Source organism: Pseudoalteromonas sp. ABV4_021, from assembly GCF_056159365.1.
The window spans coordinates 1,208,140-1,265,810 of the sequence record NZ_JBSWVB010000002.1; the positions used below are offsets into that span (position 1 = coordinate 1,208,140).

General features: G+C 40.8%; 47 protein-coding genes and 1 pseudogene (2 of these 48 only partly in view). 29 read left to right on the plus strand and 19 right to left on the minus strand.

What is annotated here, in order from left to right:
* The 5 genes from ACXAFE_RS19650 to ACXAFE_RS19670 all read right to left on the minus strand — a co-directional run.
* A protein-coding gene (locus ACXAFE_RS19650) for a sensor histidine kinase (protein WP_475156836.1) crosses the window boundary here: on the minus strand, positions 1–710 show its 5' portion. Its footprint begins 556 nt before the window's first position; the window shows 710 of its 1,266 coding nt (coding positions 1–710); it begins with the start codon at positions 708–710; the stop codon falls past the left edge of the window.
* A complete protein-coding gene (locus tag ACXAFE_RS19655; protein WP_475156838.1) occupies positions 710–2,035 on the minus strand; it encodes a sigma-54-dependent transcriptional regulator in 1,326 nt (441 codons plus the stop codon). The genes ACXAFE_RS19650 and ACXAFE_RS19655 overlap by 1 nt, the downstream gene beginning before the upstream one ends.
* Positions 2,036–2,121: 86 nt before the next feature.
* Positions 2,122–4,554, minus strand: coding sequence for an ABC transporter permease (locus ACXAFE_RS19660; RefSeq protein WP_475156842.1), 2,433 nt, complete (start codon positions 4,552–4,554; stop codon positions 2,122–2,124).
* Positions 4,551–5,291 carry an ABC transporter ATP-binding protein gene (locus ACXAFE_RS19665; RefSeq protein ID WP_475156845.1) on the minus strand — a complete coding sequence of 247 codons (741 nt, stop codon included), beginning with the start codon at positions 5,289–5,291 and terminating at the stop codon, positions 4,551–4,553. The genes ACXAFE_RS19660 and ACXAFE_RS19665 overlap by 4 nt, the downstream gene beginning before the upstream one ends.
* Positions 5,292–5,301: 10 nt before the next feature.
* Positions 5,302–6,558 (minus strand): efflux RND transporter periplasmic adaptor subunit, encoded by a 1,257-nt coding sequence (locus ACXAFE_RS19670; RefSeq protein WP_475156847.1) that lies wholly within the window; start codon positions 6,556–6,558, stop codon positions 5,302–5,304.
* A 425-nt stretch (positions 6,559–6,983) separates the two neighbouring features.
* On the opposite strand from ACXAFE_RS19670, the gene ACXAFE_RS19675 reads away from it, so the two are divergent.
* The 3 genes and pseudogenes from ACXAFE_RS19675 to ACXAFE_RS19685 all read left to right on the plus strand — a co-directional run.
* Positions 6,984–7,751, plus strand: coding sequence for an SEL1-like repeat protein (locus ACXAFE_RS19675; protein WP_475156853.1), 768 nt, complete (start codon positions 6,984–6,986; stop codon positions 7,749–7,751).
* Between the two features lie 195 nt (positions 7,752–7,946).
* Positions 7,947–8,402, plus strand: a complete 456-nt coding sequence (locus ACXAFE_RS19680; protein ID WP_475156855.1) for a hypothetical protein — start codon at positions 7,947–7,949, stop codon at positions 8,400–8,402.
* A gap of 39 nt (positions 8,403–8,441) precedes the next feature.
* Positions 8,442–8,507: pseudogene (locus ACXAFE_RS19685) on the plus strand (excalibur calcium-binding domain-containing protein); the annotation flags it as partial.
* 83 nt (positions 8,508–8,590) lie between these two features.
* On the opposite strand, the gene ACXAFE_RS19690 reads toward ACXAFE_RS19685, so the two are convergent.
* Positions 8,591–9,583 carry a YncE family protein gene (locus ACXAFE_RS19690; RefSeq protein WP_475156858.1) on the minus strand — a complete coding sequence of 331 codons (993 nt, stop codon included), beginning with the start codon at positions 9,581–9,583 and terminating at the stop codon, positions 8,591–8,593.
* A gap of 652 nt (positions 9,584–10,235) precedes the next feature.
* Here ACXAFE_RS19690 and ACXAFE_RS19695 point away from each other — a divergent pair.
* Entirely contained in the window at positions 10,236–10,553 is a 318-nt protein-coding gene (locus ACXAFE_RS19695) for a hypothetical protein (RefSeq protein ID WP_475156860.1), read from the plus strand.
* Between the two features lie 217 nt (positions 10,554–10,770).
* Positions 10,771–12,189 (plus strand): FG-GAP repeat domain-containing protein, encoded by a 1,419-nt coding sequence (locus tag ACXAFE_RS19700; RefSeq protein WP_475156864.1) that lies wholly within the window; start codon positions 10,771–10,773, stop codon positions 12,187–12,189.
* 102 nt (positions 12,190–12,291) lie between these two features.
* On the opposite strand, the gene ACXAFE_RS19705 is transcribed toward ACXAFE_RS19700, so the two are convergent.
* The gene (locus ACXAFE_RS19705) at positions 12,292–12,708 is read right to left on the minus strand and encodes a hypothetical protein (RefSeq protein ID WP_475156868.1); all 417 of its coding nucleotides are present in this window, start codon (positions 12,706–12,708) and stop codon (positions 12,292–12,294) included.
* Positions 12,709–12,922: 214 nt separating this feature from the next.
* Between ACXAFE_RS19705 and ACXAFE_RS19710 the strand changes: the two genes are divergently transcribed.
* The 5 genes from ACXAFE_RS19710 to ACXAFE_RS19730 all read left to right on the plus strand — a co-directional run bounded on the left by ACXAFE_RS19710 (position 12,923) and on the right by ACXAFE_RS19730 (position 20,251).
* Positions 12,923–13,105 (plus strand): alternative ribosome-rescue factor A, encoded by a 183-nt coding sequence (locus ACXAFE_RS19710; RefSeq protein ID WP_010558625.1) that lies wholly within the window; start codon positions 12,923–12,925, stop codon positions 13,103–13,105.
* Positions 13,106–13,653: 548 nt separating this feature from the next.
* Positions 13,654–16,026, plus strand: coding sequence for a TonB-dependent receptor domain-containing protein (locus ACXAFE_RS19715; protein WP_475156874.1), 2,373 nt, complete (start codon positions 13,654–13,656; stop codon positions 16,024–16,026).
* Between the two features lie 150 nt (positions 16,027–16,176).
* Complete coding sequence (locus ACXAFE_RS19720) at positions 16,177–18,078, plus strand: S9 family peptidase (RefSeq protein WP_475156877.1); 1,902 nt, start codon at positions 16,177–16,179, stop codon at positions 18,076–18,078.
* Positions 18,079–18,238: 160 nt separating this feature from the next.
* A complete protein-coding gene (locus ACXAFE_RS19725; protein ID WP_475156879.1) occupies positions 18,239–19,114 on the plus strand; it encodes an AraC family transcriptional regulator in 876 nt (291 codons plus the stop codon).
* Positions 19,115–19,210: 96 nt separating this feature from the next.
* Entirely contained in the window at positions 19,211–20,251 is a 1,041-nt protein-coding gene (locus ACXAFE_RS19730; protein WP_475156881.1) for an alpha/beta hydrolase family protein, read from the plus strand.
* 94 nt (positions 20,252–20,345) lie between these two features.
* Here ACXAFE_RS19730 and ACXAFE_RS19735 read toward each other — a convergent pair whose 3' ends face one another.
* Entirely contained in the window at positions 20,346–20,765 is a 420-nt protein-coding gene (locus ACXAFE_RS19735) for a hypothetical protein (protein WP_475156884.1), read from the minus strand.
* A 71-nt stretch (positions 20,766–20,836) separates the two neighbouring features.
* On the minus strand, positions 20,837–21,193 hold the full coding sequence (locus ACXAFE_RS19740) for a MerR family transcriptional regulator (RefSeq protein WP_475156887.1): 357 nt from the start codon (positions 21,191–21,193) through the stop codon (positions 20,837–20,839).
* 215 nt (positions 21,194–21,408) lie between these two features.
* On the opposite strand from ACXAFE_RS19740, the gene ACXAFE_RS19745 reads away from it, so the two are divergent.
* Positions 21,409–21,918 (plus strand): nuclear transport factor 2 family protein, encoded by a 510-nt coding sequence (locus tag ACXAFE_RS19745; RefSeq protein WP_475156889.1) that lies wholly within the window; start codon positions 21,409–21,411, stop codon positions 21,916–21,918.
* On the opposite strand, the gene ACXAFE_RS19750 is transcribed toward ACXAFE_RS19745, so the two are convergent.
* Positions 21,897–22,169, minus strand: coding sequence for a hypothetical protein (locus tag ACXAFE_RS19750; protein ID WP_475156891.1), 273 nt, complete (start codon positions 22,167–22,169; stop codon positions 21,897–21,899). The genes ACXAFE_RS19745 and ACXAFE_RS19750 overlap by 22 nt on opposite strands.
* 165 nt (positions 22,170–22,334) lie before the next feature.
* Between ACXAFE_RS19750 and ACXAFE_RS19755 the strand changes: the two genes are divergently transcribed.
* The 6 genes from ACXAFE_RS19755 (at position 22,335) to ACXAFE_RS19780 (ending at position 28,846) form a co-directional block, all read left to right on the plus strand.
* Positions 22,335–22,802 carry an RNA polymerase sigma factor gene (locus ACXAFE_RS19755; RefSeq protein WP_475156893.1) on the plus strand — a complete coding sequence of 156 codons (468 nt, stop codon included), beginning with the start codon at positions 22,335–22,337 and terminating at the stop codon, positions 22,800–22,802.
* A gap of 16 nt (positions 22,803–22,818) precedes the next feature.
* Positions 22,819–23,805, plus strand: coding sequence for a FecR family protein (locus ACXAFE_RS19760; RefSeq protein WP_475156899.1), 987 nt, complete (start codon positions 22,819–22,821; stop codon positions 23,803–23,805).
* Between the two features lie 83 nt (positions 23,806–23,888).
* On the plus strand, positions 23,889–26,606 hold the full coding sequence (locus tag ACXAFE_RS19765; RefSeq protein WP_475156901.1) for a TonB-dependent receptor: 2,718 nt from the start codon (positions 23,889–23,891) through the stop codon (positions 26,604–26,606).
* Between the two features lie 74 nt (positions 26,607–26,680).
* Positions 26,681–27,271, plus strand: coding sequence for a biliverdin-producing heme oxygenase (locus ACXAFE_RS19770; protein WP_475156904.1), 591 nt, complete (start codon positions 26,681–26,683; stop codon positions 27,269–27,271).
* Positions 27,268–27,660, plus strand: coding sequence for a YbaN family protein (locus ACXAFE_RS19775; protein WP_475156907.1), 393 nt, complete (start codon positions 27,268–27,270; stop codon positions 27,658–27,660). The genes ACXAFE_RS19770 and ACXAFE_RS19775 overlap by 4 nt, the downstream gene beginning before the upstream one ends.
* 364 nt (positions 27,661–28,024) lie before the next feature.
* Positions 28,025–28,846, plus strand: a complete 822-nt coding sequence (locus ACXAFE_RS19780; RefSeq protein ID WP_475156911.1) for a hypothetical protein — start codon at positions 28,025–28,027, stop codon at positions 28,844–28,846.
* An 88-nt stretch (positions 28,847–28,934) separates the two neighbouring features.
* On the opposite strand, the gene ACXAFE_RS19785 is transcribed toward ACXAFE_RS19780, so the two are convergent.
* Positions 28,935–29,249, minus strand: a complete 315-nt coding sequence (locus ACXAFE_RS19785) for a hypothetical protein (protein ID WP_138634356.1) — start codon at positions 29,247–29,249, stop codon at positions 28,935–28,937.
* Positions 29,250–29,660: 411 nt separating this feature from the next.
* Between ACXAFE_RS19785 and ACXAFE_RS19790 the strand changes: the two genes are divergently transcribed.
* A complete protein-coding gene (locus tag ACXAFE_RS19790; RefSeq protein WP_475156913.1) occupies positions 29,661–31,193 on the plus strand; it encodes an amidohydrolase family protein in 1,533 nt (510 codons plus the stop codon).
* Between the two features lie 58 nt (positions 31,194–31,251).
* Here the strand turns inward: ACXAFE_RS19790 and ACXAFE_RS19795 are convergent, their stop codons facing one another.
* Positions 31,252–32,487, minus strand: coding sequence for a sugar MFS transporter (locus tag ACXAFE_RS19795; protein WP_475156916.1), 1,236 nt, complete (start codon positions 32,485–32,487; stop codon positions 31,252–31,254).
* Positions 32,488–32,949: 462 nt separating this feature from the next.
* On the opposite strand from ACXAFE_RS19795, the gene ACXAFE_RS19800 reads away from it, so the two are divergent.
* From ACXAFE_RS19800 to ACXAFE_RS19810, 3 genes are all read left to right on the plus strand, one after another.
* Positions 32,950–35,604, plus strand: coding sequence for a family 16 glycosylhydrolase (locus ACXAFE_RS19800; protein WP_475156920.1), 2,655 nt, complete (start codon positions 32,950–32,952; stop codon positions 35,602–35,604).
* Positions 35,605–35,664: 60 nt separating this feature from the next.
* Entirely contained in the window at positions 35,665–38,622 is a 2,958-nt protein-coding gene (locus tag ACXAFE_RS19805) for a TonB-dependent receptor (RefSeq protein WP_475156925.1), read from the plus strand.
* A gap of 99 nt (positions 38,623–38,721) precedes the next feature.
* A complete protein-coding gene (locus tag ACXAFE_RS19810) occupies positions 38,722–42,420 on the plus strand; it encodes a sensor histidine kinase (RefSeq protein WP_475156929.1) in 3,699 nt (1,232 codons plus the stop codon).
* 47 nt (positions 42,421–42,467) lie between these two features.
* On the opposite strand, the gene ACXAFE_RS19815 is transcribed toward ACXAFE_RS19810, so the two are convergent.
* Both ACXAFE_RS19815 and ACXAFE_RS19820 read right to left on the minus strand, forming a co-directional pair.
* Complete coding sequence (locus ACXAFE_RS19815; protein ID WP_475156934.1) at positions 42,468–45,005, minus strand: glycoside hydrolase family 3 protein; 2,538 nt, start codon at positions 45,003–45,005, stop codon at positions 42,468–42,470.
* A complete protein-coding gene (locus ACXAFE_RS19820; RefSeq protein WP_475156938.1) occupies positions 44,998–46,254 on the minus strand; it encodes a sugar MFS transporter in 1,257 nt (418 codons plus the stop codon). Before ACXAFE_RS19820 ends, ACXAFE_RS19815 begins: the two co-directional genes overlap by 8 nt.
* A gap of 178 nt (positions 46,255–46,432) precedes the next feature.
* Here ACXAFE_RS19820 and ACXAFE_RS19825 point away from each other — a divergent pair, with 178 nt between their 5' ends.
* The 3 genes from ACXAFE_RS19825 to ACXAFE_RS19835 are packed head-to-tail and all read left to right on the plus strand — an operon-like array spanning position 46,433 to position 50,381.
* Positions 46,433–47,773 (plus strand): GH1 family beta-glucosidase, encoded by a 1,341-nt coding sequence (locus ACXAFE_RS19825; RefSeq protein WP_475156940.1) that lies wholly within the window; start codon positions 46,433–46,435, stop codon positions 47,771–47,773.
* 42 nt (positions 47,774–47,815) lie between these two features.
* Entirely contained in the window at positions 47,816–48,826 is a 1,011-nt protein-coding gene (locus tag ACXAFE_RS19830; protein ID WP_475156945.1) for a LacI family DNA-binding transcriptional regulator, read from the plus strand.
* Positions 48,816–50,381, plus strand: a complete 1,566-nt coding sequence (locus ACXAFE_RS19835; RefSeq protein ID WP_475156950.1) for a sugar porter family MFS transporter — start codon at positions 48,816–48,818, stop codon at positions 50,379–50,381. Before ACXAFE_RS19830 ends, ACXAFE_RS19835 begins: the two co-directional genes overlap by 11 nt.
* 4 nt (positions 50,382–50,385) lie before the next feature.
* Here the strand turns inward: ACXAFE_RS19835 and glsB are convergent, their stop codons facing one another.
* From glsB to ACXAFE_RS19855, 4 genes are all read right to left on the minus strand, one after another.
* Complete coding sequence (glsB, locus tag ACXAFE_RS19840; protein ID WP_010558638.1) at positions 50,386–51,303, minus strand: glutaminase B; 918 nt, start codon at positions 51,301–51,303, stop codon at positions 50,386–50,388.
* 117 nt (positions 51,304–51,420) lie between these two features.
* Positions 51,421–52,284, minus strand: a complete 864-nt coding sequence (locus ACXAFE_RS19845) for a DNA alkylation repair protein (protein WP_475156958.1) — start codon at positions 52,282–52,284, stop codon at positions 51,421–51,423.
* Positions 52,285–52,515, minus strand: coding sequence for a hypothetical protein (locus ACXAFE_RS19850; RefSeq protein ID WP_105172516.1), 231 nt, complete (start codon positions 52,513–52,515; stop codon positions 52,285–52,287).
* An 84-nt stretch (positions 52,516–52,599) separates the two neighbouring features.
* A complete protein-coding gene (locus tag ACXAFE_RS19855) occupies positions 52,600–52,920 on the minus strand; it encodes a hypothetical protein (protein WP_475156966.1) in 321 nt (106 codons plus the stop codon).
* 34 nt (positions 52,921–52,954) lie between these two features.
* Between ACXAFE_RS19855 and ACXAFE_RS19860 the strand changes: the two genes are divergently transcribed.
* The 5 genes from ACXAFE_RS19860 (at position 52,955) to ACXAFE_RS19880 (ending at position 57,301) form a co-directional block, all read left to right on the plus strand.
* Positions 52,955–53,431 carry a GNAT family N-acetyltransferase gene (locus ACXAFE_RS19860; RefSeq protein WP_475156972.1) on the plus strand — a complete coding sequence of 159 codons (477 nt, stop codon included), beginning with the start codon at positions 52,955–52,957 and terminating at the stop codon, positions 53,429–53,431.
* Positions 53,428–53,736 (plus strand): putative signal transducing protein, encoded by a 309-nt coding sequence (locus tag ACXAFE_RS19865; RefSeq protein WP_054981392.1) that lies wholly within the window; start codon positions 53,428–53,430, stop codon positions 53,734–53,736. Before ACXAFE_RS19860 ends, ACXAFE_RS19865 begins: the two co-directional genes overlap by 4 nt.
* A 287-nt stretch (positions 53,737–54,023) precedes the next feature.
* Entirely contained in the window at positions 54,024–54,656 is a 633-nt protein-coding gene (locus ACXAFE_RS19870; protein WP_475156978.1) for a glycine-rich domain-containing protein, read from the plus strand.
* Between the two features lie 96 nt (positions 54,657–54,752).
* Positions 54,753–56,168 (plus strand): mannose-1-phosphate guanylyltransferase/mannose-6-phosphate isomerase, encoded by a 1,416-nt coding sequence (locus ACXAFE_RS19875; protein WP_475156980.1) that lies wholly within the window; start codon positions 54,753–54,755, stop codon positions 56,166–56,168.
* A gap of 539 nt (positions 56,169–56,707) precedes the next feature.
* A complete protein-coding gene (locus ACXAFE_RS19880; protein ID WP_475156983.1) occupies positions 56,708–57,301 on the plus strand; it encodes a hypothetical protein in 594 nt (197 codons plus the stop codon).
* Between the two features lie 303 nt (positions 57,302–57,604).
* Here the strand turns inward: ACXAFE_RS19880 and fghA are convergent, their stop codons facing one another.
* On the minus strand, positions 57,605–57,671 hold the end of the coding sequence (gene fghA / locus ACXAFE_RS19885) for an S-formylglutathione hydrolase (RefSeq protein ID WP_475156985.1). The gene runs 773 nt beyond the window's last position; only the last 67 of its 840 coding nucleotides appear in the window; its start codon lies beyond the right edge, outside the window; it ends in the stop codon at positions 57,605–57,607.

The window sequence follows — 57,671 nt, forward strand, 5'->3', positions numbered from 1 at the left end:
GAATAGATTGGCGTAAGCGAGTTACGTACTTCGTGATTAAGTACCCTTACGAGCTTTTGCCAGGCTTCTTTTTCGTTATGCCTTAAAGATTGCTCAATCGATACAAATACCAATAAACGATAATGGCGATTACCGCGATTAAGCGCATGGGCAACGACTTTATGGCGTTGATTATTTTGCGCGAGTTGCCATTTGTCGGCATCGACACTCAGCCCTAAACTTGCTAAATCATTACCTAGTAAACTGGGTTTTTGATAGTAATTGGATGCCGCTAGGTTATGATGATAAACCTGCGATTGGCTATCAATCACAATAATGGGTAGTTCAAGTTCGTTAATAAAATCAAAGATAAAGCTTTCGTTTTGCGCATATTCATGGCGTTTATTTTGAATGCGCTTGGCAATGGTGTGTAAATCGCGTTTTAGCCCAGCAACGCGGCCTGCTGAATACTTCGCAAGGTGCCACACCGTAAACTCTTCATTAGCTAGACCATCCAGCTGCACAGCAACGCTGTCGAGGGTATTAAAAAATCGGCGATAAAGTGCAGTAAATACCACAACACTTGGGGCGAGTAGGGCAATAATCAGTGTTGTGCCTTCAAGAAAATCGAGCTGAAAATGCACAATTAAAAAAATTAACACGCCTAATAAAATCAAACAAGGTAGCGTAAAAAGTGTAATGACTGTGCGTTCTAACGAGTGCTTTTGCATTAGTTGCTCTCTTTAACGCAAATATTGAACTTTTCGATACGGCGATAAATAGCTGATTTACTGAGCCCCAAAAATTCGCCTGCAGCAATAACATTGCCATCAAAGTGTTTAAGTGCGTTATTGATCATTAGCTTTTCAGCTTGCTCTAAATTCATCAGCGGTACGCTTTCATGTTGTGTACTGAGCTCGAGTTGTAAATGTGTTGCATCAATACTGTCGCCATCGGTCATGATCACCGCGCGCTCTAATACATGTGATAACTCACGTACATTGCCAGGCCAACTGTGCGCTTTGAGTTTTTCTAATGCGGTATTTGTAAGTAGTAAAGGCTCAAAACCATAGCGCTTACAGTGTTTTTCAATAAAGTGATTAGCGAGTAAGGCAATTTCGTCTTGACGCTCTCGCAGCGGCGGAATAGTGAGTACTAAGGTGTTGAGTCTAAATAATAAATCGCGTCTAAACTCGCCATTGTTTATGGCTTTTTCAAGGTCGGCATTGGTGGCTGAAATAATCCGTGCATTACTGGTTTGCGTTTTTGAACTGCCGAGTATTTCAAATTCGCCGGTCTCTAAAACGCGTAGCATTTTGGCTTGCAGTGACATTGGCAAAGTGCCAATTTCATCTAAAAATAAGGTGCTGTCGTTTGCTAGAGAAAAGCGCCCTTCGCGGTTTTCTTTCGCATCAGTAAATGCGCCTTTTTTATGACCGAATAATTCGCTTTCAAACAAATTATCAGGAATTGCCGCCATATTGACACTTACCATATTGTGGTGTGCGCGAGGGCTGTTATCGTGAATGTACTGTGCAAGTAGGCTCTTACCTGAGCCATTTTCGCCGGTGATCAGCACATTTGCGTCCGTTTTTGCAATGCGGCTTGCGGCTTTAACGAGCGTTTTAGATTGTTCACCTAATGCTAAAAATCCGCTGCTAGGTTGGCTGTCGCTGGTATTTTCTGGCGCTAGTTGGTTCTCAATAGATTCGAGTAATTTGGCGTTTTTCCAAGGCTTTTCAACAAAGTCGGATGCGCCAAGTTGCATGGCTTTAACCGCTAAGTCGACTTTTGCCCATGCGGTGATGACAATCACGGGAATAGTTAGTTGCTGGCGTTTCAGCTCTTTTAAAAAGCCAAGGCCTTCTTCGCCAGATGTGGTGTCTTTGGTGAAGTTCATATCAAGCAAAATTAAATCGATTTGCTGATTTTTTAAAAGAGTTAAGCCGACACTTGGGTGGTCGGCTTCTGTGCACGTGTAACCATGGCTTTCAAGTACAATGCGCGCCGATAAACGCACATCGATGTGATCATCAATAATCAGTATTTTTTTCATAATTTTATTTTTATAGCTTTAAAGCCTTAACCAATTAAGGGCTTTCTTAACTGGTTAAGGACAGAGGTATTAACCCCAAATTTAGGTTAATTATCTCTTAGTGCTGCCATTGGTTTTGCGTTTATTAGTTTGCTCATTGGGAATAATGTGGCAAAAAGTGCAAATAACACAATGCTAGCTGCGGTTATAGTGAGCCATAGCCAGTTGAGAAGCAACCAATTTGCTAACTCAACTTTAAACATTGTGTAACCACCTACCATCACCACTAATGCGGCAATAAAAGCAAACGCTAAAGGCAGTAAGGTGTCTGATAACAGTTGCTGATACAAACGCTTGCGTTTTGCACCGAGTGCCATGCGCATACCGTATTCGTAGCGGCGCAGACCTAGGTTATAACTCAGTACGCCATAAATACCAATGCCTGCAAGTACTAGGGTAAAGAGTGCCAATACAATGCTTAAGCTTAATGTGATTCGTTCCATATGCACCATTTTGGCGTATTCATCTTCCAGAAAATCGAACTTCCAAAGGCCAATGCGACTATCAACCGTTCGCGCTGCCTGTAACAGCTGCTCTCGGTTTAAGGTTTTTCCTTGTTCCATTTGAATGATTAAGCCAAATGCATATGGCTGTGCAGCCCACCAAAAGTGTCGCCCTTGGTGTTTGTCGAAAAATTTTGGGTGGTTAAAGTTTTCAGTAATACCCACCACTTCCACTGGGTTGTCAGGATCAAAACTTAAGAATTTCTCGCCAACTAAACTGCCACCAGGTTTGAGCATATCGTTAACAGCTTTGGTGACCAAAAACTCGTGTTTTTCACCGCGAATAGCGGCTTCGCTAAAGGTGCGTCCTTCTATAATTTTAAGGCCAGTAATATCAAAGTAATCAGGGCCAACCCAAGCTTGTGGAATAAAGACGGTTTCTTTTCCTGACATATCTTTTACTGTGCTTGAGCGAAGTCCGTCGTTTACTGGGCTATCGCCATGACCAACTTTAACAACACCATCGATGTTTGCCACTGCAGCGCGAATTTTTTGTAAGTCATTATATTTTTGTTCGAGAGTACGCTCTCTATCGTTGATAAAAAGCATAGTGCTATAGCGATTATCTACTTCACTGCCAAGTGGTCGTAATAACGTTTCTAATGTTTTGTTTAATGCCATGGTGGCACCGATTACAAGGGCCGTTGCTAAAAACAGTTGCAGCGCGATTAACAACTTTACGGTGCTGCCTTTAATTTGGCTTACGCCGCCTTTACCTGAACTTTGAATTTGCGTTCTAAGCTGGCCAAAGTTGATTAATCGGCTGGTGATAAAAGCAAATAACCAAGCAAATACCACACAGCAAATTACGGCAGAAGATACTACGGTAAGGTCGAGATTAATGGCGCTAACCAGTGGTAAATGGCCTTCACTTAAAAACTTAAATAGTTTGATGCCCCACGCCGCAAAAAATAAACCAGCCAGTGCCGATACCACCATTAGCAGGCTAGATTCCACTAAAATACTGGTAAAGATCACACTGCGTTTTGCGCCTAAAACGGCTTGCAGTGCGAGTTGTTTGTGTTTTACAATGGCGCGAGAAATAAATAAGTTACTGACATTTAATAAGGCAATCAGCACTAGGCTTACTACGCCCACTAACATAAAGATTGCTAACGTATCGTTGCCGTTAAGCTCTTTTTCGCGAAACGGTGTAACAATTGGCACAATATCGTCAACTTCATCAAACTCTGCTTTCCAATCACTTTTAATTTCTAAGATACGTGCATGCAAGTAGGCTTTGGTTGATTCTGGGGTTTCACCCGCTTTGAGTGTGCCGATAAGTTTTAGGCTACCAAATAAGTTCCACCACGGGCTTGGGCGATCATTATTATAAAAGCGTGAATCACCACTAAAATGAAACCATAAATCACTTTTACTGCGATTAAACATAAATGGGTTTGCGTAGCCTTTGGCCACAACACCAACAATTTTATATTGGCCATGAACGAGTTCGATTGTTTGCCCGATTGCATTTTTGCTGCCATCAAAATAGGTTTGCCAAATTGAATAACTGATCAGTACTTCGGTACTTTTATCATCAAGGCGTTTTTGTGGTGATAAATGTTGACCAGCAGCAAGTTGCATATTGGTAATGTCGTAATAGTCGTTGCTGGCAAAGGTCATATTTAGTTTAGGCTGACCTGGCAAGTTCATGATTACGTCTTCGCCAATGTTAATCGCAGCGACTTTGTCAAAATTGTCGTGGTTGTTATACCAGTGAATAATCGACTGGAAGCTTTGAAAGCCGGGGCTATTTTTATCGGAATAGACGTTGTCTTGTTCAACCACCACAAGGCGCGCTTCGTCATCGACATTAAGTGGTTTAATAAAGTAGCTACTAAATAAGCTCATCACCACAAAAAAGCAGGCAAGCGTGAGCGACAGAGTGAGCACAATGGCGCTGGTAAATCCGGGCGCTTGCAGCAGCGAACTGCTGGCATGTTTAATTTGTTTGGTTAGGCGTTGGACACTCATGCATGCGCCTCCAACTGTGTTGTTACATCAACCGCTGACACGCTTTCTTTGCCAGAATTGAGCACTTTACCATCGAGTAGTTTTACTTGTTTTTTAGCGTAGCCGGCATAGCGCGGATCGTGGGTTACCATGCAAATGGTGGTGCCTTGTTCGTTCAGTTCGGCAAGTAATGCCATTACTGCATCACCATTTTTTGAATCGAGGTTACCCGTTGGTTCATCCACTAATAAAATACTTGGGCTGCCCGCTAATGCACGGGCAATGGCAACGCGCTGTTGTTGACCACCGGATAACTGATTTGGTTTATGTTTAGCGCGATGATCAATCTCTACTTGTTTAAGTGCAGTATTTACGCGGGTATCAATATCAGCTTTGCTTAAAGCGGGTTCGCGATACAACAGCGGCAGCGCGACGTTATCGTAAACACTCAGTTCATCAATTAAGTTAAACGATTGGAAAATAAAGCCAATATGCAAATTGCGCAGCTCTGCAAGGGTATCCATATTTAGGCTACTGGTATCAACACCTTCAATTTTATAGATGCCGCTGGTGACGTCATCAAGTAACCCCATCACACTTAATAAAGTAGATTTACCACAGCCTGATGGGCCGCTAATGGCAATGTAATCGCCTTTATGAATTTGTAAGTTGATGTCGCTTAGTGCGTGAGTTTCTACGTCGTCGCTAAAGTAAATTTTTGACACATTGGTCAGTTCAATTACCGGTGTATTGTCCATGATTGCTTCCTTAATTATTTGTAATCGTTATTGTTTGCAAGTGTTTAAAATCAGAACTGTCTGAAATTACAAGGGTGTCACCGGCATTTGCACCAGAATTGATAACAATGTTATCGCCGGCTAGTTTACCAAACTCAACTTGGGTTTTAACTAGTTGATCTTGGTTTGGATCTAAAACAAAAATATGGTTTTGCGTTTCGCCACTTACAAAGCTTGGACGACGTACATAAAGAGCGTGCTTAAGCTCGTCGGTGACGATATCACCTTCAATGGTGAGTTGTGGGCGGGCATTGCTTGGTAAGGTGCCTGTAAGCTCAAGCTCCACAGAAATGCGGCCATCGCTGACGATTGGATTAATACGATTCACCACCGCTGAAACCGTACCTGCGAAGGTGTTTACCGTTGCTTTTTGACCGACTTCAATGCGGCTTGCTTCACGTTCTGGCACATTTAAATCGGCAAGTAGTTGATGCTCACTGCCAACTACCGCAAGTGGTGCACCCATTTGCACAGATTGGCCTTGCTCTACATTGACCGCTTGCAACATGCCATTGATGCCTGCGGTGACATTGAGTTTATCTACATCTTGTTGTGCTGCATTGAAGCTAAGCTCAAATTCGCGCATTAGCTCGCGTTCAACTTGTAAGCGCTGGTTGTGTAAATCACTCGCTTGGCTGAGCTGCTGTTTGGCAAGCGAAACGCGTTTACTCAGTTGCGATACCGCTAATTGCGAGCGCTTATAATCTAGGGTAGAAACAATGCCTTGCTCAATCAGTTTTTGCTCAGCTTCAGCGCGTAAATTGGCGTTGGCAAGTTCACTTTCAAGCAAGGTAAGATTTGCCTCTAAATTAAGCTTTTCACTTTTTTGGCTAAGTTTTAATGCTTCAAAATTCGCTTTTTGACGAGCGAGCGTTAAACGAGCACGGTTAAGTTGTTGCTCAAGTGTGGGATTTGAAAGGCGCAAAATCACCGTATCTTTTTCTACACGGCTACCCGGTAGATGAAATACTTGCTCTACTTGTGCTTGATAACGGGCAGTAATAAAGCGACTGTATTTAGAGCGCAGTTGGCCAAACCCTGACACCGTTAATTTAAGTGGCCCACTACTTACATCTGCAAGCAATAACTCATTACGGTTTATGCTGGCATCTCCATCACTAAAGGTTGATGCAAACCCAACTACTAAACTGAGCGATAAAATAATCGCAAGCGGCATCGGCCAACGTTTCTTTTTATTATTACTTGCAAGGCTTTGTTTAATATCCATCTGACTAACTTCATAACTTTTGATAGTTTAGCTATAGCGAACGCCATGCCATAAATTAAAACTAATAAAATCAATTGCTTAATGTTGTCGGTTAAAGTTAGGTTTTCCCTTGAGTGGGAATGGGAATTAAAAGTGGGAAAAGTAGAATGTGATACGTACAAATGTTAAAAATGTGAAGTGTATTAGCGCAATTTTACTTGCTAGTTTAGAGAAGCTTAGATTTAAAGATAGTTTAACCTGGTGCTAAAGTCTTCATTAACAATAACGGCTTTGTTGGCACTGAAGCTAATGTTAGAATTGGCTCTTCAGAGTTTTATATAAACTACGTATACCCAGTAGTGCATAATATTGAGGTATGGACCACGACGGTTAATGAAATATTCTTTCAAAGCTCTAAATCACCGATTCAACATTAGGAACCATTAATGTATATCAAACATTTTGCATTTGTTTTTTTGTTAGCGTCTTTTTTTTCATTTTCTAAAGAAGACTCACTTCAACTAGAGGATGTAATTGCTGATATGAAATCCAATGAAGTATTGGAGTGGGCTGAAATCGATATGCTAATTAACAAAGGGATTGAAGATGAACAGGCACAAGCATACTTTATCAAAGGTTATGTTCATTTTTTTGGAATTTACAACAAAACTAAAGACCTTAAAATAAGTACGTCCTATTTAAAAAAAGCGGTTGCTAAAAATTATCAGGAAGCTCGATTTTACCTCGGGACTGTATTGCTTGAACAAAATGAACCAGCAGCTGTAGATTTGCTTTTGGAGTTATCCAAAGAGGGCGACATAGACGCAATAATTAATCTGTATCAAGCTTACAAAAAAGGATTGTATAAAGATCAGGAGACATTGAAGGCTTTATTAAAGTTGGCATCTGATGCTGGTGATGATGAAGCTGCAATATGTTATGGAAGATTGGTCTTAAACGAATCAATAAATATTAATGATTCTGGTGCAATAATTAATATGGTTAAGTATCTATCGGTTAGAGCTGAGACCAAAGGTTTTTCGAATGATATGTATAAACATTTATATTATCACTTTTTTACTGTGTACAGCTTACCTCGTTCACCACTAAAAAATGAAAAATACAGCAAGTATTATCTAAAGCAAGCAGCTGAAAATGGACATGAGCATGCTATAAAGCTTATCAAACAAACTAACCTATGGTTAGAACAGTAAAAGGAAAACTAGGGTCAGAGTAAACTTAGGAAAACGGATAACTGTCAGTTCAAGTCTGGGATTAAATAAGAATGACACCCACTGATTCTCAGCAGGTGGAAGCAGCGGCAATGCTTAAAGTATATGGAGATGCTTATTTTGGTAATTAGGTTCTTTTTAATCATTACGCTCGTTATATTTTGTAACTTTAGTAGTTTGGCAAATCAACGTTTAGGTGTTATTTATATTAATTCCACTCATTTAAAGTTGATGGAAGGCTATGCATTAAATGTAGGCGCATCACTAAGTTCTAATAAGGTTGTGTTTGAAAAAGTAAAAGTAGTTGGTAGGGTAAAAAAAGTAGAATCTATAATAAAAATCGCAAATATTTCTCATTGCGAGAAATACTGTAGTGATGAGCTTATTGAAGACGAGTCAATGAGAGAACTTAAATATTATAAAAGTGATATGTTTCATATAAAGACATTCGAGATGCAGGCTGGAGCTTCTTCAGAAAATGGACACAAAGAAACACTTTTTATGGGTATACTGTTCACTAAAAAGCAATCAGTAACCGTTTATGATGATAACGAAACCATCGAGAAATGGGTAAGTGATTTGAATTTAATATTGGTAAGGGAAAGAAACCAAAGTAGATTAAGTTATCGATAACAATAACAATAACAATAACACCCAGTCTAATTTGATTTTTTCCCAAACACCAAAATGGACGGCGATAGGGACGGAAAACCTTGTGAAAATGATAGCCGTTTTTAATTACTCTGAACTGCAAAGTTGAGTTCTTTTTGCTTCTAAAACTTTATAAAAGGCTAGCAACTTCGCTAGTCTTTTTTTCAAAATCACTCCAACACAATTGGTGAATATCCAATACCATCAGGGCCGTTGCCTGTAGGTAGTTCAAATAAGGTTTTACCGCTTGGAATATCTATCGCGAGTACTTTATTTTTGCTGTAAGCCGATAAAAACAAAGTGCGATCATTAGGGTGAAAAGCAACGCCTTTTGGCCCGATACTATCGAAAGTAATTTGGTTTAGCTGAATTTCATTTTCGGCATCAAAAATCGTTAAGGTATTGTTTTTGTAATCGGGGATAACGGCGTATTTTTCATCCTTTGTGAGTAAAATACGGTAAGGGAATTTAAAGCCTCGCCATTGCTTAATTATATTGTCGGTTGTTAGGTCAAAAACAGTTACTAAGCCATTTTTATTGCTGCCGACCCAAAGCTCAGTGCCCGATTTATTAATGGTGATAGCTTCAGGCGTTTCTGGCGTAGCAATTGTCCTTAATAATTTGCCCGTGTTTATATCCATTTCAGAAACAGTATCGTCATGCATATTGGGCGTGTAAACGCGGTTGTTAGCATGTGCGAGTGCCACCATATGCGAGCCTTTTTGATGTGTGTGTATTGCTTTTTCAATGTTTCCCGAATCGATATCGACAATTACCACCGAGTTTGAACCTTCTGCGGATACTACAACCTTATTTGTACCTTTTAAATATAAAATGCCGTGGGGATAGGGGTGTTTGACAAGGCTAATGGTGTTAGTCGCTTTTGCGGCTTTAATATCGAATACCGTTAAACTGTTACCGCCATTGTAGTTAGTGACAACCGCTGTAGTTGCATTGTCATTTACGGCAATTTCATGAGGGCCTTCGCCTGTGCGTCGAGTGTATTTGATTTTTCGACTTTGTAAGTCGATAAAACTCACCGTGTCTGCTTTTTTATTTACCACCACTAGGGTACCTGAAAGCGCTTCATCGTTTGCCATTAGGCTAAAACTTATTATATTAAGTGTGATGAGTATGCCAGCTAAATAATGTGATAACGTCATTGTCTACCTTTGCTATTCCTGTTTAGTGTTAAGTTAGACTAAATAATAAACACCTTAATAGCAAAATAACGTTTTTAAGCTTTAAAGTGTGTATTGTATTTAACTGTTTGTAACTATTTTTTTGAGTGGTAAACTGCTGAGATTGTTTAAGCTTTGATTGTGCTTTTAATGATTGTCACTGTGATTATGCTAATTACCTCATAAAATTAAACCTCAAAATGACCTCTAAAAAATTAACTCTTCTATTTCTAATTTGCCTTGTGGCTATTGTAATACAAGCACTCGTTTTTCATACATGGAATACTGGTATATTAAACCAATTTAAATTAATGCACCGTTCTTTTGATAATCAGTTACCTGAATTTGTGCGTTATGCAATGGAAACCTCAAAGCATTGGTGGTTGGCACCACTCTTTAGTTTGTTGACTTTGTGTTTAACCACTTTTATTAAATCAAAGCCTAAGCTGATTTATGTTCCTTTAGTTGTGTCGGTAGTTCTTGCCTTATATATGCTTTATGTAATGTACCCAGTGCCGTATTTAATAAAGTTGTAATAATGAATTTTTAGCTTTTAGAAGAGAGATAAATTGCCAATTAATTCAGTTTGTTATAAGTTACGCTGTGTTGTTTTAAAAAGATAGATGAACTTGAAATGGACTTTTCAAAAATTGAAGTACTTGCCATTGGAATTGTGCTAATTCCTTTTTTAATCGACCTCTTTCCTAAATTACGTGATGGCTTGATTAAACATAATCAAGGAAAAATCCGAAACCGAATCCATATTGTGCTTTCTGCTGTCATGATCTCAAACTATTCATTTAGCGATAACATAAAAGATAATATTGGTCTTATCTGTGGATTAGCTTTGTTTTTTGGAGTGTATGCCACCGGAATTGCGTTTATGACTAAAGATCAAGCAAATAAGCGCGACCAAGCCATAAAAGACAGTACTGAGACGAGCAAAGATTAAGTAACTATAAACTCGCGTTTAAACTGTCGTGATAAGTTAATTAGCTTTGGTGTTCTGGCCTATTAATTAAGTCTAGTCTGTCCCAAAGTGTAAATTAAAAACCACTCTTTTATACTTTTATCCCTTAAATCCGCCTTTTATCATATAAAAAGGCGTGACACATTTAAATGTATTAGGTTGCGTTGAATTGATATGAATAAGCATAAAGATGATAAGAATGAAAAAGCTACTTCCTTTAGCCTTTTTAAGTAGTGCTGTATGTGCCAGCGAGCCTTTTAATTTAGGTGAGTTTGCCAATGGTAAACTTAAATTTGGTTCTGCAAATACGGTGTTTGTTGCTGGCAATGAAAAAAAGACGACGCTGCAAAAAATTAATTTAACAGATAAAGAAGTGACGCAACTGCAATTGCCTGAAAATCCCATTATGTATTCAACGGGATATTTGGCAGAGGATCAAAGCCCTCAAGCATTTGTGCTAACAGAGCAAGGTATTTTTCATGTAACTGAGAAGGCGCAAAATTTAATTATTACGGTGTCTTCAGTATTTACTAAAAATTCTGTGGAGCAGTTTGAATCATCTCCGTTTACCCTTGATGTGAATAACGATGGACTTACTGATTTTTATTTACCCGGTATTGAAAGCCAATCACTTTATATTCAGCAAAAAGATGGGCGTTTTTTGCTTACAAGCCTGCCATTAAAGGCTGAAACCACCGCAAAATTTAATAATGGTCACTTAACCATAAGTAACCGACTACCAAAAATGCCGATATTGCTTGATCTAAATAATGATTCAATACGTGATCTGGTATTTTTTGATAAAACCTCAATTACGTTTTTCCCCGTAACAATCGATGGCGTAAGCACCAGCGTGAAAACGTTTACTTCGTTTGATGTATTGCATAACGAAAGTAAGCAGCAACTTACTAAATTTGAAGATCTAAATGGTGATGGTTTTGCGGATATTTATACCAAAGAGAGCCTAGCGGAAAATGTGCAAGGTGAAGTCGACTTTGATACTAAATTTATCCACCGTATTTATTTTGCAAAGCCTGAGAGCAAGGACCAGGTATTTGCTACAAGCCCTGATATTAACTTAACGCTAGAAGGGGCAAGTGCAATATCAAATATCAGTGATTTTAATGGCGATGGCGTTGCCGATTTAGCCTTAACCTCCATTGATATTGGCTTTACCGATATTCTTTCAATGGCGAGTGCCGCGATGAATAACGAAGAGTTTGAACTTGATACTGAAGTGGCGATTTATCAAGGAATTGGCAGCAATCAATTTGCCAAAAAAGCATCTGCGAGCAAAGACTTTGATATTGCTATAAAACTAAATGAATCAAATAGTGAAAGTGGTAAAGGCGTATTTTTAAAAGACTTCAACGGTGATGGCCAAACAGACTTAATGGTTAAAACAGATAACGATGAGTTAAGTATTTATCTTGGCGACAAAAAACGCGTACTGAGTCGAAAAGCGGTTTATATTGAACGCCAGCTACCCAAGTCAATTCAGAATATATACAGCACTGACTTCAACCAAGATGGCAAAGAAGATATCGTGCTAAAAATGAAAGATAAACAAGGCAACTACCGTATAGAAGTGCAAGAAGTTAAATCTGCCAAGTTGTAATGTGTTGTGTAGAAATAAATAAGCGCCCATTTCAAAGTGAAATGGGCGCTTATTCAATAACTCGTTGAGTGAGCTTTGCGAAAATAAATTCGCTTACAAGCATTAACCGCAATTAAATACTAAATGCAGTTGATACGGGTCACCGAGGGCATCACCGGCAATATCGCCACCAATACTAAGAGCTGCGCCCGCATCATCTACATGGCTTCGGCCAAAAATCCACATAGCAGTACCTGCAGCTTCAACGGCATTAGCGATATTGCGTTTAGTTAAATAATCTTGTTCACTCATATTGCCAATGTAATCAACTTTTTCAGAAACCACATAAGGCTTCGACTTTGATTCTTTACAGTACGATTTTGCTTGCTTAAATGCCTGTTCTGAAACCTCTGATTTGGTTTCGCCATACAAGTCAACGTAATGGTTGCCGTCACTGCTTGGGCGCACGTTTTGGTGGTGAGCACATGCGGTTAGTAATAGCGCTGCTGCTAGGGTTGTAGTCTTGGTTAAAAACGTCATGTTGAGCCTATAAATAAAGTAACTATAGGTGTAATTATTACGGATGATTATTGCGAAAAATGTAAGTAAGTGTTGGATATTTGTTGGCAAGTTAAAACACTTTTTAACCGCAATAAAAATATTTAAAAAAACTAATGTAAACACTTGTGCTTTACATATTTTTCGCTAGTATTGCGGCGAATTAATTGACTCATTTTTAATCAAGAGGACAGCAATGAGTAAAACTAAAAAAATGCATCACGATCATGGCCGTGGTGAGATAAAAGACAACGCAATTAAAGCGTTAGTGACAAGCGTGTTATTTAAAAGCAAAGTTGAAAAGGCGAAAAAAGGTAAGGGTAGCTACCAACGGAACAACAAGCATAAAGGGCGAGAGTCTTACCTTAAAGCAGCCTAAGCTTTAAGATAAGGCTTTTGTCTTTAGTTACGTAAAATCAATATAGTGAATACTTTATAGACGGTAATACCTCTAAAATGTAATCGCATGGTGCTCAATTGACTTATTTCCGTGAAATATTAGGGCGGGAACTTGGCCCTGAATTTGACTTTTTTTACTATTAACGCAGCGCCTGCTGACGATATTTATTTGATGACGCAGGCTGAAATAAACACATACTTTTTTTAACTTTTAGCGGTTAGCCATACTTTTTTGCGAAACAGCAGTGCTTTAAAGTGTTAAGTTTTTGCTTTCATGCTTAACACTTTACTATTGCTGTACACCACACCAACACCTTCCTTTTGTTACCGCGCTGCTCCCAATAAATTCATTATATATCAGTGATTTATTGTTAATATTCGAATGCTTCTTAGCCGTCCAAACGATAAGACATAAACCCCCAAAATCAAATCTAAATAGAAATTATTCTTGATATCATTAATTTTATCTGTATTATGCACGTCGCCCTTTCTCAATAATGCTTAAATAATCATCAAGAGATGTAACTAATGATCAATTTAATCAAACCAAGCGTAATCGCGCTGGCTGTAGCGGCGCAACTGCCAGCTGTAGCAGATGACAAAATCCCAGAAAAAAACATAGAGCACATCGTAGTTACTGCGACCGGTTTTGAACAAAAAGTAGTGGAAGCACCAGCAAGTATTTCAATCATTACTAACGAAGATATTAAAGCGCATTCTTTCACATCGATTCTTGATGCTGTGCAATATCTAGAAGGTATTGATATTGGCACAACCCGCGATAAAACAGGTCAGGGCAGCGTAAGCATGCGTGGTCTTACTGGTGAATATACGCTGCTATTAATTGATGGCAAACGTCAAAACAACCACGGCGATATTTACCCAAATAATTTTGGTGGTAACGCGTTTAACCACGTGCCGCCGGTTGATGCGATTGAGCGTATTGAAGTGATCCGTGGTCCTGCATCAACGCTTTATGGTGCAGATGCACTTGGTGGTGTAATCAATATCATCACTAAAAAACACACCGAAAATTGGAGCGGTGCGGTGTCATTTAGCCGTTCAATTCAACAAGACGATGATTTTGGCGACGACATTACAACCGATTTTAATATTATCGGCCCATTAATCAAAAATGTACTTACGCTTGGCGTGCGCGGTAGCGTTTACGAACAAACGGCATCTTCGCCGACCTTCGAGCCTGCAACAGATCCAAATGGTGAAGTGCACGTACGTTCATTAGGATTTGGTAGCGGCGGCCGCACTGTAGATAACACTAATGAGCAGTTTGGTTTTACGCTAAACTATACGCCGTTTGATGATCATCACATTAGCTTTGATTACGATAATTCAAGCCAAGTGTACGACAACACTCCAAGCTACAATATTGAATCAGGCAAAATTACCTATCCGCTTGGTACCAAAGATAATATTGAATCAATTTGGCAAACACGCCGCGGCAAGGTAAACCCACGTGCAGGTTATGCGGCGGATCAAAAATTTGATCGCCAATGGTGGTCACTGGGTTACGATGGTGACTTAGAGTGGGCATCGGTTAAAGCCTCAGTTTCTTATGTTGATACGCAAAATAACGGTCGTACGCTACCACTTAGTGTAGCCGAGCGTTTAAAACTTCAAGAAATGTACGATGGTACCGGCGATTATGCAGGTATGGACGAACAGGCACGTAAAGATTTAGCAGAAGAGACTTTCCTACCGCGTCCTAAACGTCCACTAGAAAGTAGCCAGTTTACTTATGACTTGCGCTTTGATATTCCAATCACTGGTGCACTTGGCGACCATAACTTTGTGGTTGGTGCGCAGCTAATTGACGGTGAATTAAAAGACGGCGTTTTCGGTCTAGAAAGCAACGAAGCGGGCAAAGTACAAGAACAAAACATGTACTCGGTTTTTGCTGAAGATAACTGGATGATTTTAGACGACTTCACCTTAACCGGTGGTGCGCGTTACGATAATCACGACGTATTTGGCAGCCAAGTTTCACCACGTTTATACGGTGTGTATAACCTAAGCTCAACATGGACACTAAAAGGTGGTGTTAGCACGGGTTATAAAACGCCACAAACAACCGATTTATACGATGGTATTACGGGTTTTGGTGGCCAAGGTACAAGCCCATTTGCGGGTAACCCTGAACTTGAGCCAGAAACCAGCGTAAACTCTGAAATTGCAGTTTACTGGAATTCAGAAGATGCGGCACACAACTTTAACGTTACCTACTACAACACTAAGTTTGAAGACAAGATTGCCCGCGGTGATACTATTTTAAGCTGTGAGCAAACTAACAATGTGCGCCCATGTGTTAACTTAGGTCAGTACGATCAACTGGGTTATCAAAGCTACAGCCAAAAAATCAATATTGATGAAGTTGATTTACAAGGTGTTGAAATTGCAGGCCAATACACGCTTTCAAACACGATTTCGTTAACGGGTAACTACACGTGGACCGACAGCGAACAGCAAAGTGGCCCAGAACAAGGTCAACCGCTAACGAATACAGCTGAGCACATGGCTAACCTTACACTAAACTGGGAAGCAACTGATTTTATGGTTGTTTACCTACAAGGCGTATACCGTTCAGATCGCTACCGTGGTTGGGATAATGTTCATGATAAAGCGTTACATTACAAAAATTACAACCTATTTAACTTAGGTGCGCAGTTTTACGTAAACGAATACGTGCAAATTAACGCACGCGTTAACAACTTACTGGATGAAGACTTTACATCGTATAGCACTAGCTACACAGACCTAAATGGTGACGGCGAGTACGAGTACTTAACCGGTCGTGGTGTGGTGAGTGAAGTAACATTTACCGACGATTACAATGTAAAAGATAAAGGCCGTAACTTCTGGATTGGTGTTACTGCGTTCTTCTAAACATTAGATTTAGCGAGATTAGTCAATATGACTTTACAAGGAGCAGCCTAGGTTGCTCCTTTTTATTTTGTTTTTTAGTCGCATAGCGCTTTTCAAGCGATAGGGTAATTCTGTAATCTTAGCGGGTCTATTCTTTAAAGGAGTTTCGCGATGTTGCGAACTATTTTATCTGTAAGCTTGGGGGTTGCTCTAAGCGCGGGTGCCTACGCCAATGAGGTAATGACACCAGAAAAACTTTGGCAATTAAAGCGTGTAAGTGCGCTTGGTTTAAACAAAGAAAAAACCCACGTTATTTATAAAGTAACAACACCAAGCGTTGAGAAGAACGATTTCAGCAGCAAGGTGTACCAAGTATCGCTTAAAGGCGGTGAGTCACAACTGCTAGAGGCCTACCAAGGCGTGGTGATTGATAAAAGTATCTCACCAGATGGCAGCAAAAAGCTGTTTCATGAAAAAGTACAACTAGAAGATATTTTAGCGACCGACCGCCATAAAGAACTGGGTAAAGCAAATGCCTATGTATTTGATGACCTAAACTACCGTCATTGGGATACTTGGAAAGACGGCAACTTTAAGCACGTATTCTATCAAGACTTAAAAACCGAAGAAAAAGTCGACATCATGCAGGGCATGCCATTTGAAAGCCCAACCGCACCGTTTGGTGGCACGTCAGATTACACTTGGGGTCCAAAAGGTGAAAACATTTACTACGTGAGCAAAAAGCTAACGGGTACTGAATATGTTCAAAGCACCAATACCGATATTTATCGTTACAACCTAGCAAGCAAAAAAACCACTAACCTGACTGAGAAAAACTTAGGCTACGATAAGTACCCAGCGTTTTCACCAAAGGGCCACTTAGCATGGTTACAAATGGACGCAGCGGGTAACGAAGCTGATAAACAAGACATTATTGTACGTGTTAACGACCGCGACTATAACTTAACAGCGCATTGGGATGGCACCGTAAACAGCTTCAAATGGAGTGTTGATGGTAAAACCATTTATTTTGTAGCGCCAGTGGGTGGTACTGTGCAGTTATTCCAAGTGTCGGTAAACACTAAAACCAAAGCACAGCCGAAAATTAAGCAGCTTACAAACGGCCAATATGATGTAAACGGCATTGTAGCAGCATTAAAAGATAAGCTTGTGGTGACACGTAACAGCATGAATGCCGCACGTGAAATTTACCGTTTTGATCTTGGTAGCAAAAAGCTTACTGCGCTTACCAAAGAAAACGATGCGTTTTACGCCGAGCTTGATTTACCAAATGTTGAAAAACGCATGGTAAAAACAACCGACGGCAAAGACATGGTTACTTGGGTAATTTACCCACCTAACTTTGATAAGAGTAAAAAGTACCCAACGCTACTTTATTTACAAGGTGGTCCACAGTCTGCGCTTTCTCAGTTCTACTCATTCCGTTGGAACTTCCAAGTAATGGCATCACAGGGTTACATCGTTGTAGCACCTAACCGCCGTGGTATGCCAGGTCATGGTGAGCAATGGAACAAAGATATCACTAATGATTGGGGCGGTCAGGTAATGGAAGATTACCTCGCAGCGATTGATGATGTAGCAAAAGAATCATACGTAGATAACTCACGTATCGGTGCAATTGGTGCAAGTTACGGCGGTTATTCAGCGTTTTATTTAGCGGGCAACCACGAAGGTCGTTTTAAAACCTTTATTGCACATTGTGGTATTTTCGATTTACGTAGCATGTACGGCACAACCGAAGAGCTATTTTTCGTAAATAACGAATTAGGTGGCGCATATTGGGAAGACAATGCAGCAACGAAAAAAGCATATGGTCAATTCAACCCAATCAACCACATTGAAAAGTGGGATGCACCGATGTTTGTGATCCACGGTGGTAAAGATTACCGTGTTCCACTTGAGCAGGGCATTGCCGCGTTCCAAGCAGCTAAACTACGTGGTTTAAAGAGCCGCTTTATGCTATTCCCAGAAGAAAATCACTGGGTACTTACGCCGCAAAACGGCATTGTATGGCAACGTGAATTCTTCAAGTGGTTAGAAGAAACACTGTAAGTTAACTTGCCTTACTCAATTTTGAGCAAGGCAAACTTACACAAAAGGCTTTATTGAAAAACATCAATAAGGCCTTTTTTATGCCTTTAAAAATTCACTCGACTCACTGATTAACATTCGTTATCTTGCTAATATAATTATAAAAATATTCTATTAATGTATGGCAGCCAGTCCCACGCAATTTAATGCCTCGATCATCAGCAAAGTGGCACAATATGTTTATGATCACAGTGAAGAAGCGATAAATATTGAAGCGCTTGCCGATTATGCGGGGTTTTCAAAATATCATTTCAATCGTATGTTTTTTGCCGCAACGGGGTTTCAACTGGGCGAGTTTATAAAGCGGCAAAAGCTTGAAAAAGCGATGTTTTTATTAAAAAACGGGCAGACGAACATATTAGAAGTCGCAATGCGTGTTGGCTATGATTCGCCGTCATCTTTTACTCGTGCGTTTAAAACCAATTTTGGCTGTACACCAAGCGATATTCAAAATGGTAAATCCCCGCTAAATGAACGCGCAGGTAATTTACCGCCAAAAAAGGTGATTGAAGCGCTTAAACTTGAGCCAAAATGGCGCGAATTACCAGAAACCACCGTGCTTGGTTTTTACGGTGTTGGCTTTAATGAGCAATCGTTTTCAAAGGTGGCAGGCCAGTTGTATAAGCGCTTGAGCGAACTGGCTGCACCGCTTGATTTTAGTGAGCTTCAACCTATTGGTGTAGCAATTGATAACCCCTGGGTAGGCGAACAAACACAAAGCCAGTTTTTTGCAGGATTTTTTAAAGGGTTAGCTCAACGGCAGCAATTAGAGCACTATACGCTGCAAGGTGGTCGCTACGCTTGTTTTATCCATCAAGGGCCGCACAATACAATGTGGCAAACAATTTCTCAGGTCTATGCCCAGTGGGTATTGCCTAATCAAATACGATTGAAAGATCAACATATTGTGCAGCGCTATTTAAACGACCCTGCAGAAACAGATGCTGAAAAACTCATTACCGAGCTTTATTTTGCGGTGGAAAGTGATGCTATTTAAAGTGAGGTTACATTTACAAATCGCACTTTCTGCACAGACACGCGACAACCTTATTAGTTAAAGTAAAATAATCTTAGCTTAATGGAATAACCTTAAATGAAGCCAATCCGATTTTTGTTACTTGTTATCGTGTTAATTTCTACAAATAACGCAATGAGCGCACAAGGTAATGAGGCCGCCGCCCAAAATACCTTGCAATCGAACGATCTCGATTTTTTTAATAAGCATACTAATCAGCCTGTAAAGGTGAAGTTGTGGTATTTGGCAGGCGATGCAAACTGTGGCGCAACAGTGTGTTTAACGCCTTCGCAAAATAAGCGAAAAGTAGCGTTAATTTCGCACGGTGCATTTGGCTCACCCATTGAAATGAATTGGTTAGGTTATGCCTTGGCATCACAAGGCTGGCTGGTGGTAGGTGTTGCTCACTATGGTGAATCTTGGGTGTACGGCAAAGACACAATTGACCCAAGTGTACTTACGCGTTTTTGGCAGCGCCCAGAGGAAGTGAGTTTTACCCTTGAGCAATTAACTAATAAAGGGTTATTTAATCTTGATATCGATACAAATAATGTACTGATGTTAGGTCACTCCGCCGGAGGCTTTACGGCATTGGCGCTTGCAGGTGCAAAGTTAGAAGCCGGAAAGTCAGAGCGTTACTGCGCTTTAACTACTGCTAAAAACGATAAAAGCTGTGCTTATAACAAGCAAAAAACAACGCCATACACAAAAGATAAAACAAGCAAAATCAGTGAAGTGCAATCACATATGCTCGATAAGCGCATTAAGGCCGTTATCTCACTTGATCCTGCGCTTGGCCATGCGGTGAATGAAAGCAGTTTAATGGATGTGACAGTGCCTACCTTGGTAATTGGCTCAGTTGAAAATGACTTTTTGCCGTTCAAACAACATGCACAATATTATGCTGAGCATATTAAAAATGCCGAGCTAGTTGGTATTAAACAAGGTGCAGGGCACTTTATTTACATTAACCAGTGCGAACATAGCTTTAAGGCGCAAGGTGTATTGTTATGTAAAGACCGTGAAGGAGTTGACCGTAAAGCCCTTCAACAACAAGTGCTTGGTCACGTGTTTTCATTTATTAATCGACATGACTTAAATGTGTTATATAAAGGTTAGTGCACTCCTTATTCGGACTTAAGTGAGTCGAATCTGAATCGTATATTTTTCTAAGCCTGATAAGTAGTAGCGCTTTACCAATGCGCTACTTCGCTTAAATCAAATGGAGTTTATGTATTTTGCTTTTTAATTGGTAATACCCCACATTTTGCACGACTGCAAAAAATAGCTCTGGTATTAAAAACAGCAAAATAAGCGGGCTCGCGCCGAGGGTTATTGCATAAATATAAAACATACTGAAAAGTACTCTTGCAAAACCATCGTATAGGCCAAGCAAGGGACTGGTGTGTTTTATTCTAAGCAGCGACCACACAATCACAACTGAGCCCAGTAAATGGGCAAATAGTAAATGCTGTATTTGAAAAGCGGGAAATTCCCCCGGCAAGCCAAGCGTTTGGTGAAAACTGGCAAATAAACTGATTACCCAGCTGGCAACACCGGGAATAGCAAACGGTGTCGTGATAATTAAATCGTAGTAGGCGCTTCTTGCTACCCATTTATTGTAGTTTTGCATTGTGTTTGTGCTCCTATTAAACATCGAGCACAAGTGTACGCTTTGCCCTATAGGGCAAAGTCAACGGTTAATTAAGCGCAGTTAGAATTTTCGAGTAAGAGATTAAAGCTTTTTATCTCGTTGAGTTGTTGTTGGCACTTGGCGATTTGTGTTTTTAGCTGTGCTTCACGCTCGCTTAGCGCGGTTAATAATACGTGTTTTGGCAAACCATAATTAATATTTGCGCCTTGGCATAATTGTTTTATTTGATTAAGTGAAAAACCAAGAGACTGTGCCAAGCGAATTTGCTTTACAGTTTCAATGTAGCGTTCGTCATACACGCGATACCGGCCTTGGCGTTTTGCTTCGGGTAATAACCCTATCGCTTCATAATAACGAACGGTTTTCGTGGTAGTGCCAACTCGTTTGCTAAATTCTCCAATAAACATGATATTCCTTTAATCACAGATAATACGCATGGTACTTGAATATATTTTATTAAATTTTATAGAGGATTAAAGGGTTAGACGTTTAAAAACTTACGCTACTTACATTTCGCTCTAGATTGTTACTTTGTAGAAAATAAATAAAGCGTGATATAAACCTAGGTTGTGACAATAATTTCTATCTTTTGAATATAGCTTTTTACGAGGCAGGAGATCTAATGCCAAATATTTTCTGTAGGGTGTTGCTTATAGTTACCAGTACGCTTTCACTTTATGGCTGTACTATGACGGAAAATAAACAACATCAGTTGCAAAACGTGCTAGAGGATTACTACCGTGTGTATAGTCAGCGCACAGACTTCCAACGCTTCATGGACTTTTATGATGATAATGCCCAATTAGACGATATTATTTACGGTAATACTCTCAATAATAAAAAAGAAATTGCCGCTTTTTTTGCTTGGGATAATGGGCAATTTGAAGTATTGGATGATAAACCAATATTAATACTTACCAAGCAAGTGATTGAAGGTAACACAGCTATTACGCAAGGCTACTTCAATCAATTTAAATACAATAAACAAGTATTAGGACCATGGTTATTTGTGATTGTTCACCAATTTAACGATCAAAATAAGATAATAAAACAAACAAACTGGATTAATTATACCCCACGAAAACAGTTTCTTGGCGGTAAAAATATGAATCAAATGGTACTGGGAAAGTAATAGGGCCAATGGTTTTTGGCCCTAAACACGTCAATTACAGCCACTAAACTCATAATATTATTAGCTAAGTTTCCTGAAGGAAATTGTTCTTCATTGGCAAGCACGGCAACAAAGTAACCACTGTCTTCTGAGCGCAGAATATAGCTCACAAAGCCATCAATACCGCCTCCATGTTGATAGAACTTTTCATTTTGATGATTGGTACTTACATTCCAGCCAAGGGCATACCCATTTAACCCTACAGTGTACATTTTTTGCTTAAATCCTCTGTTACATAGATCTTATTATGTTTATTTAAACCTTTGTCTAACTTTCAAACGAACAGTTGATGAAAAACTCAAATCTAACTAAGAATTGTTTCCAATTGCACTGTTGCGTGCTAGCATGCGCACCTTTTAAATTCTGTCGAGCATATTGTGGAACGGTATTATTCAGAGGTGTTGGGCTATATTTCGCGTTCTGTTGGCTGTAAAGACAAAGCGCAAAACATAGTGCAAGAAGCCTATACCCGTCTATTAAGTCATAATCAAAACTACCCTCAGCAAGATAAAACACATGCGCGTGCGTTATTTTTTAGAGCCGCTAAAAACATTGTGATAGACCAATATCGCAACAGTAAAAGTATTGCGCAGCCAGATGAGGTTGAGCTTGTCGCCCCTGCTAATTTTGAGCCTGAAACTGTGGTAACAGCGCAGCAACAGCTTGCAGTACTACAGCGCTGCATCGATGCTTTACCGCTCAAAACAAAACAAGCTTTTGTTTTATATAAATTTAAAAACTTAACGCAGCCACAAATTGCAGAGCAGATGGACATTTCTGTAAGCATGGTGGAAAAACACCTAGCAACTGCCATGTTAGCGTGTCGTGATGCACTAAAAAAATAATAAGAGAAACTGCAGAATGAACCGTCAAACACTCGCAATACAAGCGCAAGCTAACAAATACATTGAACTCGAAAAATTGGGTTTTAATGCAGACCAGCGTGCAGAATTTAAAGATTGGCTTAATGCATGTGAAGCGCATCAAACCGCTTATCAAGAAAGCAAGCAAGTTGATGCGCTGCTAGCGCAATTTAACGAAAGTGAACTTACTACTGAGAGCACCGCAACAACACTGCTAAAGCCACAAAGCGAAAATACACCTACTACTGAAAGCAGAGTTTGGCTCAAAAACTACCGTGCCATTGCCGCATGTTGTGCGCTTTTGATGATAAGCGTACTGAGTTATCAATTAGTGCCAAATATGTTGTCGCAGCAGACCTTTGTAGCGGAATATCAATCAACACGCGGTGAATTGCTAAAATATACCTTGCCTGATGATTCACATATCATCTTAGATGCAAAAACACAGTTGTCGCTGGCGTTTAATAATAAGCAGCGACTTTCACAGCTTACCTCTGGGCGGGTGCTATTCGATGTTGAAAGTGATAAAGCACGGCCGTTTGTTGTTAATGCTGGCAATACTAAAATAACCGTACTGGGCACGCGTTTCTCGGTAGATAAAAAAGCAAATCAGGTTCGTGTTGCGGTGGCACATGGCAAAGTGGCAGTGCAAATGGGGGAACATAATGTGGTGCTTAGTCAGGGTGAAGTTGCACTCATTAATGCTAACACTATAAAGCGTGACGCCATGGCACATGCCAATGTTGGGGCGTGGCAACAAGGGCGCTTGGTGTTTAATAATGAGCCTTTGGTAAATGTCTTACACACATTTAAGCGTTATCACAATCGCGACGTTATTTTTACTGATGCACACGCTGAGCAGTTACGTTTATCGGGCGTTTTTTCTGCATCTGAGCTGGACGAGTTTGTTAATTTGTTGCCACATGCGTTAGCAGTTGAGGCTAAAATTATTAATAATCAAATAGTTATTAGCTCTAAAAAATAAATGCAAAAAAATAGTATTTTTTATTGAGGGATTCTCATTCTCATTCGTTTTCATAACTAAGAAAATTAAATACGGATGACACAATGAGTACTTACTCGCCAATCAAAACTAAACTGACGCCGCTTGCATTTGCACTAGGGCTTGGCTTTTCGCTACCAACCATGGCAAATAGCAGCGCGTCAGTTTATCAATTTAACCTTGCTGAGCAGCCACTGGTTTACACCCTTACCACTTTGGCTGAAAAAGCGAATATGAATTTGATTGCCGACGCTAAGTTGCTTACGGGATTAAAAGCGCCAGCGCTTACTGGCGAGCTTAGCTTGCTTACCGCACTTGAAATCACCTTGGCACAAAGCCAGCTAAGCGCACAGATTGTGAATAACAATATTGTGATTAAAACAACTGGCGATGCTTTACAATCTAAAGGCGACCTAAAAACTCAAAAATCAAAGGCCGAACCAAGCAAAGCCAATATGGAAGTGATCACGGTAACGGGCAATAAGCTGCAAATGCACCGCAGTGAAATTGAGCGCTCAAGTGGTCTGTCTAATTCAGATATTTTTTCAACGTTTTCAGGCATTGAGGCGAATAATATTCGTAACGAAGCGGGCGCGTTAGATATTGGTATTCGCGGTGTTCACGGCGAAGGGCGTGTGCCAATTTTTATTGATGGCAGCTTGCAATCAACCCATACCAACCGTGGCTATATGGGCTCGGCTGATCGCAGTTATATCGATTCAGACTTAATCAGCACCATAGATATTGAAAAAGGATCGTCAAGCAAAGCATCACCTTACAGCTCAGGTGCCATTGGCGGTACAGTGAATATTCGCACTTTGGGTGTGCATGATATTTTAAAAAGTGGCGAAACATTTGGCGCGTTAGTTAAGTTAAAAACTCATAACAACAATAAAACCCCTCAAGTGCCAGAGAACTTTGGCCTGCAAAGCTATTACGAAGTAACTAATGGCATTGATACGCTCGATTTTAACGGCGGCGGTGTATCACTCGCTGGTGCATTTAAAGGCGATAAATTACAAGCCGTAGTGGCTTATAGCAAAAAGGAAGTTGGCAACTACTTTGCGGGTAAAAACGGCTTTGAAGAATTTGTAGAGGTAAAAGAATACATTCGCTGGGTGCCATCAAAAGAAGACCCGACAAAATATGTTGATGAGCCATATGATGTTTTTATTCCGCCACCGGTTAATAAAAATGGTGAAGTGGTTAATACCAGCTTTGAAAGTGACTCCTATTTAGCAAAGTTTACGTATGATTTTACAAAAGAGCATTCGCTGGAAGTGAACACGCGTTTGCATCAGCAAGTGGCAGGCGAAATGCTTGCATCGTATTGGTATAAGCAGCGCGCAGGCGATACTAAATTTTGGCAGGAAGTGGATGCAAATGGCGATAAACAGTGGCATCAAGAAGAAATACCAGAGGGTGTTGAAACCATGCCACAATGGGAGCCAGGCACAGCCAAAGTTAACAGTGCTAGCGCGTTATATCATTATTTGCCTAACAATAACCCGTACGTAGACCTAACCGTGAACGTGTGGAGAACTAGCGCTAAATTGCAACAATACAATGCGTTAGGCAGTAACTTGGGTGAGAATGCAGGGCAGTATTTCCACCGCTACGAAAACACCCGTGTTGGTGCAAGCGCACTTAATGCCTCTTATTTTTCAATTGCCAACATGCCAATAGTATTTACCTATGGGCTTTCGTGGCAAGAAGAGAAGTTGGCGCCACATAAAAATTGGTTAGATAACTTCAAAAAAGACTGGCTACCGGAAGATCACAAGTACAAGGCAACATCGCGCCACGGAAAGCAAGTTAAGCGCGCGTTATTTACTAATGCGCAAATCGATTTAGCGCCTGTGGAGCTCACCTTAAATATTAATCACCATGATTCAACTAATGATGATTATCAAACGGGCGAAACCCTTAAGTTTGACGCAAAAACGGATACGACACTGCAAGCGCGAGTAAGTGTGTTTAATAACACAAGCTTAAAAGCCAAATACAGTAATGCGTATCGTATGCCAAACCTTTACGAGTCAACGGTTTCAAATGAGGTATTCTCATACTCGCCAGATTACCCAGTTAAAGCTGAAAACACCCAATCTTATGATATTGGTATAGAAAGTGAGTTTAGCGACGTGGTGTTTAAAGGCGATAAATTAGTGCTTTCGGCTGAATACTTTTACACCAATATCAAAGACATGCTAGCAACGGGCTTTTTACCGAGTAAAAAGCCAGATGCGCAGTCGTGGGATCAAACCTTTTCATTTACAAATTACGACTCATTTGAATTACCGGGTACCGAGCTTGGCTTTAACTACCAAAGTGATTGGCTCTACGGCAAGTTTAGCTACACCAAATACGCCAATGTTGAAATGTGCTCAAGCCTAATTGCGAACGCAGAAGGGGTTGATAAATGTAACGATACTGGGTTTTCGGGCAGTTTAACACCGCTCAGAATTCCTGCCGATAAAAACTACATTGCGAATATCGGCACTCGCTTGTTAGACGATACCCTTGATTTAGGGTTTACCTATAAAAAGCATTCTGAAAAACATCATCCAGGCGGCTTTTTAGCAGGTACTGCGGTAAATACATTGGAATATATTCCTGCAGGTTATCAGCTTGACTTCTACCTAAGCTACGCAATTAGCGACAGCATAAAAAGTAATTTATCCGTTACCAACTTAACGGATCAATACAAGGTATCAACCGGTTCAATTGTGGCTATGCCGGAGCCTGGGCAAACCATCACCATTAGCTTAGAAGCAAAGTTATAAACATAAACACCTTTTATGCCCAATAGCGCATTGCTGCGCTATTGGATACTTATTTTTACTTTTTCGGAGCAGTTATGACCACCGTCACTTCGTCATTTTCGCGTGCACAAAATTTAAAAGCCGCCACCGCAGATGTGCATGATAATGTTGATAAAAGCATTATGGCACACAACCCTTTTGCCAATAATCAAAGTTATTTAGCGTTTTTATCTTTGCAGTATTATTTCTTAAAAGATGTAAGCGCATTGTACGAGCATAGAGAGCTTAGCGAGCTTATTAACGATTTAATCTCTCGCCGTCGTTTAAGCATGCTAGAGCAAGACTTTGCTGATTTAGCAGCTGAGTTGCCACGCACCTTTTTGGCACCTGAAATCAGTGATTCAACCGATTTTGCCACCGCGTTAGGCTGGTTATATGTAGTGGAAGGCTCAAAAGTGGGCGCTGCCATGCTGGGTAAACAAGCGCAGGCAAAATTACCCGTAAGCGCAGACAATGGCGCCCGTTATTTAGCGGGGCCAGGTGCTGGGCGCGGCAGTGCGTGGCGCGAGCTGGTAAATGTAATTGATACGATTGAGCTTAATGACGCGCAAGAAAGTGCGCTAATTAATGGCGCACGCCAAGCTTTTAGCCGCTTTCAAATTTTTCAGGCGCACGTTTACTCATGACCTTAAAAGCCGCTTTAGTGACGTATAAAAATAGCCTGTTATTTGTATTGGGATACGTGTTTGTCGCCCTTGGCATGATTGGAATGGCACTGCCGGTTATGCCAACAACGGTATTTTTTATTCTCGCTTTAGCGTGCTTTACCAGAGCCTCTCCTAAGCTTGCACAAAAGCTACTGCACCATCCACGTTTTGGTCATACGCTGCAATTATGGCAGCAATATCGTGTTATCCCGTTCAAAGCGAAAATTATGGCATTGCTTGGTATGGCAGTTAGCTTTTGTGTTTTGTTGGTACTTTCGCCTGCAACTTGGGTTGCCTGTGTTGTGGGCAGCATCAAGCTGCTGGTGGGCTCGTATATTTTAGCCAAACCGTCAAAAGTATCGCTTTAACTAAGCGGTACTTTTGCTTTTTATAAATGCAAAATTAAAAACTCACTTAATTTCAGTTCATTAAATTACGTGCTTTACGAAAAGTTTATTTCTTAAGTTTCATTTAAGGTTTCTTTCATAAAGTTACTCTATCGCAAGATGGAGAGCCGTTTTATGTTAAAGCCTAAAGATAATTTCCTCAGTTTTACAGCATCGTTATTACCTCGCTTTCGTTAGCGCCACTGGCGCAAGCGTCGCATATTGCGACACGTTGTAATAACGAAACTTCTAAGCCATTCCAAGATGTTCTTGATGCCTACGGCAAGACGTGAAAAATTTAAACCTTTGTGGGAATTTTAAAGATAAATAAGCAGGGAGCATTACATTGATATCACGTATCAACTCATACGATACAAAAAAAGAAGCTGAGACAATCATTGCAAATACAGCGAATTTGGCTCAGAAATTTATAACGAGTTCTCGTTTTGCTGATGTAACTGTTTGGGACTATTCCAAGCAGAGCCTCTTTAACTTCGAGGAATATTTGATAAACACGTATCTTTTGCCTAAAGCATTTAAATTGGATTTTACTGACGACGAGATTGAGGGATACATAAGCTATATCGCAGAGGTTTTATTGCGTCTTGATTTTGTTACCCTAACGGTCGAAAAGTATTCATATAAAGATTACCTTAAAAAAAGGCAAACAAAATACAGAATTTGCTTTGAAGTTGGCAAGTTGGTTCGGGATATTGGCGACTCTATATTACCAGCTACTCACTGGCGTAGACCAATGGTTCACACTAACGTTGACTTAGTAATTGCTGCTCATCGTAGAACAGATCCTGTTTTTTCACCGGGAACGGTTGGCTACGAGTTGTTTGCAGTATTCGAAAAGCAAGTATTAGATAAATCATCATTTGTACCTGCGCATATCGCTGAAAAGGTAGAATTGAAATTACAAAATTATGGTTACATAAAAAGCGAGTATGTGCCATTTGAAGGTGAATACGCATATAGCAAAGTGTTCTCATCTGGGATTGTAGGGTTTACATTTAGTCAAAACCAACTTCTTGTATCGGTCGGTGAAAGCGCCGACAAACAAGAATTGGTTTTTGAGATGTTACAAGATGCCTGTGAGATTTTATTTCCACTCGGTTTTGAAATTTACGATGTAATGCAACAAGAGTGGTTAGCGCGAGCGTAGCTATATCGCAACACGCGAGCGCTAAAAGTTACTAAAACTTAAAGCTCTCACTATCGTAAGCATTAACGTCTTACTGAAGTTTGAGGGTTTAATGCACTGTAATGGCCTGGTCGTTTACCACAAGAGACTGGCCATTTTTTTGCGCGCGATTAAAGCTCGAAATCAATACACTATTGGATAGCGAGTTAATATCTTCGACTTCTTCCACCATGCAAAACATAATTGATTCCCAGCCTTTTTGCTTAATAAAGCTTTTATGCTGTTTGATATTTTCTTGATAGTTTTTATCGGTAGTTAACAGGCCGATAGAGTGTTTATTACCTAGTTTGTACTTTTCATTACTCGTTGTTGCGCATTTTGCGTAACCACTTAATACATACACTATATTTGCTTGTTTGTTCATGGTGCTAACTTTTTAAATTGGTTCGATACAGTTTGGGTTTTTTATTTGTATGCATTTTTCAAACCAAGCTAAATAACATTTTTAAATTAGCTCTGTATGCCTTTAATTATATGGGCTTTGCGCATTAGAATTGCTATCGCTTTGATTAGGTGGTTAATATTTACAAGAGCAGTCAACTTTTTGGCTTTGATTTAGTGGGTAAATGAAAATACTGTTGTTATACATCATGAAAGCAGTCTAAATGGAATTTATATGACCAAGCGCAACATGCTGTTTCAGCGTTAATGATAAAATCAATGGTTTAAAGCGTATGCAAAATTGTTACGCTATAAAAAGCCCAACAGTTCGGAGATTTGTTATTTTCTTCAGAACTTATTAGTCGCTGTTTACAAATACAAAAAAGGAAAGATGATGAAACGCTCATTGGTTGTATTTTTAACAATACTGTTTATTAACGTATTTTACTCAAGCATAGGCTTTGCAAAAACGTATGATTTAGTGATCAAAGATGCGCGGGTGGTGGATCCTGCTTCAGGGTTGGATAAAACAACTAATATAGGTATTACAGGTAAAAAAATAGCAATTGTTACCCGTGAAAATATTGAAGGCAAAACAACGATAAATGCGGAAGGTTTAATTGCTGCTCCTGGATTTATTGATTTACATGCCCATGGTCAAGATCCATACAGTGAGAAAGTAGGTGTATTTGATGGGCGAACTACTCAAATGGATTTAGAGGCGGGCGCTTTGCCGGTTTCTCAATATTTTAAATCAAAAGAGGGGATTTCCCTTACCAACTATGGCACTTCTGTGAGTCATGCTTCCGCGAGGCTATTGGCAATGGATAAAGTGCGTTCGGATGGTAGCCCAATGATGACCCATGCGCTTGAAAAGGCAACGAAAACAGGGAATAAATGGGCATCTAATATAGCAACACAAGAACAGTTAGTTAAAATTGATGAACTCATTAAAAAAGGCATTGCAGAGGGGGGGATTGGAATTGGTGTAATGGTAGGTTACTACCCAAATGCTAATAGCGATGGTATTGCCCGTATCGCAAAAATTGCCGCAGAAGAATCAAGCTTTCTTACAACACATCCACGATTTTTGAGCAATACGACCCCTAGCGGAGTATTAGGACAGCAGGAATTTATCGCATTAGCAATGGCATATGATGTTCCTTTGTTATTGCATCACGTGCCAACAAATGCGCTCGCGGATACTGCAACTGCGCTAGATATGATTAATTCTGCAAATGCTAAAGGGGCTAAAATTTTAGCGGAAGCATTTCCTTATTTAAAAGGCTCTTCATTTATTGGTACTGAAATTTTGTCTGAAGGGTGGCAGCAACGCACTGGTATGGACTATAGCGATCTTATTTGGGTTGAAACAGGCGAGACATTAACAAAAGAAACATTTGATAAGTATAGAAAAGAGCGCTCTGATGGCTTTTTCCTGATGGAACATATTAAACAAAAGGATATGTTAGCTGCTGTACTTCATCCTGACGTTATTATTGCGAGTGATGGTATGCCGTTAGTTGATAAAAATGGTGAGTTTTTGCCGTTTGATGCAGCTTTTGGACAAGGACTTGGTCACCCAAGAAGTGCAGGCACATTTGGCACATATCTTCGCCTAGCAATTGATGATGGCAGTTTGACCATGCCGCAAATTATTGCAAAGACAGCTTATTTACAAGCAAAGTTTTTAGAGACTTTTGTTCCTTCAATGAAGCTACGAGGTCGAATTCAAGCCGGCGCTTTTGCTGATTTGACTTTGTTTAACCCTAAAACAGTTAATGGCACCGCAGGCTATGAAGCAGGCACCAATAGCTTGCCTTCTGTTGGCTTTGAATACGTTATCGTTAACGGAAAGTCAGTCATTAAACAAGGTCAATTACAAGAAGAGATATTCCCAGGTGAGCAAATAAGTACGCTTCACTAAAAACAGAGTTTAAAAAGGCCACATTATGTGGCCTTTAAAGTACTGGATTCTTGACCTCTTAAGTGTCTGTTTTATGTCCTTTCACCCCGTAGAATACGATAAAGACGTAACATACGGCAGGAATAATAAATGAAAGTGTTAAACCAATGGTATCGGCCGCGATACCTTGGAACACAGGGATGATGGCACCGCCGACGATGGCTAAACATAAAATGCCAGAGCCTTGCGAGGTGTGCTCTTTTAAGTTGTTAATCGCAAGGCTAAAAATAGTTGGGAACATAATAGAGTTACATAAACCGACAGCGAGCATGGTCCACATCGCGATAGGGCCAGAACTTAACATTGATACCACAATCAGAACGATAGCAAGGGCCGCATTAAAGGCTAATACTTTACCACCAGATATTTTTTGCATCACGGCAGCGCCAATAAAGCGACCAACCATAGCACCACCCCAATAATAAGCGATGTATTTAGCAGCGGTGGCTTCAGTCATCTGCGTTGCACTGGCACTTGAAATGTAATTGATTAAGGTACTGCCAATCGCCACTTCAGCACCGACATAGACAAAAATACCAATAGCACCGAGCACTAAATGCTTGTGTTGCCATGCAGAGCCTTGAGTAACTTGAGGCGTTTCTTGATTCGCGATTTTAGGTAACTTTAATACTAAAAAGATAAGCGCTAATACCAATAACGATGCGGCTAAAATTAAATAGGGTAGCTGTACGGCGGTACCGTCATGACTTTGATTAGCGCTATCAGCTGAGAAAAACAATGCGGCCCCAAATAATGGCGCTACGGTGGTACCTAATGAGTTAAATGCCTGCGTTAATGTTAAACGAGACGGTGCTGTTTTAGGGGCGCCGAGTGCGCTGACATAAGGGTTAGCTGACACTTGTAAAATCGTAATACCACTTGCTAATACAAATAGCGCCATTAAGAAAAGCGCATAGATGCCAGAAGTTGCCACGGGATAAAACAACAAACAGCCTACACAGGCAATACTTAAACCAGCGACAATGCCTTTTTGATAACCGATTTTGCCAACTAACTTACCGGCAGGTAGCGAGATAATAAAATAGGCACTAAAAAAGCAAAATTGAATAAGCATTGCTTGGGTGTAATTAAGGGTAAAGGCTTCTTTTAAGTAGGGAATTAAAATGTCATTAAGACAAGTAATAAAGCCCCACATAAAGAAGAGGCTGGTTAACGCAACGAGTGCAAACTGAGTGTTTGAGGTGTTGCCAACATCAACCTGAGCGGTTTGATTAATTGGGTTAGGTGAGCTCAATGTTATTTCCTTTAATATGTTGTCAGTTTTTTGTAATTTTTAATATTAAAACGCTAAAGTATACAATATAAAACAAGCTGAAAAGCATTACATACGATTGCATTAATTTATTAAACACAACATATTGATTAAATAGTGCTTTATTGTGTTAGGTATCAGTAAATAGCAGGTTTCTTTAATTCCACGTCATTCATCTTTCATAATATTTGCCTTATTTTTGACCGTTTAAATACTGATCTTGAGCTAAAAGATCGATGAAGAAAATGCACTAAAAGAGGTGTTTTGTTTAACTTAATTGTAAAAAAATTTGATCTTTTGTGCGCAGTGACTTAATTTAAATGAAAGCGCTTACATTTACGTGCTTTTATTTTTAACTAAAAATGAAAGCGCTTACATTTGTTTTTACAAAGTGTACGACAACTAACTATATTAAAAATAAAATCCTCTATCGGGGCGAAGATCATGAAACACGCAGCGAGACATATAGCTTCCTATGCGTTGGGATTATCGGCAATAGCTTTAACGGGCTGTGGTGGTAGTACCAACACGGATACAGATCTTACTAAGGTTGACCCAAGTCAGCCGGTAAGTGACTGGGTAATGGTTTGGAATGATGAATTTGACGGTACCAGCATTGATGCCAACAAGTGGCGTCATGAAGTAAATTGTGCCGGTGGTGGCAACAACGAAAAGCAGTGCTATACCGACAGTGATGAAAATTCATTTGTAGCGGATGGCATGTTGCATATAGTGGCAAAACCCGCCCCAGAAGGAAGTGAAAAGCCTTATACCTCAGCGCGTTTAAATACTCGCTACAAAGCTGATTTTAAATATGGCCGTTTTGAAATGCGTGCGAAACTCCCAGCTGGGCAAGGCGCATGGCCTGCGTTTTGGATGATGCCAACCGATGAGGTTTACGGTGGTTGGCCGCGTTCGGGTGAAATTGACATTGTTGAGTCGGTCAACCTAAAAGCAAACACCGCTGAGGGGCAACCCGAGGCCTATGTGCATGGCACGCTCCACTACGGTCGAGAATGGCCTAACAATGCAAGTTCAGGCAAAGCCTACTTGCTACCCGATGGTATGAATCCCGCTGACGATTTCCATGACTACGCTATTGAATGGCAAGAAGGTGAAATTCGTTGGTATGTTGATAACTATCTTTACGCAACACAGCGCCAGTCTGAGGTGCGCTATAACAGTAAAGGTGAAGCGGTAGGACTTGCGCACAAAGGTTGGTTTACTGAATATTTTGATCAAGTAACCGGTGAGTTAAAAACGTTTTGGACAAGCGCACCGTACGATCAGCAATTTTACATGATTTTAAATTTTGCTGTAGGTGGTGATTGGCCTGAAAATGTAAACGAACTTGGTATTGATGAAGCAGCATTTGCAAACGGCAACAGCTTTGAAATTGACTATGTACGTGTATACGAATGTGCAGCAAATCCAGATGCTGGTAAAGGCTGTGAAACGGTACGTCCAGGTTATGATAAGTTAGATGATGCACTCGTTGAAGGTGCAGCGCCAACGCCGACATTACCCCCCGTTGGTGGCAATACAAATGTGATGATTTTTGATGGCGTACTCAACCATAACTGGCCTGCATGGGATTGTTGTGGTGGCTCAACGCCTAGCATTGTGATTGATGAAGAGCGTGGTGACGTAATGCAGTTTACTGTGGGCAATCAGCCAACAGTAAATGGTTTTATTTCGCGCGATGAATTTATTACTGATGCTGAAGGTAAGGCATCACCGTTTGACGCCTCAGGTGTGATTGAAACGGGATCTGTTAGTTTTAAAATGAAAGTGATCAGTGCACCAAGTAATCCAGATGCAACCTGGATGTTTAAAATTGAAAGTGTTGGTGCAAGCACCGCCTACGAAGTGCCACTTAATACCAGCGTTGAAGGTGTTGACCCAGTTGTTGGTCAATGGCAAGACTATACTTTTCCAATAAGCGTGCTGGTTGAGGCCGGAATGGATATTAGCGCTTTAGATGTAATTATGATTTTCCCAGCATGGGGCACAGGTGAAGGCGCTGAATACCTTGTTGACGAAGTACAAATCGGCGCGCCAAGCACCTCACCAGAGTTAGTACTGTTTGCTGATGGTGAAAACCCTGATTGGCCGATGTGGGACTGTTGTGGTGGCTCAACGCCGACGGAAGAACTTGACGACGATGCTCATGGTTTAGTTGCTGAATTTAAAATTGGTGCAAGTCCAACAGTAATGGGCTTCATTACCCGCTCAGCAAATGGCGGTAGCGATAAACCTTTCGATGCATCAACAATTATTGAAAATGGTGTACTGAGCTTTGAAATGAAAGTAGTAGATGCGCCGCTAAGCCCAGATGCATCATGGGTTATCAAACTAGAATCCGATAATGCAGCGAGTGCAGTTGAATTTCCCATTACTGACTCAATTGAAGGCGCGACGCCAACCACAGGGCAATGGCAAACGTACACATTCCGAATTAAAACGTTAGTGTCGAAAGGTCTTGATGTGAGCGCGATTGACGTGGTGATGATTTTCCCTGCCTGGGGCACTGGCGAAGGTGCAACTTACCGTGTTGATAATGCAAAGATTTACGACCCAACAGCGACAAAACCTGCGGGCGGTGAACTCACTTTATTTATGAATACCGTTGCTGATAATTGGCGCATTTGGGATTGCTGTGGTGGTTCTACACCGACTGAGGAACAAGATGATGATGCACATGGCACGGTAGCACAGTACGTAATTGGCGCACAGCCAACGGTGATGGGCTTTTTTGCCGAAGATGGTGTGTATTTTGATGCCGCTAACTTACTTGAAACGGGTGTAGTTCGCTTTGAAATGAAAGTGGTTGATATGCCGATTAATCCAGATACTCAGTGGTTATTTAAAATTGAGTCTGGTGATGTATCAACTGCCGTTGAATTACCACTATCAGCCAGTCTAGAAGGCGAGACGCCGCGCACAGGCGAGTGGCAAACGTATACCTTCACGATGCAAGAGCTATTTAGTCGCGGCTTAGATATCAGTGCTATCGATGTAGTTATGATATTCCCAGAGTGGGGAACGGGCGAAGGTGCAGTTTATCGTATTGATAACGCGGTTATTGCAAATCCGTAACGATTATTGGTGGCAAGCGTTTCGCTTGCCTAAAGTCAAATCAAGATAAGTAGAAAGATTATGAAAACAACAAGCTATAAGAAAAGCCAAGTAGCAATGTTAGTGGCTGGCTTACTGGGTACAAGTCTTGCGACGCCAATATATGCAGAGCAATTAGCGCAAAACGAAAATGCAGAAAAAGGCGTTGAAGTTATTGAAGTTAAAGGGATCCGTGGCAGCTTAATTCGTGCAATGGACCTAAAACGCGAAGCTTTTGGTGTAATGGATGCGATTAGCGCTGAAGAGATGGGTAAATTCCCAGATACAAATTTAGCGGAATCACTTCAGCGCATTACCGGCGTATCGGTTAGTCGCTCGAATGGCGAAGGCAGTGAAATTACCGTGCGTGGTTTCGGGCCAAGCTTTAACTTGGTTACACTTAATGGCCGTCAAATGCCTGGTACGGGTAACTCGCGTTCATATAAACTTGAAAACCTCGCCGCAGAGGGTGTCAGCACGTTAGAAGTGTATAAAACCGCGCGCGCTGAAAAACCAACTGGGGGGTTAGGGGCAACGGTAAATATTGTTACCGCTAAACCATTCCAACGTCCAGGGCAGCAAATAGCTGCAACTGTAAAGGGGATTTACGATAGCTCAAACGAAAACGGTGACGATGTAACACCAGAAATTTCGGGCATTTACAGCAATACCTTCTTTGATGATAGGTTTGGCTTTGGTGTGTCGTTTTCACGTCAAGAGCGAGATTTTCAGCGCCAAGAAGCCAATATTCAAGGTTGGCAAGCTAATGTTGATTTACCAACATTAGAAGAGGGGACATTTGTTGATCCGCGAGCGTTAGACAGTGAAGGCAACCGCATTGGCAACCATTTCTTTCCAAAAGATATGAACTACAGCATTGCTGATGTAGAACGTGAACGCAGCAATGCACAAGTGACCTTTCAATATGAACCTATAGACGGCTTAGTTGCGACGCTAGATTACACATACACCAATGCTATTACGGCAACAGAAATTGCAGGCTGGGGCATTTGGAATGAGTTTGGCGGCAATATTAACGGCTATGAGTTAGATGAAAATGGAACAGCTGTGTTTGCCGATATCAGTGGTAACGATGGTTCGTTTACGGCAAGTAAAGACACCACAGAAGTCGATTCAAAATCAATTGGTTTAAATCTTGTTTGGGAAATCAGTGATGATTGGAAAGTAGAACTTGATTATCACGATTCAAGTAATGAAACCGACAATGGTAAAGACAAAGGGTTAGGTAGTTCTGGCCAAGTTATCCTCGGCTCAGATCAGCTGGTTAATAAAATATATGACTACCGAACAGGTGATATTCCCCATGCAATGATCAACTGGCGTAATGGATCAAATGAACTACTACCAAGTGAAATAGATTCTAACTTTAGCCAATTTATTCACTCGCCAGGCAAGTCTGAAATCGAGCAATTGCAACTGCATACTACTTGGTTTAACGACACCTTTGATATTCCACTCGTCACGGTTAAGTTTGGCGGCACATTTACCGACCAAACAATGAGTGGTTCTAACGCATGGAGTGGTTTACGAGGTGGCCCGGGCTTTAATCCATCGTTTAGCGAAATTTTCCCAGACAGCATGTTTACACGCCATGATACCAGCGACTTACTGGATGAATTTGCTGGCGGTGGCAGTGATTTAAACCCGCATTATTTCTACCGTTACGACTTCGATGAAGCGGTTGCGCGCCAGCTTGCTTATTTAACTGAAGATATTATGGGTGGCGATGTATATTCAATTGATCCGTATTTTGACGGTATTGATGCACAAGGTGCTGTTACCGAAGAAACCATGGCATTTTACCTACAAAGTGATTGGCAGTTTGAGATTGCAAACTACGAAGCGCAACTTATTGTTGGTGTGCGTTATGAAGATACCGACGTAACCAGCAATGTGCGTCAACGCGTTGAAACCCAAGTGAACTGGGAAAGTGCCTCTGAGTGGATTATGCAGTATGAAGCCGGTGGCAGCGATAACTTCCTTGAGCAAACAGGCGGGTACGATGTATGGCTACCTATGATGGATTTGCGTGTTGACCTGACCGATGATTTGGTCACACGTTTTTCTTGGGGTAAAACGATGTCTCGTGCGCCACTTGGCGATTTAGCCGGAGTTCGCTTACTAAGTGGTAGTCCAAAACCTGGCGCTCGCACAGGTTCGCAAGGTAACACCAACTTGTTACCGTTTGAGTCAACAAACTTAGACTTATCACTTGAGTATTACTACGGCGAAGGCAGTTATGCATCGATTGGCTATTTTAGAAAAGACGTGGATAACTTTATTCAAACCACGATTACCGAAACGACTATCGACGGCTTGAACGATATTTACAATGGCCCACGTTATTTACAGGCGATTGCCGATATAGAAGCCCGTGGTGAGCAAGCAACCAGCACCGCTATTTTTGAGCAAATGTTGGCAAATGGTCATGGTAATGCGGAGGGTAAAATTGAACCAACTGCAGGCGACCCATTAATTGTGTGGAATATTAGCCAGCCAACCAATACCGATAGTAAATCTGTTGATGGTATTGAATTGGCGGTTCAGCATTTAATTGGTGATACCGGCTTTGGTTTAGGTGTAAATGCCACTTTTGTTGATGGTGATGTTGAGTTTGACGTTAACAGCCTAGTGCAGCAAGCGCCGCTAACAGGCTTAAGCGACTCGGCAAACTTCCAAGCCTTTTATGAAAAACACGGCTTGTCGGTGAAACTCACTTATGCATGGCGTGATGCATACTTAATTGGTGTTGGCCAAGCACAAGGTTCATCGGATGCGCCACCGCAATTTGCGAAAGAATTCGGGCAAATCGATATGAGTGTGAACTACGACATTAATGAAGATTTCACCGTGTTTTTTGAAGGCATTAATTTGAACAACGAAACCGAGCAAGGCTATGGTCGATATGAAGAGCAATTCTTATTTGCTCGTCAATATGGTCCGCGCTACACCTTTGGTATGCGTTATTCATTTAACTAATACTCCCTTGTTGTCAGCAAGCCGCATTTCGATGCGGCTTTTTTGTGGCCAAAATTTGACGGATTTTGTAACGCTAACCATTATTAATTAATGAAAAAAATGGTGATTACGCGCCTGCAACGCGCTTCAAAACAAGACCTTTTCGCACACATTGCTGGCGTTACTTTGCTGCTATTAAGTTTACTGCCAACGTTACTAAGCGCTGCGCCAAAACATACGGTAGTATTTGATGATATTGCCCAAGTAATGCAGCAATATGATTTTGATAATGGCCTCAGCCAAGCTTCCGTTACTGCAATCACGCAAGATAAATTTGGTTATATTTGGCTCGGCACGCAATCAGGGCTAAATCGCTTTGACGGTAAACGCTTTAAGCACTTTTTTCCTGCACAACCGCTTTCCAATAAACTCGCAGGTGGGTTTGTTACATCGCTTTGTAGCCAAACAAACTATTTATGGATAGGTACACAAACAGGGCTGTCACGATATCACCTCGAAACCAGTGAGTTTGAACGAATCAGTATTAATAAAGAAGGTGAGTCTGTTGAGCGCATTAAAAGCCTATCGTGTAATGATGATAGTTTAGTGATCACCAGTGATGACGGTGAGTTATATGTGTATCAAACTGAAAAAGGGTTGCTGTCAGGTAAAGACATTTTTGATGAGTCGAATGTTAGAGCTATTCATCTAGCACAATCTCAATGGTTTGCAGTTACAGACAAAGGTATTGTTACTAAACAAATTGGTGCAGCAAAAAGTGAGTTGCTACTGCCAGGTAAAATAGAACAAATCGCAGTAAAAAATAACGCGTTAGTGTTATTAGATAATGCGTTGCAGGTGTGTTTCTATCAGTTAGCGCCATTACAAAACATGTGGTGCAAGTCGTTGCCCATTTCTCATATGGCCGAGGTATTTCAGTTCAGTTTACTCGAGCATGATTTACTTATTGCATCAAGCCTAGGCGCCTTTCAGTTATCGCACTCAGGCGAGATTTTACACCACTTTAAGCGCCAACAAGGTAACCAAAAGGGGTTGGCCGAAAACACGATTCTAACCATATTTAAAAGCCAAGAAGGCGACATTTGGCTTGGCACCGAAACCCAAGGCTTGTATCACTATCGCGAGTTAAGTAATGCATTTGGCCATGTTTATAACTTTAAAGATACTGCTCGTAGCAGTGATTTTTATGATGTGAGAAGTTTTGAATTTGATGCTAGCGGCACCCTATGGATTGGCACATCTAAAGGCATTTACTTGTATTCAAATCAGCGATTTTTTGCCGCCGAGAGTATTTACCCATCATTAAAAACTTTTAATAACACCTTTATTACCGACTTAACCATTTTTAACGACAATGTGTGGATCACCAGTCGTGGTGCGGGCTTGGCCAAATTTGATTTAACCACAGGGCAAACTTGGTTAGTAAAACCTAAAATACACAACCAAGAAGTCGAAAGCTTTAACTCAGTGATTAGTTATAAAGGCGAGCTAGTGTTTAGCTCTCGTAGCCAAGGTTTACTCACTTTTAACCCCAACACCAAGCAGTTTAGCCATTTTATTAAAAATAACGACAATGCGCCTGAACACGCAACAGGGCTATACACCGATGGGGAACATTTATGGTTTGGCAGTATTGGCATGGGGTTATTTAAATATGACGGCGAAACACTGGTGTCAATAAATCAAACACATGGCTTAAGTTCCGATTTGGTGTTTATGATCGAAAAAGATGCGCAAAATCGTATATGGGCCGCTACCGATAAAGGCCTCAGTATTGTAAATCAAGATATGACGTTAGCGCGCATTGTTGAGCGTAAACATGGCCTTGCCAATAATGCCATTTGGGCACTTGTAAAAGACAATAATGGTAATTTTTGGGCAGGAACCAGTGGCGGGTTAAGCCATATTCAAAGTGATGATTTTACGATTCGCAATTATTTACGTAACGATGGCATTCAATCTAACGAATTTAATTTTAATGCGGCGTTAAAAACCCAAGAGGGTCGATTATTTCTTGGCGGTTCAAATGGCTTTAATCAGTTTTACCCGTATGCAATAGAGCGTGCCCGTAAAAAACCAAATGTGCAATTAAGCGCAATTAAGGTGCTGGAAAAAGAACTTACGCCGATTAACGCCAAAGAGCTTTCTACTGTGCCTGAGCTGACGCAATCCCTTACGCTTAAAGCCAAGCAAAACATTCTCTCGCTTGCGTACTCATCAACAAGTTTAGCGTCTGATCGCCTCTCCCATCTTTATTATCGCGTGATTGGCTTAAGCGATAAATGGATCAAACTGGAACAAGGGCGTAATCAAATTGATTTAATTAATCTCACGCCCGGTGATTACACAATTGAAGCCTATTTGGTTGACCGTTTTAATAATGCCTCTGCTGCGCACCAGCTAAAACTGACTATCGTGCCGCCGTGGTGGGCATCGAATGTTGCGAAAGTAAGTTACCTGCTTTTTGCATTGTTAATTGGCTCGCTAATTGTGTATTCACGGGTTAAACGTTATCGCCAAGTGCTAAGTGATAACAACAAAATGAAGCAATTGAATGAACGTTTTGAAATAAGCCTATGGGCTAGTGGTGACGATTTATGGGATTGGCATATTGCCAACAATACCATTCATCGTTTTAGTGTAAGTAGCCAACTTGATTTCGGTGAGTTAACCGATGCGGTGCTGTTAGATGAGTTACATCGTTATGTGCATCCGAAAGACTGTATTTTACTGGAAGATAAGCTAGAGCGATGTATTTCGGGTGAAATTGATAGCTACGAAATAGCGATTCGAGTTAAAGAAAAATCGGGTAAATTTCGCTGGGTACGCGACCGTGGAAAAGTCGTAAGCAGAAGCAGTACTGGTGTTGCCGAGCGTATTGTAGGCGGAATTCAAGACATTCAAAAGTTGAAAGAAAATGAGCTTGCCCTTGAAAAACTGAATCAGTCGTTAGAAGAAAAAGTACAAGAGCGTACAGTGCAACTTGAACAAAATAACCAGCAATTGCTGCAAACCTTAGATGAGCTCGAAAAAATGCAGCAAGACTTAATCGAAAGCGAAAAAATGGCATCGCTGGGTAACTTAGTGGCTGGGGTGGCCCATGAAATTAACACGCCACTTGGTATTGCGATTACCGGTGTATCATCAAATCAAGAAAGCATTGAACTGATCGAATCGCAACTTGCAAATAAAACCCTAAATCAGGCGACGCTAATAAACGAAATTGCAAAACAGCGCGAAGTTTACCAATTGGTGCAGCGCAATTTAGAGCGCGCCGAAGCGCTGATCGCTAACTTTAAACAAGTGGCAGTTGATCAGTCTTCAGAGCAAATGCGTGAAGTGCATGTACGTGAATACCTTGAACAGCTGCGTACATCGTTAGCGCCACTGACTAAAGGGAAAGATATCACTGTATCGATTGCATGCCCCGAGAGTTTAGTGGTGGAAACCTATCCCGGGGCTTGGTATCAAGTGATGTCTAATCTTATACAAAACTCGGTAACACATGGTTTTGAAGGCCTAAATAAAGGCAATATTGCGATTTCCATAACACTTAATAACGGCAAGCTTGTTGTACTGTATCAAGACGATGGCAAAGGGGTTTCAGAAGACGTTCGGGAGCGTATGTTTGAACCTTTTGTTACTACCAAGCGTAATCAAGGTGGCAGTGGCTTGGGAATGCACATCGTTTATAACTTAGTAACTCAGTTACTTAATGGCGAAATCACTAGTAGACGGGTAGAAAACCAAGGCGCGGTATTTGAAATTGAATGTTTTGTGAATGTAATAAATGAATAAAGCCCCTTTCACGTCACTTGAAAGGGGCTTTAATATGGGCAGTTAACCTACTGACACATTTGCATTGCAGATGTCTCTGATTGTGTAATCTTAATGTTAGCAAGTGATAGCGTTAGTGCATTCGATGAACCAATTTCGAACGGCACAACTAGTTGATTAAATTTAATGCCTTGCTGAGTAAAGCACGCTAAATCAACGGAAAGGCTATGCCATTGACCATCTGCTTTTGCGCTTAACAAGTGAGTAATATCCATTTTGCTATGGCAGCTTCCTGGTACATCTGCGGTGCCTTCACAATTCATGGTTAGCCACACATCTTTAATGTTTTGGCTATCAAGTTTTATATCAAACACAAGCTGTGCTGTATCTGATACTAAATTGCTTAAGTCTTCACGGAAGTGGCTTTTACTGGCAAAGCGAAGACCAGCAGGTTGCTCGCCACTGATTGAAATTTTGCGCGCATCTTCTTGAATTACTTTATCAATGGTACGGTAATTAATACCGTCAAGATTCAAAGTGCTTGAGGTGATTTGTTCGCTATGGTCGCCTGAGAACAACCATGCCTGCCATGGCTTTTTCACTTCACCTTCAAGAATAGACATACTCTTAATATCGCCCGCTTTACGCTCAAATTGCTCAGGTAAATCGTTTGGTAGAGTCGTATTTGATTTTGATGTTAATCCATAGCCGTATGCAAATAGCGGTTTGTCGTCGCTGGTTTTATAAAAATCGATATGCTGATTTGGGTTCATAGGCCAACTAAATGGCAGTTTGCCTTTAAAATCAACATTAATACTGTCATCTGCCTTACGAAGTAGCACATCGGCAATCGCAGCGCCTTCCGAGCCAGGTAACCACGCTGCAACAAACGCAGTTGAAGTATTGAGCTCAGCATTGACCCACATAGGGCGGCCGCTAATAAAGACCGCTACAACAGGAATGTTGGCATTTTTAAGCTTGTTTAGTAAAGCAAGATCGCGTTTTTCACCCGCTTGATACTCAAGGGTTGCGCGGTCACCATGGCCTTCGGCATAGGGCTCTTCGCCAAATACCACAATCGCCACATCAGGTTTTTCTGAATAGGTTCCATCAAGGCTGTATTCAAGCTTACCGCCCGCAGCAGTAACTTGACTGTGTAAGCCATCCAGAATTGATGAACCATCTGGGAAATCACTATTTTGATTATTTGTTCCTTGCCATGTAATAGTCCAGCCACCTGATTGCTTACCAATGTTATCTGCGGCATCGCCAGCAACTAAAATGCGTTGTGTTGGTGATAATGGTAATAGTTGCTGGTTGTTTTTAAGCAGTACCAGCGACTCGCGCACTGCTTGTGCGGCAATATCACGATGCGCTGCTTGGCCAATCAACTCTGTTTTACCCGAAAGCGCTCTGTCTTTTGGACGCGGTTTATCAAACAAACCTGCGCGAAATTTTACGCGCAAAATGCGACGCACGGCATCATCAACGCGAGATTGTGCAATTTCACCAGCGTTTACTTGTGCGATGGTATTTGCCATTAAAGCTTTCCAATCAGAAGGCACCATAAAAATATCAAGGCCGGCATTAATTGATTGCGCGCAACTTTCATTACTGCAACCAGCAACTTGGCCATGGCCATTCCAGTCACCAACCACAAAGCCATCAAAGCCCATTTTGTCTTTTAGCACATCGGTAAGTAGGTATTTGTTGCCGTGTACTTTTTCGCCATGCCAGCTGTTAAATGATGCCATTACAGACTGCGCGCCAACATTTAACCCGCCAACATAGCCCTGCGCGTGAATATCAAATAAGTCTTGCTCAGATGATAGATTATCGCCTTGGTCGTCACCATCGACTGTGCCACCATCACCCACAAAGTGTTTTACTGTGCTAATAACTCGCTCATTACCTAAAAAATCTTTACCCACTTCGCCTTGTAAGCCTTTTACCACTGAAGCTGCATAACTTCGTACAAGTGCTGGATCTTCAGAGTAGCTTTCATAGGTGCGACCCCAACGGTCGTCTTGCACTACCGCGACCGTCGGTGCAAATACCCAGTCGATACCTGTTACCATCACTTCTTTTGCTGTAATAGCAGCGATTTGCTTCATCAGTTCAGGGTTGTTGGCAGCACCTAAACCAATATTATGGGGAAATAATGTTGCGCCAATCACATTGTTGTGACCGTGAACTGCATCAGTGCCCCACATGGTAGGAATAGTCGAACCATCGAGCGAGTCATCAATTGACGCCATGTACATATCGTCAGCAAGTTTTATCCAGTCTTCGGGTGTTGCGTGTTTATCGCCATTCGGGAACGAACCACCGCCATTTAGATAAGAACCAAAACCGTAACGGCGCATATCTTCAACGGTGATATTGCGGATTTCTGGCTGGATCATTTGCGCGATTTTTTGCTCTAGCGTCATTTGTGCTAGTAATGCATCAATCTTACTTTCAAGCGTTGCATCGTATTTCACAGGGCTTGTAATTTTTGGCCAAATATCGTTTTTAGTGTTTGTTGGTTTGGCATTTTCAGTGCCTGACATACAGCCGCTCAGCGCTAAACAAAGTACTGAGAGCGAAAATAGCTGTTTATTCATTGTTTTGTCCTTGAGTAGTTGATGGCACATGTCCTTTCACACCGTAGAATACGATAAAGACGTAACATACGGCAGGAATAATAAATGAAAGTGTTAAACCAATGGTATCGGCCGCGATACCTTGGAACACAGGGATGATGGCACCGCCGACGATGGCTAAACATAAAATGCCAGAGCCTTGCGAGGTGTGCTCTTTTAAGTTGTTAATCGCAAGGCTAAAAATGGTTGGGAACATAATTGAGTTACATAAACCGACAGCGAGCATTGTCCACATCGCGATAGGGCCAGAACTTAACATTGATACCACAATCAATACGATAGCAAGGGCCGCATTAAAGGCTAATACTTTACCACCAGATATTTTTTGCATCACGGCAGCGCCAATAAAGCGACCGACCATGGCCCCGCCCCAATAATAAGCGATGTATTTAGCAGCGGTGGCTTCAGTCATCTGCGTTGCACTGGCACTTGAAATGTAATTGATTAAAGTACTGCCAATGGCCACTTCAGCACCGACATAGACAAAAATACCGATAGCGCCTAACACTAAATGCTTGTGTTGCCATGCAGAGCCTTGAGTAACTTGAGGCGTTTCTTGATTCGCGATTTTAGGTAACTTTAATACTAAAAAGATAAGCGCTAATACCAATAACGACGCAGCTAAAATTAAATAGGGTAGCTGTACGGCGGTACCGTCATGACTTTGATTAGCGCTATCAGCTGAGAAAAACAATGCGGCCCCAAATAATGGCGCTACGGTGGTACCTAATGAGTTAAATGCCTGCGTTAATGTTAAACGAGACGGTGCTGTTTTAGGGGCGCCGAGTGCGCTGACATAAGGGTTAGCTGACACTTGTAAAATCGTAATACCACTTGCTAATACAAATAGCGCCATTAAGAAAAGCGCATAGATGCCAGAAGTTGCCACGGGATAAAACAACAAACAGCCTACACAGGCAATACTTAAACCAGCGACAATGCCTTTTTGATAACCGATTTTCCCGACTAACTTACCGGCAGGTAGCGAGATAATAAAATAAGCACTAAAAAAGCAAAATTGAATAAGCATTGCTTGGGTGTAATTAAGGGTAAAGGCTTCTTTTAAGTAGGGAATTAAAATGTCATTAAGACAAGTAATAAAGCCCCACATAAAGAAGAGGCTGGTTAACGCAACGAGTGCAAACTGAGTGTTTGAGGTGTTGCCAACATCAACCTGAGCGGTTTGATTTATTGGATTGGGTGAGCTCACAATGATCTCCAGTTGATTTTTTTGTTGTAAGCGCTTACATTTAAATTATGTAAGCGCTTACATTTATAGTTTGATAATTGCAGAAAGCATTTAAAATATCAAATATAAATCAGGTTTAGATTTGCTTTTAGGTAAGTGCTAACAAGTAAAATAGCAATAAAACAAGGTGTTAAATACCATGAAGCATTTTCGCTTAGCCACAACGAGTAATATGATGCAGCCAGATTTTATTTTTGGCGTGGCAACATCGTCGTATCAAATTGAAGGTGCTCGAAATACACGATTAAAGGCAAATTGGGACACCTTCTGTGAAAAAGGCGGTGCGATTGCCGACAGCAGTAATGGTGATGAGAGTTGCGAACATATTGCGCACTGGCAACAGGATGTTTCAATAATGGCCGATATTGGTGTCGATGCATATCGCTTATCATTGTCATGGTGTCGCGTTATGTTGGAAGACGGTACGGTAAACCTTGAAGGTGTTAAGTTTTATACCAACTTGTTTCAAGCGTTAAAAGCACAGGGTATGAAAGTTTTTGTTACCTTTTATCACTGGGATTTACCAGATTATCTTGATAGCCAAGGGGGTTGGTTAAATCGTCAAACCGCCTACGAATTTGCTAATTATGTGGAAACGGTCACGCCATATATTGCTCCTTATGTTGATTCTTTCGCAACCTTAAACGAGCCTTTTTGCTCAGCGTATTTAGGCTATGAATTAGGCATTCATGCGCCTGGGCATACAAGCCAAAAGGCCGGAAAAATTGCCGCGCACAATTTACTGTTAGCGCATGGTTTAGCAATGGAAGTATTAAACCGTTTAAGCCCAAGTACTGAAAACGGTATTGTGCTTAATTTCTCGCCTTGTTACCCATTAACCAATTCAGACCAAGATGCACTTGCCTGTCGTCATGCCGATGAGTATTTGAACTTGTGGTATTTATTGCCGCTACTAGAAGGGCGATATCCAGATATTGCTGGCTTATTGCCTGACGATGTAAAACCAGAAATTGCTGCAGGCGATATGGCAATTATCGCTGCACCGCTCGATTTCATTGGTATTAATTATTACACCCGTAAGGTTTATCAAGCAGGCAATAATGTACTGTTTAAAGAAGTGGATTCAAATGAATATGCAAAAACGGCCATGGGCTGGGAAGTTGTACCAAGTGCTTTTTTTGATTTACTGACTGATTTAAATAAGCGTTTTCAATTGCCAAATATTTATATTACTGAAAATGGCGCAGCATTTGATGATGAAGTCATTGATGGTGAAGTGAACGATCAAGCCCGTATTGAATACATTGATGGTCATTTACTCGCTGTAGAACAAGCAATACAGCAAGGTGTGCCAGTAAAAGGCTATTTTGTATGGAGTTTATTAGATAACTTTGAGTGGTCAGAAGGGTATACTAAGCGCTTTGGCATAGTGCACGTAGATTATAAAACGCAAAAACGCACGCTTAAACAAAGCGCGCTTGCGTATAAAGCACTAATAAACGCTAGAAATTCAAACTAATAACTATTAAATTTATTGAATGTAGACACAGTTTTCTTTTTTATGGCAACTATTTACGAAGTATCAAAAGCCGCTGGCGTATCATTAGCGACCGTTTCTCGAGTGATTAACGGTAACGCCCGAGTGAGCGAGCGCACAAAAGAAAAAGTGCACAAAGCAATGGATGCGCTTGGCTACAAACCTAATGCGATTGCACAGTCACTTGCCTCAAACCGCACTAATAGTGTGGGATTGTTGGTGTCAGAGCTGCATGGTTCATTTTTTGGCGACATGATGAGCTCAATTGAATCTATGCTGCGTGATGCGGGAAAACATGTGGTGATCACCGCAGGTCACAGTGAAGCTGAAAAAGAAAAACAAGCCATTGAGTTTTTGATTAGTCGCCGTTGCGACGCGTTAATTTTAAACGCTGAGGCAGTATCTGAAGACTATTTAAAATCGTTACTCGAAAAAAACATCGAGATCATTCTGATCAACCGTGATATCGAATCTCTAAAAGAGCGTTGTATTGTACTTGATAACCAATTAGGCGGTTATTTAGCGACCAAAGCGGCAATTGCACAAGGGCATACTGAAATCGCCTACATCAGTGGTCCTCATTTTAAAGAAGATGCACAGCAACGTTTAGCAGGCCATAAACAAGCGCTACAAGAAGCAAACATCCCATTCGATAGTGACTTATGCTTTGAAGGTGGTTATCACGAATCGGAAGGGCAAGCTGGATTTAATGTGCTGCGCTCAGCTAATCAATCATTTACAGCACTGGTTTGTGCAAATGATGAAATGGCCTCTGGCGCAATGACGGCTGCACGTGAAAATGGGCTCAGTATTCCTGACGACTTATCGATTATTGGCTTCGATAATGTGTTATTTGCCCGCTATTTATATCCCAAGTTGACCACAGTAGATAACCCAATTGCGAAAATGGGCGAAATGGCGGCTAATTGGGTACTTAGCAATATCTATCAGCAAAAGATTAATACAGAAATCACACATTTGTTTAAACCTGAATTAGTGATTCGCGACTCGCTAGGAGCCGTGCGTGCTGGCTAATCGGATCTCTCCCTCAGCCAAATTTGCGCTTATTGCGTCGTTTGGTGGGTTTGTATTTGGTTTTGATGCTTCGGTTATTTCCGGTGCAATTGGCTTTATTTCAGAACAATTTTTTCTCGATGAATGGCAACAAGGCTTAGTAGTGAGTGCGCCAACCTTAGGTGCAATTATTGCCAGCTTTTTTGCCGCGTTTTTAAGTGACCATTTTGGTCGCCGTAATACCTTAATTGCGGTGGCCTTGTTATATATTGTTTCCGCTTATTTCTCTGCAATAGCCAGTGATTTTGAAAGCTTAGTGCTGGCGCGCTTTATAGGTGGATTGGCGTTTTGCTCATTGCTTATTACGCCAATGTACATTGCGGAAATTAGCTTAGCCAAATCGCGCGGCAGGTTAGTGTCGATAAACCAATTAAATATTGTTATTGGTTTATCGGTATCGTATTTCTCAAATTACGTATTGCTACAGCTAGGGCATGCCGAGGGGAATACATTAACCTTGTTAGGCATGCACGCTGAAACATGGCGCTTTATGCTGGCACTCGAATTAGTACCCGCAATGGTGTGGTTTTTTGCTTTATTTTTGCTGCCAAAAAGCCCGCGTTGGTTAGTGCTTAAAAATCACCAAGCTGATGCGAAAGCGGTACTTAACAGGTTGTTTTCTAAAACGGAAGTGGATGCGCAGCTACAAGAAATCAGCGTAATTGAAAATCAGCAGAGCGCGTTTTTTATCCGTTTAAAAGGGCTTTTCACAAGTAAGGTGCGACTGGCTTTGTTAATGGGAATTACCCTAGCGATTGCGCAGCAGATATCAGGCATTAACGTTATCTTTTTTTACGCGCCTGTGATATTTAAGCAAAGTGGTATTGGCACTGATGCCGCATTTTTACAAGCAAGCTGGATTGGTGCGATTAATGTGTTGTTTACCCTTGTTGCGCTGATCACCATTGATCAATTTGGTAGAAAGCCATTACTTACTGTTGGTTTGGTGGGGGTATGTATCAGCATGTTTATTTGCAGTTATGGTTTTAAGCAGGCAACGTATCAAATTATTGATAAAGATGTTGCTGCGTTAGTGGCAACCCATCAGAACCTAAATGCCTCACGTTTTTCACCTCTTTTATCTAAAGTCTATATATCTGACATTGCGTTTAAAAATGAAGTTGTCGAAGCTATTGGTGAGCAGCAATTTAGGCAAGTGGGCAGTGAATTGTTAATGCGCGCTACTGACATCAATGCAGGTCTTGTGCTTTTTGGTATCACTGCCTTTGTTGCATCCTTTGCAATGTCGCTAGGACCTGTGATGTGGGTGTTCTTTTCCGAAGTATTTCCGAGCGAACTACGCAGTGTTGGCATTTCGCTTTTGGCACTAATCAATGGTTTTGTTAGCTTTTTAGTGCAGTTGGTTTTCCCTTGGGAGCTAGCAACCTTAGGAGCGGCAACCACATTTCTAATTTATGGCGTGTTCGCGTTCTTGGCACTGGTAATCATTATGCGTTTTTTACCAGAAACAAAAGGCCAGTCGTTAGAGTATTTGAGCCAGCCAAACAAGTGCTAATCGCTTAAAAAAGCTGTATTTCCATTTCTTTCGCAAATAGCTCTAGGGCATGTAAGCCAGCTACCGAGTTACCATATTGGTTTAATTCAGGTGACCACACCACCACAGTGTAACGCTCAGGTACCACGGCTAAAATTGCACCACCTACGCCCGATTTACCTGGCATACCAATACGATAAGCGAAATCGCCTGCTGCATCATACAAACCGCTGGTAAACATTAAAGAGTTCATTTGTGAGTTTTGCTTACGTGAAATAAAGGTCTCTTTTGTGGTTTGTGAAACCCCTTTATTGGCTAAAAAGCTAAAGGTTTTAGCCAGTTCTACGACGTTCATTTCGATGGCGCAGTATTTACAGTAATTACTAAGCACAGCGTCTACATCGTTATCAAAGTTATTAAATGACTTCATTAAGTTTGCCATTGCGGCATTGCGAAAACGATGCTTAAACTCTGATTTTGAAACTGACTTATTAAAATTGATTTTACTATTGCCTGAGAGCTGACGCACCGTTTCTAAATAGTGGTGCAGTGGGGCACTTACTCGTGATTGTAGCGCGTCACATACAGCAAGGGCTCCTGCATTAATAAACGGATTGCGCGGTACGCCGTTTTCCATCTCAAGCTGAATTAGCGAGTTAAACGCAGTGCCTGAAGGCTCTTTGCCAACACGTTGCCACAGTGATTCGCCATAGCGTTGCAGTGCCAGCGAAAGAGTTAATACTTTTGAAATAGACTGAATGCTAAAGCGTGTTTTGGCATCGCCAGTAGTGTAGATTTCACCATCGACAGTGAGTACCGCCATAGCAAATTGCTGAGGTTTAATTTTGGCAAGTTCAGGAATGTAATTTGCAACTTGGCCTTGACCGAACAAGCTTCGACATTCTGAATTTATGGTGTTAAGCAGCGACGTAATCTGATCCATTGTAAAACCTCTAACTCTGGCATTAAGCTCATCACTATAAAGGAGTTTAGCTAGTTGTCACCAACGAAAAGAACTTATTTGAACCAATTAATATAGCTAATGAGCAAAGGCGTTGTGTTATTTAGCGGCAATTCTTAGTGCCAGTGCGCGAGCATGGTCTTTTTTGGCATAATAACGAACAGCGTGACGAATAAGCCATTTGAGCTCAGTGTTAGCTGAACCTACCCAAGAATCAAGCAGATCGAAAACCAGCTCCGGATGATCTTTGGCAATATCTCCCAAACTATTGGCTACGCTGCGCCTAACGTACAAGCTGGAGTCGTCCTTTAAATGACACAAAAACGGTAAAATGGGCGTTGGATCGTTAATAATCGCAGGTAATCGTTTTCCCCACGGTAGTTTTGGCCGAGTACCTTCTGACACTAAACGGCGAATATGTCGGTTGCTATCGAATTGCCATTCATTCAGGGTTGCAAGAGTACGCGCTTGTTGCGTTATTAAAAAAGGCCGAATGCAAAACTCAGCGCTAAAACGTTGTGTAAGCTGATATTGCGCTTGCATTGATACATCGAACGGGTCGCTTCCATCATTGTATTTTGCATCTAAGCCGTAGTTTGCGATGTAAAAGCTAAAAGGTAAGTAATAAAAGCCCGCTAGTCCGAATTCTTCTGAGCTTTCGTCAGCATCAATCAAGGTACGTAATAAAATATCAATCGCAGTTTGGTAATGTGCAGGAAGGTATTGATGCAATGTGGCTGCGATAAATTGGCCTTTTGCCATTAATGCCAAATCACTCGGTGCTAAACGACAGGCTTCAACAAACTGCGTGCTATTAAATTTGTCATAGACTAGTTCAATATTACGCGCCATAAAGCAAATGGCATTATCGTTTAGTAGATCGGCTAACGAGCTGCCTTTTGCGATAGCGCGCGGCGCATTGGGAATGCTCGCTGTAGTAAATGATGGCAGTTGTACTGACATTTAAGGTTGTTCGCTATCGCTTTCTTTTTGGTCGTTTTTTAGTGCTAATTTAAACGCTAAAATAACCAATGCAAACATTAAAAACGGCAGTGCTGCAAGACTGTATTCTGCCCACGCTTTATCGTAAAAAATGGGTTTCATAATAAAGTGTCCGGCAATTACCAAAACGATGGCAACCAGTAGTATTGGAATTGTGATTAATTCGCTTTTAATTTGTCCCTTGCTTCGCATAAGAACACTTTGTAAGTTATGAATAATAAGTAGTTTATCTGCTTTTTTGTTAAAACAATATAATGTAAATCAAGTTTGTGGTGTTCACTTTATAAGTGAATACATTTTTTTGATTGACGCAGGTGAAATTCCACCCATCATGTCATCGTTAGTTAGCGCAAAAAGAAAGTCGTCGATTTCATTGGTATCGATTGCTGTTTGATTGATTAGTACGGTAGCCCACAGTGTTAAATCATCGTCATCAATTTGCGCTGAGATATATAAATTAAGTGCATGTTTTAGATGTTGTTTATAAACTTTTAGCGGCAAAGTTTTTTGCTGTGTTTGTTGAGCAAGTACACGATATGCATTATTAATATCGCTGCCGTAAGTAATGAGTTGATTTAATGCTTGCTCGTAGGTCATTTCACTTTCTTAAATGGATAAAGGAATCGTTAAATTGCAACAGACAGTCATAATTAGAAAAGCCGAACATCAGGATGTTACAGCGGTGCTTAATGTACGAAAACAAGCAATTTTGGCTGGCTGTAAAGATGCGTATGATAGCACACAACTTGATTTGTGGACCGGCGTTAGCGCCGATAAAGTGATCACCGACATGATTGTAAACTCATTTTATGTGTCAAAAATGGGCAACGAAATTGTCGGCACGGGTAAAGTAGACCTCACGACAGGACAAATCGATGGCATATTTGTTTTGCCATCGCATTTTGGTTTGGGATTAGCGCGCGCTATGTTGACTTTTTTAGAGCAAAAAGCAAAAGCGCACGGTTTAACAACGCTATTTCTTGACGCCACACTAAATGCGGTAAATGCTTATAGTGCCTATGGTTTTATTGCTGATACGCCACGCAACTATGAATCGCCAACCGGCGCAGTGCTGCGTTGTGTGCCAATGCAAAAGGAAATTAAATGACACTTGTATACACCCATGAAAATTTGACCTTAGTGGTTAATGTAAGTACTGCATTGCAAAATGCCGGTATTAAAACGCAAATTAAAAATCAGTATGCAGCGGGTGGGCGTGGCGAAATTCCTTGTTTTGAGACTTGGCCCGAGGTTTGGGTTGCTTCACAGTTTCAAGTGAAGCAAGCGAAAGAGATAGTGGCACAGATCACGTTAGAGAGTACACAACCTGATTGGCAATGTACTCACTGTACCGAACTAAACGGAGCTGCATTTGATTTTTGTTGGCACTGTGATAGCCCTAAACCATGCTAAATTTGTTGTCATCTATGATCACCTAGCGATAACGCTTACGTGATTGTTACACCACGCTAAACACATTTCACTTACAGCTACACAAACACCGTTTATGCGTTGTATAAGTGTAAACGCTTCAAAAACGCCGCTTTGAAATTATTTAACTTATTGAATTTAAATAACAAATAAAGTTGTAATTAGCTCATTACAATTAAAAGTAAAATAGTTGTTACTTTTTATGTAAATTAGGTTAATAATATAAGTACTATATTTTTCGTAGTTTTAAAAAAGCAGTTTGAGGCTTTATGTCTGCATTTATTATTATTTGTATGTTGCTTAGTATTATCAGTACCTTATATTTTGCGATTGGCTCTAAAAGTAGTCAGCAAAAATATATTGAGCATGTTGAATTTCCAAGCGCAATTAAGCAAACATTGCGTGCAAAGTATAGTTCGCTTTCTGATGAGCAGTGTGAGCTAGTTTTAGCGAATTTACGCGAGTATTTTTTGATTTGTCACATGGCAAAAGGGCAGCCAGTTGCAATGCCATCAAAAGCGGTTGATCTTGCGTGGCATGCGTTCATATTACACACGCGAGAGTATAAAACGTTCTGTAAAAAAGCATTTGGTCGATTTCTACATCACACACCTATATCGACATCGACAAATAGCCAAGACGTTGATTCAAGCTTACAACGTACGTGGCGGTATTCTTGTCAACGCCACTTTATTGATTATCCGAGCCCTGAAAAACTGCCATTTTTGTTTGCGCTTGATGAGATGCTCGCTATTGAAAATGGTTATTGCTACTCGTTAGATGAGTCGCCGCAAGTTGGAAAAATCAATGCATTGTCACTAACTAACCGTGTTACGTCATCACAGCAACCGAATGTGCAAACCTCACACATAATAAGTTGTGGTGGGTATGCAAGTTGTTAGACTATTTAAAGTGTTTTTACTGCGTTGAAGGTGACTCCTTACCCGAAGAGCTGCTAGAATCTATCCCTTTATTGTCTTTTCATCGTAATAGTTAACATGATTATACCGGTCATTCTTGCTGGTGGTTCAGGTACTCGTCTGTGGCCACTTTCTCGGGCTGATTACCCTAAACAGTTTTTAAATTTAACTAACGAATTTAGCTTGCTAGAAAATACATTAGATCGAGTATTGTCAAAAGAGTATGCTGCGCCGCTTATAATATGTAATCAATCCCATCGATTTTTAGTGGCTGAACAGGTTAGACACTTGGCTATTGGAAATGCCCAAATACTGTTAGAGCCAGAAAGCAAAAGCACTGCGCCAGCACTAGCTTTGGCTGCTTTTCATGCTTTAAAAAGCCACAAAGACCCTTATTTATTAGTGCTATCAGCTGACCATAGTATTGATGATAAAGACGTATTTAATACTGCGATAAATCATGCATTCAATGTAGCAAAAAAAGATTACTTAGTATCATTGGGAGTACCAGCGACGACACCAGAGACTGGTTATGGGTATATTGAACCAGGAAATAGTATTGAACAATCACATGGATTTGTAATCAGCGATTTTATTGAAAAACCGAATATCGAAGTGGCGCAAACATATGTTGACTCAGGCAGATATATGTTTAACACGGGCATATTTTTATTTAGGGCTAGTTTGTACCTTGAAGAGCTGAATAAGTTCCATCCCTGTATTTATACTGGTTGTAAAAATGCTGCTCAGAATACGATAAGTGATCTAGATTTTATTAGAGTAAAGACAGATGCGTTTTCGATGTTGCCGAGTCAATCTATTGATTACGCAGTGATGGAAAAAACAAAATGTGCCGCTGTAGTGCCATTATCGTGTTCTTGGTCGGATATAGGCAGTTATAATACGCTTTGGAATGAAAGCAGAAAATGTAAGCAAGGTAATGTTATTAAGGGGGATGTGGTTGCTGAAAGAACGCGAGACTCACTAATTATTGCGGAAAATAAACTTGTCGCAACACTGGGTGTTGAAGATCTGGTTATTGTTGATACAAAAGATGCGCTATTGGTATCTAGTAGAGATCAAGCTCAAGATGTTAAACAGATCGTTGCTAGACTATTTCAGGAGAATAGACTGGAGTATAGCTCACACCGAGAAGTCTATCGGCCATGGGGCAAGTACGATACAGTAGATGTGGGTGACAACTTTTTGGTTAAACGTGTGACAGTAAAACCTGGAGGTCAGCTTTCATTGCAAAAACATCAATTCCGAGCGGAACATTGGATCGTTGTTAAGGGAGTAGCTAAAACTAAAATTAATGGAATTGAACGTTTGGTTTCAGAAAATGAATCAATTTACATTCCAATTGGTGCGACACATCGTCTTGAGAATTCAACTGATGTAGATTTAGAACTGATAGAGGTTCAAACAGGTGATTATTTAAGTGAAGACGATATTATAAGACTTTCAGACAAATATAATCGTGTTGAAAATTAAGTTTTAACCGTGAAATAGTTATTATGAAAATGGTTATTGCTACTCGTTAGATGAGTCGCCGCAAGCTGGGAAAATCAATGTATTGTCACTAACTAATCGTGTTACATCATCACAGCAACCGAATGTGCAAACCTCACACATAATAAGTTGTGGTGGGTATGCAAGTAGTTAGAAACCGCCTACTAAAACTCAGTTTGATTTATTGAAACTGAGTTTTGTGCCTTTACACTATAATTTTAAATCTACTTATTTCCTCTGACTTGAGCATATACAGATTCGGTTTTCGAACGATTGATGCTCAACCACCGTGCTCAATATTTGCTGATCCATTTTGTTAAACGTCATTAGCAAGTGATACAATAACGCTACTTTCATTTCTCTTAACGCAATAAAGTAGTTGTTTATATTATGATAGATACGGTTAGTCCGGCCCTGTTAGTGGTATTTATTCTGGCGTTTTTCAGTTGGTATATTGCGTTTGTATTGTTTACCACTCGCGTAAAATACAGCAAAAGTCAAAAATCTAAAGAGCTGTAGCTGTGTACGAATCATTTGTTGATTGGTATTGGTCTATATTCGGTGTTGGCGAGAATAATGTTGCGTTTGGCAGCAAAATTGCGGCCCTGTATTCTTGGCTAATGTTACTTGCTGCGGGCTTAACCTATTTAAAATACCTTAAACAGCAAGTGCCTAAATTTGTGTGTTTTGCATTTGCTATTGTTGCATTGTCATATTCATCAACCGACTTGTTAATGGCCGGTGTAAATGACTTTTACCGATATTTTGATGAAGGCGATAGTTTTCGTGCCATTGCGGTAAGCTATACGCTACTCGATAGTTTAACCGCCATTTTAGTGATGTTAGTGGTGCAGCGCATGTGCAAACAAGCCAATCCTTTCTTGGATGCTGTTGATATTATGGTGATGATACTGCTCTATAATGGCGCAGCTCATTTCTTAGTAAATGGGTATTACATGGTAGTTGAACAAGGCAGTGTCGATTGGATTGCCATGCTGTATTCGGCAACCATTATTATTACTGATGGTATATTAGTGCTAGTGATGTTTTTCCCATCGCTGGGCTGTTGGCTTAAAAATATCTCACTGCGTACGCAATTAAAAAGTGCAAGCTAGCTTGCACTTTTTAGGGTCTGTTGACCTTTCAAGTTCGTTTTTGCAGCAGTTTGATTGGGTTTTATACAAGGCAGAGGCTGCGTTGCATAGTTATTCTATGTGAGCCAGCCGATAACACAGTAGAAAAGCCAATCAAGCGCTGCCGAATGGTTCTTTTGAGCGCACTTTTCTCATTGTTGCTCGATATTCGCTTAGATTACTAGGCCACACATCTAGCGCCGCGATAAAAGCACGCTCAAAAAGAACAAAAATAGAACAGCAAAGACCAACAGACCCTAGTCATTACGTTTTAAACGAAAATATCTACGCCTTTAGATATTTGCTGTGAAACGCAATATGTTCGTCAATAAAGCTTTGAATAAAAAAGTAA

Bases quoted from the DNA above. Each gene is read 5' to 3' on its own strand.
- ACXAFE_RS19655 (WP_475156838.1), bottom strand. From the start codon at position 2,035: ATGAAAAAAATACTGATTATTGATGATCACATCGATGTGCGTTTATCG.
- ACXAFE_RS19660 (WP_475156842.1), bottom strand. From the start codon at position 4,554: ATGAGTGTCCAACGCCTAACCAAACAAATTAAACATGCCAGCAGTTCG.
- ACXAFE_RS19665 (WP_475156845.1), bottom strand. From the start codon at position 5,291: ATGGACAATACACCGGTAATTGAACTGACCAATGTGTCAAAAATTTAC.
- ACXAFE_RS19670 (WP_475156847.1), bottom strand. From the start codon at position 6,558: ATGGATATTAAACAAAGCCTTGCAAGTAATAATAAAAAGAAACGTTGG.
- ACXAFE_RS19675 (WP_475156853.1), top strand. From the start codon at position 6,984: ATGTATATCAAACATTTTGCATTTGTTTTTTTGTTAGCGTCTTTTTTT.
- ACXAFE_RS19690 (WP_475156858.1), bottom strand. From the start codon at position 9,583: ATGACGTTATCACATTATTTAGCTGGCATACTCATCACACTTAATATA.
- ACXAFE_RS19695 (WP_475156860.1), top strand. From the start codon at position 10,236: ATGGACTTTTCAAAAATTGAAGTACTTGCCATTGGAATTGTGCTAATT.
- ACXAFE_RS19700 (WP_475156864.1), top strand. From the start codon at position 10,771: ATGAAAAAGCTACTTCCTTTAGCCTTTTTAAGTAGTGCTGTATGTGCC.
- ACXAFE_RS19705 (WP_475156868.1), bottom strand. From the start codon at position 12,708: ATGACGTTTTTAACCAAGACTACAACCCTAGCAGCAGCGCTATTACTA.
- ACXAFE_RS19710 (WP_010558625.1), top strand. From the start codon at position 12,923: ATGAGTAAAACTAAAAAAATGCATCACGATCATGGCCGTGGTGAGATA.
- ACXAFE_RS19715 (WP_475156874.1), top strand. From the start codon at position 13,654: ATGATCAATTTAATCAAACCAAGCGTAATCGCGCTGGCTGTAGCGGCG.
- ACXAFE_RS19720 (WP_475156877.1), top strand. From the start codon at position 16,177: ATGTTGCGAACTATTTTATCTGTAAGCTTGGGGGTTGCTCTAAGCGCG.
- ACXAFE_RS19725 (WP_475156879.1), top strand. From the start codon at position 18,239: ATGGCAGCCAGTCCCACGCAATTTAATGCCTCGATCATCAGCAAAGTG.
- ACXAFE_RS19730 (WP_475156881.1), top strand. From the start codon at position 19,211: ATGAAGCCAATCCGATTTTTGTTACTTGTTATCGTGTTAATTTCTACA.
- ACXAFE_RS19735 (WP_475156884.1), bottom strand. From the start codon at position 20,765: ATGCAAAACTACAATAAATGGGTAGCAAGAAGCGCCTACTACGATTTA.
- ACXAFE_RS19740 (WP_475156887.1), bottom strand. From the start codon at position 21,193: ATGTTTATTGGAGAATTTAGCAAACGAGTTGGCACTACCACGAAAACC.
- ACXAFE_RS19745 (WP_475156889.1), top strand. From the start codon at position 21,409: ATGCCAAATATTTTCTGTAGGGTGTTGCTTATAGTTACCAGTACGCTT.
- ACXAFE_RS19750 (WP_475156891.1), bottom strand. From the start codon at position 22,169: ATGTACACTGTAGGGTTAAATGGGTATGCCCTTGGCTGGAATGTAAGT.
- ACXAFE_RS19760 (WP_475156899.1), top strand. From the start codon at position 22,819: ATGAACCGTCAAACACTCGCAATACAAGCGCAAGCTAACAAATACATT.
- ACXAFE_RS19765 (WP_475156901.1), top strand. From the start codon at position 23,889: ATGAGTACTTACTCGCCAATCAAAACTAAACTGACGCCGCTTGCATTT.
- ACXAFE_RS19770 (WP_475156904.1), top strand. From the start codon at position 26,681: ATGACCACCGTCACTTCGTCATTTTCGCGTGCACAAAATTTAAAAGCC.
- ACXAFE_RS19775 (WP_475156907.1), top strand. From the start codon at position 27,268: ATGACCTTAAAAGCCGCTTTAGTGACGTATAAAAATAGCCTGTTATTT.
- ACXAFE_RS19785 (WP_138634356.1), bottom strand. From the start codon at position 29,249: ATGAACAAACAAGCAAATATAGTGTATGTATTAAGTGGTTACGCAAAA.
- ACXAFE_RS19790 (WP_475156913.1), top strand. From the start codon at position 29,661: ATGAAACGCTCATTGGTTGTATTTTTAACAATACTGTTTATTAACGTA.
- ACXAFE_RS19800 (WP_475156920.1), top strand. From the start codon at position 32,950: ATGAAACACGCAGCGAGACATATAGCTTCCTATGCGTTGGGATTATCG.
- ACXAFE_RS19805 (WP_475156925.1), top strand. From the start codon at position 35,665: ATGAAAACAACAAGCTATAAGAAAAGCCAAGTAGCAATGTTAGTGGCT.
- ACXAFE_RS19810 (WP_475156929.1), top strand. From the start codon at position 38,722: ATGGTGATTACGCGCCTGCAACGCGCTTCAAAACAAGACCTTTTCGCA.
- ACXAFE_RS19815 (WP_475156934.1), bottom strand. From the start codon at position 45,005: ATGAATAAACAGCTATTTTCGCTCTCAGTACTTTGTTTAGCGCTGAGC.
- ACXAFE_RS19825 (WP_475156940.1), top strand. From the start codon at position 46,433: ATGAAGCATTTTCGCTTAGCCACAACGAGTAATATGATGCAGCCAGAT.
- ACXAFE_RS19830 (WP_475156945.1), top strand. From the start codon at position 47,816: ATGGCAACTATTTACGAAGTATCAAAAGCCGCTGGCGTATCATTAGCG.
- glsB (WP_010558638.1), bottom strand. From the start codon at position 51,303: ATGGATCAGATTACGTCGCTGCTTAACACCATAAATTCAGAATGTCGA.
- ACXAFE_RS19845 (WP_475156958.1), bottom strand. From the start codon at position 52,284: ATGTCAGTACAACTGCCATCATTTACTACAGCGAGCATTCCCAATGCG.
- ACXAFE_RS19850 (WP_105172516.1), bottom strand. From the start codon at position 52,515: ATGCGAAGCAAGGGACAAATTAAAAGCGAATTAATCACAATTCCAATA.
- ACXAFE_RS19855 (WP_475156966.1), bottom strand. From the start codon at position 52,920: ATGACCTACGAGCAAGCATTAAATCAACTCATTACTTACGGCAGCGAT.
- ACXAFE_RS19865 (WP_054981392.1), top strand. From the start codon at position 53,428: ATGACACTTGTATACACCCATGAAAATTTGACCTTAGTGGTTAATGTA.
- ACXAFE_RS19870 (WP_475156978.1), top strand. From the start codon at position 54,024: ATGTCTGCATTTATTATTATTTGTATGTTGCTTAGTATTATCAGTACC.
- ACXAFE_RS19875 (WP_475156980.1), top strand. From the start codon at position 54,753: ATGATTATACCGGTCATTCTTGCTGGTGGTTCAGGTACTCGTCTGTGG.